This is a genomic window from Myxococcus sp. AB056, assembly GCF_006547365.1.
Lineage (GTDB): Bacteria > Myxococcota > Myxococcia > Myxococcales > Myxococcaceae > Myxococcus > Myxococcus virescens.
Genome location: NZ_VHLB01000072.1, coordinates 1 through 44467, shown reverse-complemented (window position 1 = coordinate 44467; position 44467 = coordinate 1). Strand labels below are relative to the sequence as shown.

The 44467-nt window shown below is 69.0% G+C and carries 43 protein-coding genes and 6 tRNA genes; 10 read left to right on the top strand and 39 right to left on the bottom strand.

Annotated elements, in window-relative coordinates; all coding sequences use genetic code 11:
• Nucleotides 1–423: tol-pal system YbgF family protein (locus FMP39_RS26770; RefSeq protein ID WP_368667078.1), on the top strand; the 423-nt coding region annotated here is incomplete at its 5' end.
• Between the two features lie 70 nt (nucleotides 424–493).
• On the opposite strand, the gene FMP39_RS26765 is transcribed toward FMP39_RS26770, so the two are convergent.
• Nucleotides 494–1684 (bottom strand): tRNA-uridine aminocarboxypropyltransferase, encoded by a 1191-nt coding sequence (locus FMP39_RS26765; protein WP_141592984.1) that lies wholly within the window; start codon nucleotides 1682–1684, stop codon nucleotides 494–496.
• 161 nt (nucleotides 1685–1845) lie between these two features.
• Here FMP39_RS26765 and FMP39_RS26760 point away from each other — a divergent pair, with 161 nt between their 5' ends.
• Both FMP39_RS26760 and FMP39_RS26755 read left to right on the top strand, forming a co-directional pair.
• A complete protein-coding gene (locus tag FMP39_RS26760; protein WP_141592983.1) occupies nucleotides 1846–2610 on the top strand; it encodes a 16S rRNA (uracil(1498)-N(3))-methyltransferase in 765 nt (254 codons plus the stop codon).
• 31 nt (nucleotides 2611–2641) lie between these two features.
• Nucleotides 2642–4192, top strand: coding sequence for an aminopeptidase P family protein (locus FMP39_RS26755; RefSeq protein WP_194858574.1), 1551 nt, complete (start codon nucleotides 2642–2644; stop codon nucleotides 4190–4192).
• Between the two features lie 10 nt (nucleotides 4193–4202).
• Here FMP39_RS26755 and FMP39_RS26750 read toward each other — a convergent pair whose 3' ends face one another.
• The 15 genes from FMP39_RS26750 to FMP39_RS26680 form a co-directional block, all read right to left on the bottom strand.
• The gene (locus FMP39_RS26750) at nucleotides 4203–5603 is read right to left on the bottom strand and encodes a DUF2914 domain-containing protein (protein ID WP_141592981.1); all 1401 of its coding nucleotides are present in this window, start codon (nucleotides 5601–5603) and stop codon (nucleotides 4203–4205) included.
• A gap of 92 nt (nucleotides 5604–5695) precedes the next feature.
• Complete coding sequence (gene grxD / locus FMP39_RS26745; protein ID WP_011552108.1) at nucleotides 5696–6016, bottom strand: Grx4 family monothiol glutaredoxin; 321 nt, start codon at nucleotides 6014–6016, stop codon at nucleotides 5696–5698.
• Nucleotides 6017–6030: 14 nt separating this feature from the next.
• Nucleotides 6031–6288 carry a BolA family protein gene (locus tag FMP39_RS26740; RefSeq protein ID WP_011552107.1) on the bottom strand — a complete coding sequence of 86 codons (258 nt, stop codon included), beginning with the start codon at nucleotides 6286–6288 and terminating at the stop codon, nucleotides 6031–6033.
• A complete protein-coding gene (locus FMP39_RS26735) occupies nucleotides 6288–6833 on the bottom strand; it encodes a YqgE/AlgH family protein (RefSeq protein ID WP_141592980.1) in 546 nt (181 codons plus the stop codon). Before FMP39_RS26735 ends, FMP39_RS26740 begins: the two co-directional genes overlap by 1 nt.
• Before the next feature lie 72 nt (nucleotides 6834–6905).
• Nucleotides 6906–7367, bottom strand: coding sequence for a response regulator (locus FMP39_RS26730; protein ID WP_141592979.1), 462 nt, complete (start codon nucleotides 7365–7367; stop codon nucleotides 6906–6908).
• Nucleotides 7368–7471: 104 nt separating this feature from the next.
• A complete protein-coding gene (locus tag FMP39_RS26725) occupies nucleotides 7472–8284 on the bottom strand; it encodes an ABC transporter permease subunit (RefSeq protein WP_141592978.1) in 813 nt (270 codons plus the stop codon).
• The gene (locus FMP39_RS26720) at nucleotides 8281–9165 is read right to left on the bottom strand and encodes an ABC transporter permease subunit (RefSeq protein ID WP_090491977.1); all 885 of its coding nucleotides are present in this window, start codon (nucleotides 9163–9165) and stop codon (nucleotides 8281–8283) included. Before FMP39_RS26720 ends, FMP39_RS26725 begins: the two co-directional genes overlap by 4 nt.
• A gap of 85 nt (nucleotides 9166–9250) precedes the next feature.
• The gene (locus FMP39_RS26715) at nucleotides 9251–10957 is read right to left on the bottom strand and encodes a peptide ABC transporter substrate-binding protein (RefSeq protein ID WP_141592977.1); all 1707 of its coding nucleotides are present in this window, start codon (nucleotides 10955–10957) and stop codon (nucleotides 9251–9253) included.
• A 138-nt stretch (nucleotides 10958–11095) separates the two neighbouring features.
• Nucleotides 11096–13552, bottom strand: coding sequence for an endopeptidase La (gene lon / locus FMP39_RS26710; RefSeq protein WP_141592976.1), 2457 nt, complete (start codon nucleotides 13550–13552; stop codon nucleotides 11096–11098).
• A gap of 198 nt (nucleotides 13553–13750) precedes the next feature.
• Nucleotides 13751–15916, bottom strand: a complete 2166-nt coding sequence (locus tag FMP39_RS26705) for a prolyl oligopeptidase family protein (RefSeq protein ID WP_141592986.1) — start codon at nucleotides 15914–15916, stop codon at nucleotides 13751–13753.
• 198 nt (nucleotides 15917–16114) lie between these two features.
• Nucleotides 16115–17398 carry an ATP-dependent Clp protease ATP-binding subunit ClpX gene (gene clpX, locus FMP39_RS26700; protein WP_011552099.1) on the bottom strand — a complete coding sequence of 428 codons (1284 nt, stop codon included), beginning with the start codon at nucleotides 17396–17398 and terminating at the stop codon, nucleotides 16115–16117.
• A gap of 217 nt (nucleotides 17399–17615) precedes the next feature.
• The gene (gene clpP, locus FMP39_RS26695) at nucleotides 17616–18236 is read right to left on the bottom strand and encodes an ATP-dependent Clp endopeptidase proteolytic subunit ClpP (RefSeq protein ID WP_011552098.1); all 621 of its coding nucleotides are present in this window, start codon (nucleotides 18234–18236) and stop codon (nucleotides 17616–17618) included.
• Between the two features lie 21 nt (nucleotides 18237–18257).
• Entirely contained in the window at nucleotides 18258–19535 is a 1278-nt protein-coding gene (gene tig, locus FMP39_RS26690) for a trigger factor (protein WP_141592975.1), read from the bottom strand.
• 106 nt (nucleotides 19536–19641) lie between these two features.
• Nucleotides 19642–19723 (bottom strand) — tRNA-Leu (locus FMP39_RS26685).
• Between the two features lie 104 nt (nucleotides 19724–19827).
• Nucleotides 19828–19900 (bottom strand) — tRNA-Lys (locus FMP39_RS26680).
• A 380-nt stretch (nucleotides 19901–20280) separates the two neighbouring features.
• Here FMP39_RS26680 and bet point away from each other — a divergent pair.
• Nucleotides 20281–21375 (top strand): phage recombination protein Bet, encoded by a 1095-nt coding sequence (bet, locus tag FMP39_RS26675; RefSeq protein ID WP_141592974.1) that lies wholly within the window; start codon nucleotides 20281–20283, stop codon nucleotides 21373–21375.
• 86 nt (nucleotides 21376–21461) lie between these two features.
• On the opposite strand, the gene FMP39_RS26670 is transcribed toward bet, so the two are convergent.
• From FMP39_RS26670 to FMP39_RS26610, 13 genes are all read right to left on the bottom strand, one after another.
• Nucleotides 21462–21535, bottom strand: a tRNA-Arg gene (locus FMP39_RS26670).
• A 23-nt stretch (nucleotides 21536–21558) separates the two neighbouring features.
• Nucleotides 21559–21632, bottom strand: a tRNA-His gene (locus tag FMP39_RS26665).
• Nucleotides 21633–21731: 99 nt separating this feature from the next.
• Nucleotides 21732–21805, bottom strand: a tRNA-Arg gene (locus tag FMP39_RS26660).
• Nucleotides 21806–21841: 36 nt separating this feature from the next.
• Nucleotides 21842–21915, bottom strand: a tRNA-Pro gene (locus tag FMP39_RS26655).
• Nucleotides 21916–21991: 76 nt separating this feature from the next.
• Nucleotides 21992–22585: an RdgB/HAM1 family non-canonical purine NTP pyrophosphatase gene (gene rdgB, locus FMP39_RS26650; protein ID WP_141592973.1), complete on the bottom strand. Its 594-nt coding sequence runs from the start codon at nucleotides 22583–22585 to the stop codon at nucleotides 21992–21994.
• Nucleotides 22582–23295, bottom strand: coding sequence for a ribonuclease PH (rph, locus tag FMP39_RS26645; protein ID WP_011552094.1), 714 nt, complete (start codon nucleotides 23293–23295; stop codon nucleotides 22582–22584). Before rph ends, rdgB begins: the two co-directional genes overlap by 4 nt.
• Before the next feature lie 87 nt (nucleotides 23296–23382).
• The gene (locus FMP39_RS26640) at nucleotides 23383–24192 is read right to left on the bottom strand and encodes an N-acetylmuramoyl-L-alanine amidase (protein WP_141592972.1); all 810 of its coding nucleotides are present in this window, start codon (nucleotides 24190–24192) and stop codon (nucleotides 23383–23385) included.
• Between the two features lie 50 nt (nucleotides 24193–24242).
• Entirely contained in the window at nucleotides 24243–25301 is a 1059-nt protein-coding gene (gene selD, locus FMP39_RS26635) for a selenide, water dikinase SelD (protein ID WP_141592971.1), read from the bottom strand.
• A gap of 63 nt (nucleotides 25302–25364) precedes the next feature.
• Nucleotides 25365–26303, bottom strand: coding sequence for a DUF4388 domain-containing protein (locus tag FMP39_RS26630; RefSeq protein ID WP_141257420.1), 939 nt, complete (start codon nucleotides 26301–26303; stop codon nucleotides 25365–25367).
• A gap of 5 nt (nucleotides 26304–26308) precedes the next feature.
• On the bottom strand, nucleotides 26309–27031 hold the full coding sequence (locus FMP39_RS26625; RefSeq protein ID WP_011552090.1) for a lipopolysaccharide assembly protein LapB: 723 nt from the start codon (nucleotides 27029–27031) through the stop codon (nucleotides 26309–26311).
• 39 nt (nucleotides 27032–27070) lie between these two features.
• On the bottom strand, nucleotides 27071–27775 hold the full coding sequence (locus tag FMP39_RS26620) for a hypothetical protein (protein ID WP_141592970.1): 705 nt from the start codon (nucleotides 27773–27775) through the stop codon (nucleotides 27071–27073).
• Complete coding sequence (locus FMP39_RS26615; RefSeq protein WP_194858575.1) at nucleotides 27772–28548, bottom strand: outer membrane protein assembly factor BamD; 777 nt, start codon at nucleotides 28546–28548, stop codon at nucleotides 27772–27774. Before FMP39_RS26615 ends, FMP39_RS26620 begins: the two co-directional genes overlap by 4 nt.
• Nucleotides 28549–28558: 10 nt before the next feature.
• Nucleotides 28559–29065, bottom strand: coding sequence for a regulatory protein RecX (locus FMP39_RS26610; RefSeq protein WP_141592968.1), 507 nt, complete (start codon nucleotides 29063–29065; stop codon nucleotides 28559–28561).
• A gap of 35 nt (nucleotides 29066–29100) precedes the next feature.
• Here FMP39_RS26610 and FMP39_RS26605 point away from each other — a divergent pair, with 35 nt between their 5' ends.
• Nucleotides 29101–29838 carry a hypothetical protein gene (locus tag FMP39_RS26605; RefSeq protein WP_194858573.1) on the top strand — a complete coding sequence of 246 codons (738 nt, stop codon included), beginning with the start codon at nucleotides 29101–29103 and terminating at the stop codon, nucleotides 29836–29838.
• Nucleotides 29839–29887: 49 nt separating this feature from the next.
• Here the strand turns inward: FMP39_RS26605 and FMP39_RS26600 are convergent, their stop codons facing one another.
• The 4 genes from FMP39_RS26600 to FMP39_RS26585 form a co-directional block, all read right to left on the bottom strand.
• Nucleotides 29888–31297, bottom strand: coding sequence for a type IV pilus twitching motility protein PilT (locus tag FMP39_RS26600; protein ID WP_141592966.1), 1410 nt, complete (start codon nucleotides 31295–31297; stop codon nucleotides 29888–29890).
• Between the two features lie 133 nt (nucleotides 31298–31430).
• The gene (gene rpsI / locus FMP39_RS26595) at nucleotides 31431–31832 is read right to left on the bottom strand and encodes a 30S ribosomal protein S9 (protein ID WP_141592965.1); all 402 of its coding nucleotides are present in this window, start codon (nucleotides 31830–31832) and stop codon (nucleotides 31431–31433) included.
• Between the two features lie 14 nt (nucleotides 31833–31846).
• Complete coding sequence (gene rplM / locus FMP39_RS26590; RefSeq protein ID WP_140861505.1) at nucleotides 31847–32293, bottom strand: 50S ribosomal protein L13; 447 nt, start codon at nucleotides 32291–32293, stop codon at nucleotides 31847–31849.
• Nucleotides 32294–32506: 213 nt separating this feature from the next.
• On the bottom strand, nucleotides 32507–34582 hold the full coding sequence (locus tag FMP39_RS26585) for an ATP-dependent helicase (protein WP_141592964.1): 2076 nt from the start codon (nucleotides 34580–34582) through the stop codon (nucleotides 32507–32509).
• A 130-nt stretch (nucleotides 34583–34712) separates the two neighbouring features.
• Here FMP39_RS26585 and FMP39_RS26580 point away from each other — a divergent pair, with 130 nt between their 5' ends.
• Together FMP39_RS26580 and FMP39_RS26575 are read left to right on the top strand one after the other, a co-directional pair.
• Nucleotides 34713–35195 carry a hypothetical protein gene (locus FMP39_RS26580; RefSeq protein ID WP_141592985.1) on the top strand — a complete coding sequence of 161 codons (483 nt, stop codon included), beginning with the start codon at nucleotides 34713–34715 and terminating at the stop codon, nucleotides 35193–35195.
• A 16-nt stretch (nucleotides 35196–35211) separates the two neighbouring features.
• Complete coding sequence (locus tag FMP39_RS26575; protein ID WP_186817981.1) at nucleotides 35212–35709, top strand: caib/baif family protein; 498 nt, start codon at nucleotides 35212–35214, stop codon at nucleotides 35707–35709.
• A 19-nt stretch (nucleotides 35710–35728) separates the two neighbouring features.
• On the opposite strand, the gene FMP39_RS26570 is transcribed toward FMP39_RS26575, so the two are convergent.
• Nucleotides 35729–36916 (bottom strand): class I SAM-dependent rRNA methyltransferase, encoded by a 1188-nt coding sequence (locus tag FMP39_RS26570; protein WP_141592963.1) that lies wholly within the window; start codon nucleotides 36914–36916, stop codon nucleotides 35729–35731.
• A gap of 5 nt (nucleotides 36917–36921) precedes the next feature.
• Nucleotides 36922–38154: a metallopeptidase family protein gene (locus FMP39_RS26565; protein WP_194858572.1), complete on the bottom strand. Its 1233-nt coding sequence runs from the start codon at nucleotides 38152–38154 to the stop codon at nucleotides 36922–36924.
• Nucleotides 38155–38266: 112 nt separating this feature from the next.
• On the opposite strand from FMP39_RS26565, the gene FMP39_RS26560 reads away from it, so the two are divergent.
• A complete protein-coding gene (locus FMP39_RS26560) occupies nucleotides 38267–38839 on the top strand; it encodes a nucleoside triphosphate pyrophosphatase (RefSeq protein WP_141592961.1) in 573 nt (190 codons plus the stop codon).
• Nucleotides 38840–38860: 21 nt separating this feature from the next.
• Here FMP39_RS26560 and FMP39_RS26555 read toward each other — a convergent pair whose 3' ends face one another.
• Together FMP39_RS26555 and FMP39_RS26550 are read right to left on the bottom strand one after the other, a co-directional pair.
• Nucleotides 38861–39823 carry a DHH family phosphoesterase gene (locus tag FMP39_RS26555; protein ID WP_141592960.1) on the bottom strand — a complete coding sequence of 321 codons (963 nt, stop codon included), beginning with the start codon at nucleotides 39821–39823 and terminating at the stop codon, nucleotides 38861–38863.
• A gap of 13 nt (nucleotides 39824–39836) precedes the next feature.
• Nucleotides 39837–40781 carry a zinc ribbon domain-containing protein gene (locus tag FMP39_RS26550; protein ID WP_228558358.1) on the bottom strand — a complete coding sequence of 315 codons (945 nt, stop codon included), beginning with the start codon at nucleotides 40779–40781 and terminating at the stop codon, nucleotides 39837–39839.
• A gap of 526 nt (nucleotides 40782–41307) precedes the next feature.
• Here FMP39_RS26550 and FMP39_RS26545 point away from each other — a divergent pair.
• A complete protein-coding gene (locus FMP39_RS26545) occupies nucleotides 41308–41550 on the top strand; it encodes a hypothetical protein (protein ID WP_043612925.1) in 243 nt (80 codons plus the stop codon).
• A 32-nt stretch (nucleotides 41551–41582) separates the two neighbouring features.
• Here FMP39_RS26545 and FMP39_RS26540 read toward each other — a convergent pair whose 3' ends face one another.
• Nucleotides 41583–41834: a hypothetical protein gene (locus FMP39_RS26540; protein ID WP_141592958.1), complete on the bottom strand. Its 252-nt coding sequence runs from the start codon at nucleotides 41832–41834 to the stop codon at nucleotides 41583–41585.
• Nucleotides 41835–41996: 162 nt separating this feature from the next.
• On the bottom strand, nucleotides 41997–43490 hold the full coding sequence (locus FMP39_RS26535) for a PD40 domain-containing protein (protein ID WP_141592957.1): 1494 nt from the start codon (nucleotides 43488–43490) through the stop codon (nucleotides 41997–41999).
• A gap of 120 nt (nucleotides 43491–43610) precedes the next feature.
• On the opposite strand from FMP39_RS26535, the gene FMP39_RS26530 reads away from it, so the two are divergent.
• Nucleotides 43611–44408: a TatD family hydrolase gene (locus FMP39_RS26530; protein WP_141592956.1), complete on the top strand. Its 798-nt coding sequence runs from the start codon at nucleotides 43611–43613 to the stop codon at nucleotides 44406–44408.
• The last annotated feature ends 59 nt before the right edge of the window (nucleotides 44409–44467 follow it).

Sequence of the window (44467 nt, the reverse complement as noted above, 5' to 3'; positions counted from 1 at the left end):
CCCCCGGCCCCCGTGGACCCGAACCACGAGTTCGCGCCCTACCCCGTGCCGTCGGTGAACGTCCCCAGGCCGCCCGCGACGGAGCCCCAGCCGCCTCCGGAGGCCGTGGCGAAGCAATCACCGAAGCAGCGCGAGCCGTTGATTCCCATGGCGCTGATGTCCAAGGACGCCGACGAGCGATTCCTGGGCTACGCCCGGCTCAAGGTGAACTCGCGCAAGTGCGAGAGCTTCCTGGTAGGCCTGGACGAGATTGCCCAGCGCAGCCCAAGGGCGTCCCACCGCGAGCAGGCGCGCTACCTGCGCGCGCGGTGCTTCGAGGAGAAGCTCGAATCGCACCGGGCCAAGGACGAATACCGCCAGTACCTCAACGACTTCCCGCGAGGGCGCTACGCCAAGGAGGCCAAGACGGGACTGCTGCCCTGAGGCGGGCGGGAGATGACGGCCCCATGTGCCCGCCCGCGACGCACAGCGCGGACGGGAACGGGCCTCGGCCTCAGCTGCCCGTGCGAGGCAGCTTCTGAGGCGGCTCGGTGGCGTTGCCGCGAGCCACCAGCTCGCGCACCACGGACTCCAGCGCGCGGATGCGCCGGCCCGCGCGGCCCGGGGCCCACTGCGGCAACTCCGGCCCCTGCAACAGCGTCATCGCCTGCTCCACGCCGCCCGCCTTGCCCTTCAGCGCGCGCGCGGTGGCCAGGCGCACGCTGCTCGCCGGACGCCGGGTGATGCCGCCCGCCCACAGCAGGTCCAGCGCGAACGTGGTCCACACCGCCAGCTCGTCATCGGGGCGGAGGAAGGCCTCGAAGCGCTTCATCGCCTCGGCCCGGGGCTCGCCCGCGCGGAGGATGTCCTCCGACAACTCCACGTGCAGCGGCGTGCTGTAGGCCAGGGGCTGCTCCGGCGCGATGATGGCCTCGAAGCGCTCGCCGGTGGCCGGACGGCACGCCACCGCGTGCACCAGCTCGGTGGGAATATCCTCGCCGCCCGCGGGGTGCGCGTTCGCCTCGCCGTAGAAGACGACGAGCTTCTCGAAGCGCTCCGCCAGCGCGCGCAGCTCCAGCGGTGGACGCCACGGCCCGAAGTAGATGCGGCGCCGATTGGGTGAGGTGCGCGTGGATTGCCGTTCCAACTGCGTATCCACCATGTACTCGAAGGCCCGCAGCATCGTGTCGAAGCGCGCGGGGTCCCCTTCCAGGATGCCCAGCATCTCCACCACCGCCTCGATGGTGGACACGCAGTGGTCCGCGGGCTCCGCGCGGATGCGATAGTTGCTGGGCCGGCGCGGCACGAAGCCGATGCGCGGCAGCCCGGCCAGCACCGGGTTGCGCGACACGACCTTCTTCGCCTGCGGCCAAGTGCCGTCCACGACGATGAGCGTCTTGGGAGGATTCAGCCGCGCCTCCTCCACCGTGATGGCGTCCTCACCCGGGAAGAGCACCGCGACGGAGTCCCGCTGCGCGGCCAGCTCCTCGATTCGCCGGTGGCCGGTGAAGTCCACGCCCTCATGCAGCTCGGAGTTGCTCAACGACAGGTGCGCCATGCGCGCGGTGCCAATGGCCACGCGGCTCTCGCGCGGGTGCTGGAGGAACACGACGCGCGTGCGAGTCTCCAACCGGGGCGGCAGTTGCGCGCAATAACACGCGCTCTCGGGACGGCGGCAACGCAGGCAGAGGTTACGCACGGCCATCGCCTTTACGGCACGCTCCGAGCAGGGGCAAGTCCCACCACGGGAGGGCCGGGCAGGCTGGGTGCCCGGGGGCCGGCTTCCCCGGGGCAACGGCGGCCGGGCACCGCCCCCCCTGGGCCGAAGATTCCCCAAGCCTCCAGGCGACGGAGTACAGAGGCCCGGTGAACCTGCTGCTCCTCCTGGACGAAGACTTCCTGCCCGACGGCACCGCGCGCCTCACCGGACGGCGGGCCCAGCACGCCCGCGAGGTGCTGCGCGCCGAGCCCGGCGAGTCCCTTCGCGTAGGACACCTGGGAGGCCTCACCGGCACCGGCGAGGTGCTGGAGAACAGCGCTGGCGTGCTGCACCTGCGCGTCACCCTCACCGAGCCTCCGCCCCCGCGCGCGGGCATCGACCTGCTGCTGGCCATCCCCCGCCCCAAGGCGCTGAAGAAGGTGCTGCCCGCGGTGGCCTCGCTGGGCGTGGACCGCATCGTCCTGCTCAACGCGGCGCGCGTGGAGAAGAGCTACTTCGACTCCAAGGTGCTGGACCCCGCCTTCGTCCAGGAGCTGCTCATCCAGGGACTGGAGCAGGCCCGGGACACACGCCTCCCAGAGGTGCTGGTCCGAGAGCGCTTCCGTCCCTTCGTCGAAGACGAGCTCGACGCCTTCTTCGGCCCCCAGACGCTCCGCCTGCTCCCCCACCCGCCCGCGAGGCAGTCGCTCCGAGCGCTGGGCGTCGGTCTGGCCCAACGCGTCGTACTGGCCATTGGCCCGGACGGCGGCTGGGTGCCCTTCGAGGCCGACCTCCTGGAAGCCCATGGTTTCCACCCGTTTTCGTTGGGGCCCCGCATTCTTCGCGTGGAGACGGCCGTGCCCGTCCTCCTGGGGCAGGTGGCGCTTCTTCGGGAGGACATTGCGGCACCGTCCGCGACAACTCTGACTTGAAGGCGCGCCGTGGTCGGGTGAAGAGTTGTCCATGGCCACGACCCGTTCTTCCGCCGCCGCTCAGCCCGCCCTGGGCGAGCAACAGCCGATTGTCACCTCCGAGGAGCAGGCCCCCGCGGCAGCGCCCGCGAAGCCCGCCACGCACGACACGGTGCCGCCGCCGGCCCTGCTCGACTTCATGATGAAGTCGTGGAAGCCGCGCGCGAAGAAGCTGCCCCCGAAAATCAAGCAGGCAGAGGCCTTCAAGGCCCGCCGCCGGGCGCTCTCCAAGCTGTTCCCCGGCGAGACGCTCATCATTCCCACCGGCCACGAGAAGGTGCGCGCCAACGACACCAACTTCCGTTTCCGGCCGGGCAGCGACTTCTACTACCTCACCGGCAACCTGGAGCCGGACTGCGTCCTCGTCCTCCAGCCCAAGGAGAAGGGGGGCCACACCGACGTGCTCTTCGTGGAGCCGAACCCGGGCCGCACCGACGCCACGTTCTTCACCGACCGCGTGAAGGGGGAGCTGTGGGAAGGCCCTCGCCTGGGCGTGAAGGAGAGCCAGGCCCGCTACGGCGTGGACCAGGCCCGGAGCCTCAACGAGCTGCCGGACTTCCTCTCCGGCCTCAGCGGCGCGGCGAGCCGTCCCACGCGCTTGCTGCGCGGCCTGTCGCCCAAGGTGGACGGCGCCGTGCCGGAGCCGGCGGAGAAGAACAAGGACAAGGGGCTGGCCCAGGCGCTGTCGGAGATGCGGCTGCTCAAGGACGCGCAGGAGCTGCGTGAACTCCAGACGTCCATCGACTCCACGCACCGCGGCTTCGAGGACGTCATCCGCGGCCTGAAGACGGCGAAGACGGAGCGCTACGTGGAGGGCATCTTCAACCTCCGCGCCCGAGTGGAAGGCAACGATGTGGGCTACCGCACCATCGCCGCCTCCGGCGCCCATGCGTGCATCCTGCACTGGCACCACAATGACGGGCCGCTCGTTCCCGGCGACCTGCTGCTGCTGGACGCGGGCGTGGAGGGCCAGACGCTCTACACCGCGGACATCACCCGCACCCTGCCCATCTCCGGGAAGTTCTCCAAGGAGCAGCGCGAAATCTACGAGCTGGTGCTGGAGGCGCAGGACGCGGCCTTCGCCGAGGTGAAGCCGGGCAACGACTTCATGGAGCCCAACCGCGCGGCCATGCGCGTGCTCGCGGAGGGCCTGGAGGCCCTGGGCATCCTCGAGGACGCCGAAGAGGCGCTCAAGGACGAGCACCAGTTCTACAAGCGCTACTCGCTCCACAACGTCAGCCACATGCTGGGCCTGGACGTGCACGACTGCGCCCAGGCGCGGCAGGAGACCTACAAGTACGGGAAGCTCCAGGCCGGCATGGTGCTGACGGTGGAGCCCGGCCTCTACTTCCAGATGGACGACCTCACCGTGCCCAAGCGCTACCGGGGCATCGGCGTGCGCATCGAGGACGACGTCGTCGTCACCGCGCGCGGCTGCAAGGTCCTCTCCGCCGACATCCCCCGCAAGGCGAAGGACGTGGAGGCGTGGATGAAGTCCCTCTGGGCGGCGGACAAGGCCGCCCGGAAGGGCAAGAAGAAGTAGGCCCGGCGCGCTACTTCGGCTTCGGCGCGGCGGTGGCGGGTTTCGCCGCCGCGGCCGCGGCCCGCTCCTGCCACTCCGACAGCGCCAGGGGCTTCACGTCCTTGAGCGTGGACACGGCGACGTCGAAGACGCGGGGCCCGGGGTTCGCATCCGGCCCGGCGGTGAAGTTGAGACGGTGGATTTCGTGCCCGGCCTCCGTCTCCAGCACCACGCGCCACTTGCCGGGCTTCAGGTTGGACGTCGTCGCGTAGAAACGGTAGCCGCCGTCCGTGCCGTTGCTGCTGACGGTGGCCATGAAGCCGTTGCCGTACGTCGTCCAGCCCTTCTGCGGGTCGTCGAAGTACCAGCGCACGCGGACCTTGTACGACTGGAAGTGCTTCGGCGCGAAGATGCGGAAGAAGTAGTAGGGCTTGTCCCCCGGCTGCATCAGGAAGTCCGGCCCGCCCCACGTCCACGGCTTGTACCAGGCGCCGGAGTCCACCGAGGACAGGTGGTAGATGCCCGGGCTCACCCGCTCCACCTGGTGGTAGATGCCCGCGAACTGCACGGCCACGGGCAGCGGCGGAATCACGCCCACCAGGTACAGCCCCAGCAGCGCGGCCTGCACGCCGAAGCCAGGGATGGCCACGTTGCGCAGCAGGTACCGGTTGTCCGGCCGCCAGCGCCGGATGAGGCGCATCACCCCGAAGATGCTCGCGCAGCCCATGACGACGGCCAGCAGGAAGACCCAGAAGCCCATGCGCCCCAGCACCACCGGGAGCAGGCAGACGAAGTACATCGTCACGCACAGGCTGAGCAGCACCATGCGCATGATGGGCCCCAGCCTGCGGAACAGGGGCAACTCGTTGGCTGCCAGCAGGGCGAAGAGGCCCACCACGAACAGGTAGGGCAGCGCGCCCGACGTGCTCTTGAAGAGCAGCAGCATGAACGCGCTGAGCAGGCTTCCGAAGAGGAAGTGGATGCCGTCCTCGCGCCAGCGCCAGACCTTCTGCAGGAACTTCGGCGGCTCGACGCCGTCCGGGTAGCGCTGCTCCAGCAGCAGCAGTCCCGTGAGGACCAGCAGGTAGCCGAAGTTCTGCGCCAGCGTCAGCGTGTCATCGATGCGGCTGATGGTGAGGACGTCGTAGATGAAGCCGCCGAAGAAGAAGACGGCCATCTCCCACTTCTCATGGCGGGCGCGGAACTGCTGCACCTTGTCCATGAGGGTGGGCGTCTTCGCCGTGTCGACCAGGTCGTCCGGGTCCACCACCACGCCCGGCGCCTGGGCCGGCAACACGGTGTCCGTCAGGGCGACGGCTGCGTGGTTCTCTGCGATGGGGACGTTCGCCTCGACGGCGGGGCCCGCGTTGGGCACCTCGGCGGAGGCTTCGTCCGGATTCTCGGGCGTGTTGTGACGGGTAGCAGTGACCACGGAGGTTCCTCGGGGCGGCGGCCTTCCATCCTAGCCGCAGCGAGGGGAATCGGTCTCCCCTCGCCCGTCACACCCCGAGGCCCCGTCCTCCGCTAGGCCGGGCTCTTGCCCGCGACCAGGTCGGCCAGCTCACCGCGCTCGGCCAGCTCCATCAGGATGTCGGAGCCGCCGACGAACTGCCCGTTGATGAAAATCTGGGGGATGGTGGGCCAGTTGGTGAAGTCCTTGATGCCCTGGCGAATCTCCGGATCCGCGAGCACGTCCACCGTGTGGACCTGCCCCAGGGGCTGCAGCAGCTGCAGCGCCCGCGCGGAGAAGCCGCACTGGGGGAAGAGGGCGTTGCCCTTCATGAAGAGCACAATCTTGTGCGACCGGGTCTCCTGCTCCAACCGGGCCTTGAGTTCAGGCGTCATGGGTACCGCTCCTTCTAGCGAGTCCCGAGCTTCTTCCACTGCTCGGGAGAATAGGTCTTTAGCGCGAGCGCATGCAGCTCGCCGCTCTTCAGCCACTGCTGGAGTGGCGCGTAGACGAGCTGGTGCTGCTGCACCATGGCTTTCCCAGCGAAGTCGGGGCTCACCACCCGGGCCTCGTAGTGGTCTCCCGTCCCGGTGTAGTCCCGCACCTCCACCTCGGAGCCCGGCAGGGCCTCCAGGATGCGGGCCCGGATGAATTCGGCGTCGAGCATCAGTTCATTCCCCTTCCCATCACCAGCATGGCGGGGTCCACCCCCATGCCACGCAGCGTCGTATCCCACAATTTCGACGGCTCGTGGCCAAGCACCGCCTCCGCGGTGGCCTCGGTGAAGAGCCAGGAGCCGGCGGCAATCTCGCTCTCCAGCTGGCGTGGGCCCCAGCCCGCATACCCCAGGCAGAAGCGCAGGCGCGGGTTCGGATTGGTCAGGAGCGGGCCCAGCGCGTCCAGCGTCACGCTCAGGAACAGGCCGGGCAGCACCGAGTGCTTCTCCCGCTGCTCCGTGTCGTCGTGGAGGACGAAGCCCCGCTGGGGCTCCACCGGGCCGCCCAGGTAGACGGAATGTTCCTTCCGCCCGGCGGCGATGCCCAGGTTCTGCCCGCGCGCCAGCTCACCGAGCGTCAGGGGGGCCCCCCGGTTGATGACGAGCCCCATGGAGCCCGTCTCCGAGTGCTCCAGCATCAAGACGACCGAGCGGTGGAAATTCGGGTCGCCGAGCTGGGGCATGGCCAGCAGCAAGCCAGGAGCGAGGTTCTTCACCCCAGGAGCATCAACCGTTCACGCGGATGGCGCAACCGGAACCCGCCCCGGCGCCCCTGGCCAGAGGGGGCATCAGTGCCAGCTCGTATGCCTGGACTGGAGGGCCTCGGCCAGCCGCTGGGGATCCAGGGGTTTGCCGATGAAGAGGTCCGCGCCCAGGCCCTTGCACTTGCGCGCCATGGCCGCGTCGCTCAGGGCGCTGACGCCGATGAGGACGGACTGGGGGAAGCGCTCGCGCAGCCGCGACATCAGCGTGGCGCCGCTGCGACCGGGCAGGAAGACGTCGACGATGGCGGCGTCCATGCGCTTGTTGCGCACGGCGAATTCAGCCTCCTCGGCGCTGCCCACGGGCAGGGGCTCGTAGCCCCAGCCCGCCAGCATCTCCACGAGGATTTCGCGGTGGGATGGATCATCCTCGACGACGAGCACCGCGGCGCGCGCGGGCTCCAGCTTGAGCAAGTCCGTGCGCTCCTCGCGCTCGCGGCTGTCGAGTTCGGTGAAGGTGGCAAGCTCTTCGCTAGGCGTCAGGGACATGGAGGCACCAATGTGGGCAAAAGGTTTCCGTGTGTGGACAACGCCTTCCCCAACGTTGGGAATTCCACGTCGCACCGGGGCGGGGGCCCCAACTCCAGCGCTCGTCAGGTCACCCGGCGAGAGGGCCCGGAGAGCGCCTGGGAGGCGAGCGAGGCACCGAGCACCAGCAGCACGAGCAGCGCCCAGGCGGGCAGCACCACCCGGCCGCCGCCCTCGTAGATGAGGGCCGCGTAGCTGGTGCCCAGGTAGCGGCCCAGGGACATGGGCTCCATCCGGGCGATGCCGAAGAAGCTCACGGTGGACTCGGTGAGGATGGCGGCGGGGAGCCGCGACAGGAACACCGCGAGCGCGAAGGGTCGAAGCGCGGGCCACAGGTGGACGCGCAGCAGGTGCAGGCCGCCTCCGCCGAGCGCCCGGGACGCGGCCACATACTCCTGGGATTCGAGCGTCGCCAGGCGGTTGCGGAACATGCGCGCGGGCCCCGCCCAGCCCACCAGGGCCAGCGAGACGACCATCAGACCGAAGGGGCCCAGGCCGCCGCCCGCGCCCGCGTCGGAGAGCGACTGCCCCGCGAGTTGGAGCACCATCACCACCAGCACGTCCGGCAGGGCGAAGACGGCGTCCACGGCGCGCAGCAGCGTCTGCTCCACCGCGCCGCCGGACAGCCGCGCCACGGCGGCCACGGCGAGTCCGATGAACGTGGAGAGCGCGCCCGCGGCGAGCCCCACTGCGAGGGAGACCCAGAGCCCGCCAAAGGCGAGCTCGCAGACGGTGCGGTCCGGGCGCGTGGGGTCCATGCCCAGCGGACAGGTGCTGGCCAGGGCCTCCGGGAAGAGCCGCCCCGCCACGAGGCTGAGCAGGCCCAGTCCCACCAGGAGCACCAGGCCGACGCGGGCGCGCACGGGAACGCGGCTCATGCCGAGGCCTCCCGGGAGCGCGGGTCCACGGCGTAGCGCAGCACCTCCACCGCGAGGCTCACGATGACGAGCAGGGTCGCGAAGGTGGTGGTGGCGACGACGACGACGGCCACCTGCTTGTTGAGCACGGCGAGGACGTAGAGCTGGCCGAAGTACGGCAGGCCCAGGACGCGCTCCGCGGCGAAGGAACCGGCGAGCAACGACGTGGCCACCGGCCCCACGGCGTCCAGCATCGCGGGCCACACGTTGGGCAGGACGTGACGGCGCAGCACGGCGGCGCGCGACAAGCCCTTGCCCAGCGCGGTGCGCACGTAGTCGCGCGACAACTCCGCCTCCAGCGAGTCGCCCACGAGCGTGCCCAGGAAGATGCCGGGCCAGATGGACGTCACCAGCGCCGCGCACAGCTCCGGCAGCAGGTGCCCACGCTCCACCACGCCGGGCGCGAGCAGCAGCGCGGGGATGAAGACGGGCGTGCCGAATGCCACGGCGGGCACCACATCACCGAGCGCGGCCCACCGGCCTTTCCTCCACCGGGTCCGAAGCAAGGCAAAGCCCAGGGCCCACGTCAGCGCGAGTGGCAGCGCCATCAAGCCCACGCCTACGCTGCCAGACAGCTTCGTCAGCAGCTCATCGCCGGTGATGCCCTGGGCGCTCGTGCCCAGACGCTCGCCGCGAAAGAGCTTCTCCCACGGGCGCAGGAAGCCCAGCGGCTCGCCGATGCCCAAGTCCCTCCGGTACGAGGCCGCGAGCTCACGCGACACCTGCCGCTTCGCGTCCGTCTCCGTGGTCAGCGGAAGCGAGGCCATGAGGAAGTACGACGCCACGGCCACGACAGGCACCAGGACCACCTGCCGCAACAGTCGTTGGGCGATGGCCCTCATGGCCCGCCTCTTGAGCGCAGGACGACGCCACGAGCCACGCGCGAAGCACGCATGTCCCCCAAGCCGCTATGAATGCCGCTGTTGCTCACGGCGACTCCTCCGCCCGGGGCGCATCCGACGCCGCCCCCAGGCGAAGCGCGCGCAGCGCCAGGAAGTTGAAGGGGTCCACGTCCAGCCCGCGAAGCCGCGAGCGCGCGCGGTAATAACGGTCCGGGTGGTACAGTGGCGCAATCACGGCCTGTTCCCCCACGAGCACCTCCTGAGCCTGGACATATGACGCTTGGGCAGTCGCCTCATCCGGCGCGCTGTCCCCCGCCTCCAGCAGCCGCTCGAAGCGCGCCAGGGGCTCGCCGCCCGCCTGTGTCTCCCACCCCGTCTGGTGATTGCCCTCACGCTCGAACAGCGTGAAGAACGTATTCGGGTGCGCGTAATCCGCCCCCAGGCGCCTCAGGTACAAGTCGTACGTGCGAGGCCCCTGCGCGGAGCGTCGGGCAATCTCCGCCGAGAAATCCGAGCGCGCCTCCAGCACCACCCGCACACCCACGCGCGCGAGCTGCGCGGCCACCCGCTCCGCGATGGCCACCTCGGGAACGAATCCATCCCCCGACCGGTAGACGAGCCGCAACGGCCGCTCCAGCCCCGCCACACCCGCCAGCTCCGCCCGAGCCTGCTCCGGCGCGTAGCGTGGCAGCCGCGCGGCCTGCTCCGGCGTCGCGGCCCCTGGCAGCTCCGGTGGCAGCAACACATGGGACGGCCGCGCCGCGGGCAGCAGCCCCGCTAGCAGTGCCTCGCGGTCCAGCGCCCGGGACAGCGCGCGCCGCACCTCGGGCCTGTCCAGCGGCGCCTTCTCCGTGTTGAAGGCCAGGAAGTACGTGGACAGCAACGACTCGCGGCGCAAGTCGTCCGGCCGGTGGATGCGCAGCGCCGCGGCGCTGTCCACGAAGACGAAGTCCACCCGCTCCCGCTCGTACAGCGCCGGGCCGATTTCCGACTTCATCAGCGTGATGACCGGAACGGGCGTCTCCCCTTCTGCCATCCGCGGAGGAAAGGCCGACGCCGGGTTGTGGACCAGCCGCACCCGCTCCCCCGCGCGGTCCCACCGCTCGACGCGGTAGGGCCCCAGCGCCAGGGGACGGCCCTCGCGCGGACGGTCGAAGTAGTCCCGAACCTCCTCGTCCGACTTCCCCTCCAGGTCCGCCGAGGGCGCCGGGTAGAACAGGTACACATTGGCCACGCGCGCCAGGAAGTAGCTGCGCGGCCGCGCCAGCGTCACCCGAAGCGTGTGCGCGTCCACGGCCTCCACGCCCACGCGCTCCAACGCGGCGCGAACCTCGGCCTCCGGCGCGCCTCGCTCCTGGAGCGCCAGCGCCTCGGAGGCCCCTTCCAGGTCCGCCATCTCCCCGCGCTCGCGGCCCTGCAGCGCGCGCCGCCAGCCCACGACGAAGTCACGCGCCTCCAGCGGCGCGCCATTCGACCAGCGAACGTCCCGCCGCAGGTGGAACGTGTAGACATCCCGCCCCTGCCCATCCGTGACGCGCTCCCACCGCGCGGCCAGCCCCGGCTCCACGCCGTGGTCCGGCCCCAGCTGCGTGAGCCCGCGCTGGGTGGCCAGCATCACCGGGTAGTTCGCCCAGCTGTCCGGGTCCGAGTGACTCCAATCCAGCGTGGTGGGCATGGCCGGCACCACCACCTTCACGCCGGGCTCTGGCTGGAAGCCGCACGGCCCACACGACGCGGCCCACACGGCCAGCAGGTACCACCACCACCGGAGTCGAGCGCGCGGAGCCACCAAGGCCCCTTCTACCCCGAAGGTCCAGGCGCCAGAAAAGGAGAAGCCAGGAACCCGGCGACCTTGGTCGTCCGGCGTCCTGGCTTCCCTTCAGCTCGGCCCGGCAGGCGCGGCGGCCCACCGGGTGCTGTCTGTCTGACGCTAGGCCGGGGCCACGGCCGGCGAGGCCGGCAGCTCCGTGGTGCCACCCAGCTTGCCGCCGTCCGTCGTCGCCGGCTTGCGGCCGAACTCCTCCGGCTTCTCCAGCACCAGCGCCTCGCGCAGCACGTCGTCCACGAACTCCACCGGGACGATGCGCAGCTGCTTGCGAATCTTGAGCGGGATGTCCTTCAGGTCCTTCTTGTTGGCCTTCGGAATGAGGACCGTCTTGATGCCCGCCCGGTGCGCGGCCAGCGTCTTCTCCTTCAGGCCGCCAATGGGGAGCACCCGTCCGCGCAGGGTGATTTCACCCGTCATCGCCACGTCGCGGCGGATGAGCACGCGGGTGAGCGCGCTCACCAGCGCGGTGCAGATGGTGACGCCGGCGGACGGACCGTCCTTCGGAATCGCGCCCTCCGGCAAGTGGACGTGGATGTCGTAGTTCTCGAACACCTTGCGGTCGATGCCGAAGCGCTCGGCGCGGCTGCGCACGTAGGACATGGCCGCCTGCGCGGACTCCTGCATCACCTCACCCAGCTTGCCGGTGATGATGAGCTTGCCCTTGCCCGGCATCACCGTGGCCTCGGTGGTGAGGATTTCGCCACCCAGCTCCGTCCAGGCCAGGCCCGTGACGATGCCCACCTGGTCCTCGCGCTCCGCCACGCCGTAGCGGTAGCGAGGCGTGCCCAGGAACTTCATGGCCATCTTCCGGTCCACCTCGATGTCCCGCTTGCCGTTCTTCAGCACGTCGCGGGCAATCTTGCGGAACACGCCACCAATCTCACGCTCGAGCGAACGCACGCCCGACTCACGCGTGTAGCGGTGGATGATGGTCCGCAGCGCCGGGTCGGAGATGTCCACCTTGAGGTCTGCCAGCCCGTTGGCCTCCTGCTCCTTCGGGATGAGGTAGCGCCGCGCGATGGAGAGCTTCTCCGGCTCGGTGTACCCCGCGATGCGAATCACCTCCATGCGGTCCTGCAGCGGACCGGGGATGTTGTGCATCGTGTTCGCGGTGCAGATGAACATCACCTTGGACAGGTCGTAGTCGAGGTCCAGGTAGTGGTCGTTGAAGTTGTGGTTCTGCTCGGGGTCCAGCACCTCCAGCAGCGCCGCGCTCGGGTCGCCACGGAAGTCCGTGGACATCTTGTCGATTTCGTCGAGCAGGAAGACGGGGTTGTTGCTGCCCGCCTTCTTCAGCGACTGGATGAGCTTGCCCGGCATCGCGCCGATGTACGTGCGCCGGTGGCCGCGAATCTCCGCCTCGTCCCGCACGCCGCCCAGCGACAGGCGCACGAACTTGCGGCCGGTGGCCCGGGCGATGGAGCGCGCCAGCGACGTCTTGCCGACGCCCGGAGGGCCGACGAAGCACAGCACGGGGCCCTTGAGCTTCTTCACCAGCTGCTGCACGGCCAGGTACTCGAGGATGCGCTCCTTCGGCTTCTTCAAGCCGTAGTGGTCCTCGTTGAGCACCGTCTCCGCCTCGGTGACGTCCAGACGGTCCTGCGTCTCGTCGTACCAGGGGAGGCTGATGATCCAGTCGATGTAGTTGCGGACGACGGTGGCCTCGGCGCTCATCGGGCTCATCATCCGGAGCTTCTTCAGCTCCTTCTTGACCTTGAGCGTGGCCTCCTTGCTCATCCGCTTGTTCTTCAGCTTCTCTTCAATCTCCTGAATCTCGTTCTTGAACTCGTCGCGCTCACCCAGCTCCTTCTGAATGGCCTGCATCTGCTCATTCAGGTAGTACTCCTTCTGGGTCTTCTCCATCTGCTTCTTGACGCGCGTGCGGATCTTCTTCTCCACCTGGAGAATCTCGATCTCACCCTGCATCAGCTCGTAGAGCTTCTCCAGGCGCTTGGCCGGGGACTCCGTCTCGAGCAGGGCCTGCTTGTCATTCAGCTTCAGGGAGAGGTGCGCGACGATGGTGTCGGCCAGCCGCGCCGGGTCGTCGATGCTGGCCACCTGCATCAGCATCTCAGGCGGGATGCGCTTGTTGAGCTTGACGAAGGCCTCGAAGACGGAGTGGACGCTGCGAACGAGCGCCTCCAGCTCCACCGTCTTCTCCGTCTGCTCCTCCACCTCCTCCACCTCGACCATGAAGAAGGCGTCGTTGGGGTGGAACTTCTTCACCTTGGCGCGGCGCACGCCTTCCACCAGCACCTTCACCGTGCCGTCGGGCAGCGGGAGGAGCTGGATGACGTGGCCCAGCGTACCGAAGTGAAAGATGTCGTCGGGGGTAGGGTCGTTCGTCTTGGCCTTCTTCTGCGCGGCCAGCAGGATGACGGCCTTGTCGTCCGGCCCCTTGTGCGCCATCGCGTCCTTCAACGCCGCGATGGACTTCTCCCGGCCGACGAACAACGGCACCACCATGTGCGGGAACACGATGATGTCCCGAAGGGGCAAGAGCGGGACCGTCAAACCCCGCTTCTGGGCTTCCTTCTTGTCGTCACGTCCGAAGAACATGTATCCGCCACCTGCGGGCCCTCGGAGTTGCAGGCCCCTAGAAGAGTTGCCCGTCTGCTCGCTCGCCGAGCATTCGTACGGGATGCAGCAGTTCTATAACACGGCGTTTCGCGGCGCCGTTCCCCGCCTCAAGATTGGGGAACGGCGTCTTGCCATCAAGGGAACACCCGAGGCTCCCTCGGGCGTCCGCTTGGGGTGTCAGCGGCCCTGCGCCGCCACCCCACCCTGTGCCCCCTGGACCTCCAGGGCGTGGAACAGGAACGAGTACAGGTCCACGCTGGACTCAATGGCCTTGGCCACCTGATCCGCGCCACCGTGGCCCGCGTTGGCCTCGATGCGCAGCAGCGCCGTCGCCGGGTTTCCGGGCGAGTTCTGCACCGCCGCCACGAACTTGCGGGCGTGCATGGGGTCCACCCGGTCGTCGTGGTCCGCCGCCATCATCAGCAGCGCCGGGTAGCGCACGCCCGGCCGAACGTGGTGGTAGGGCGAGTAGGCGTGCAGCGTCTTGAAGTCCTCGGGCTTCTCCGCCGTGCCGTACTCCGGAATCCAGGTCCGGCCACTGCCGAAGAGGTGGTAGCGCACCATGTCCAGCAGGGGCACCGCGCACACCACCGCGCCGTACAGCTCCGGCCGCTGCGTCATGGCCGCGCCCACCAGCAGGCCGCCGTTGCTGCCACCGTAGATGGCCAGCCGCTTGGGCTGCGTGTACTTCTGCTGGACCAGGTACTCGGCCGCCGCGTGGAAGTCGTCGAAGACGTTCTGCTTCTTGTCCAGGCGGCCGGCATCGTGCCAGGCCTTGCCGTACTCGCCGCCGCCGCGCAGGTTGGCCACCGCGTACACGCCGCCCGCGTCCAGCCAGGGCAGGATGCTCGAGCGGAAGTTGGCCTCCATGTTCACGTTGAAGCCGCCGTAGCCGTAGAGCAGCGTGGGCGCGTTGCCGTCACGCTTCAGGTCCTTGCGGTGCACCACGAACATGGGCACCTTCGTCCCGTCCTTGGACGCGTAGAAGACCTGCTCCACCTGGTACTGCTCCGGGTTCATGGGCACGTCCACCTTGGCCCAGAGCTCCGACTTCCCGGTGCTGACGGACGTCTTGTAGATTTGGCGGGGCGTGGTGAAGGACGTGAAGACGTAGTAGGCGTCATCCAGGTCCTCCAGGCCCACCAGGTTGGACGCCGCGCCCACACCCGGCAGCTGCACCGTGCGCACCGGCTTGCCCTTCAGCGTGGCCACGCGCACCTCGGACGTCGCGTCCTTGAGGTACTCCAGCGACAGGTGCCCGCCGACGATGCTGACGGACAGCAGGGACGCGGACGGGTCCTCGGGGACAATCTCCTTCCACGACGCGCGGGCCGGCTTCGCCGGATCCACCTCGAAGACGCGCTGGCGCGGGGCGCCCTCGTCGGTGAGGACGTAGAAGCGGTCCTTCCAGGCGTGCACCTCGTACTTGGCGCCCGCGCCCTTCACCAGCAGGCGGAAGTCCTTCTCACCCGGCCGCTTCCAGTAGACGTCGTTCTCGCTCCAGCCGCGGAGGATGTAGACGAACAGGTACTTGCCGTCGCGGCTCAGGTCGCTCTGGAGGAACGTCGTCGGGTCGCCGGTGCGCTCGTGCACCACGGTGTCCTTCGACGGCTCCGTGCCCAGCGTGTGGTAGCGGATGGTGGTGTAGCCGGGGCGCTCGTCCACCTTGATGGACGGGTCCGTGGGCAGCCACTCGTAATAGAAGCCCTTGCTGTCGGGCGTCCACTTGGGCGTGGCGTACTTGCCGCCCTCGATGACGTCCACCTTGGACCACTCGCCGGAGTCCACGTCGATGACGTGCAGCACCGCCTCATCCGCGGCGTTGGGCTTCTGGGCGAAGGCCACCTTCTTGCCGTCCCAGGACACGGCCCACGTCCCCAGGGACACGGTGCCGTCCTTGCTCCAGCCGTTCGGATCCAACAGCACCTTCTCTGGCCCGCTCTCCCCCTGGCGCCAGTAGAGGATGGCCTTCTCCTTGTCCTTGTGGGTGCGGACGTAGAAGAAGCGCCCGTTGCGGCGCGACGGGGTGGAGACGGAGTCGGTGTAGAACAGCTCCTTGAAGCGCGCGGCCAGGGCCTCACGGCCGGGGAACTTCGCCAGCGCTTCGCGGGCGTGCGCGTTCTGCGCCGTCATCCACGTCTGGACCTCGGGGGCCTTCTCGTCCTCGAGCCAGCGGTACGGGTCCGCCACCTGGACGCCGTGCAACGTGTCGACAACCTGCTCCGCCCGGGTCGCCGGGTAGGACATGCGGGGAGACTCCTCGGTTACGGGGGCCGCGGAGGCTGCCGCGGGCAGCTCATCACGCGCGGCCTCCTTCTGGGAGGCACACGCCGCGAGCGACATCAGGGCGGGAACGAGCAGCTTTCTCATGGGCCCAGCACATACAGAAAGGCCCCCGGCCGTCCCACAAAAAGTGTGGCGGGGCCAACGCAAGCCCGGCCCCTCCCCTGACGAAAGAGGCGCGCCCGGACCACACCAGGTGGTTCCGTGACGCGCCTCGTCAACCAGACGACACCGGGCCCCCTGACAGGGGCCCAGGCGTCAGGCGGATTCCTTCTTCGGCTCCGCGGCTTCCTTCTCCGGCTGGGCGTGCAGCACCACCGGCTCGCTCTTCTTGAGAATCACTTCCTCGGAGATGAGCACCTCGCGGGCCGTCTTGCGGGACGGGATTTCGTACATCACGTCCAGCATGGCCGACTCCAGGATGGAGCGCAGGCCACGGGCGCCCGCCTTGCGGCGGATGGCCTCGTTGGCAATGGCCTTGAGGGCGCCGTCGGTGAACTTCAGCGTCACGCCGTCCAGTTCGAAGAGCTTGCGGTACTGCTTGGTGAGCGCGTTCTTCGGCTGGTTGAGGATGTTGATGAGGGCAGCCTCATCCAGCTCCTCCAGCGCGGTGATGATGGGCAGGCGGCCGATGAACTCCGGAATCATGCCGAACTTCAGCAGGTCCTCCGGCTCCACGTGCTTGAGCAGCTCCGTGAGGCTGCGTTGCTTCTTGGACTGCACGTCCGCGCCAAAGCCCAGGCTGCGGCCGCCCATGCGGCGCTCAATCACCTGGTCCAGCCCGCCGAAGGCGCCGCCGCAGATGAAGAGGATGTTGGTGGTGTCCACCTGCAGGAACTCCTGCTGCGGGTGCTTGCGGCCACCCTTGGGCGGAACATTGGCCACCGTGCCTTCGATGAGCTTGAGCAGCGCCTGCTGAACGCCCTCGCCGCTGACGTCGCGGGTGATGGAGGGGTTCTCCGACTTGCGCGCAATCTTGTCGATTTCGTCGATGTAGACGATGCCGCGCTGGGCCCGCTCGATGTCGTGGTCGGCGGCCTGCAGCAGGTTGACGATGATGTTCTCCACGTCCTCGCCCACGTAGCCGGCCTCGGTGAGGCACGTCGCGTCGGCGATGGTGAAGGGCACGTTGAGGATGCGCGCCAGCGTCTGCGCCAGCAGCGTCTTGCCGCTACCCGTAGGCCCCAGCAGAAGGATGTTGCTCTTCTGGAGCTCCACGTCCTCCATCGCGACCTTGGACTCGATGCGCTTGTAGTGATTGTGCACGGCGACGGAGAGCGTCTTCTTCGCCCGCTCCTGCCCAATCACGTACTCGTCCAGGACCGCCTTGATTTCGGAGGGCCGGGGGATGCGCAGCTTCGTGTCCTTCGTCTCCTCGCGGTCGATCTCCTCCGCGATGATGTCGTTGCACAGCCCGATGCACTCGTCGCAGATGTAGACCGTCGGCCCCGCGATGAGCTTCTTGACCTCCTTCTGTGACTTTCCACAGAAGGAGCAGCAGAGGGTCTGGTTGTCTCGCTTCTCCACGTTCTTGCCCGCCATTTCGTCCCTCGCTGCGCCTGAAAGGCCCCCGCCCCCGAACTCCACCCCGTTCCTGGCTCGGGACCAATCTAGTCAGCCCCCGTCCGGAACGTCCACGCGCCTTCCGGGTACTTAACAGGACCTGTGCCGTGACGCAGAAAGCAGAAAGCCGGAGTCGCGGGGGCGCATTCCCGCGGCTCCGGCTGCCGGCCGAGGCCCCGAAGCCTCGGCAATCCGCCTACTTCTTCTCTTCCTTGCCCAGTCCCACGACCTTCCGGGGATTCTGGATCTCATCGATGATGCCGTAGGCCTTCGCCTCGGACGCGCCCATGAAGTAGTCGCGGTCCGTGTCCTTCTCGACACGCTCGATGGACTGTCCGGTGTGCTTGACGATGAGCTCGTTGAGCTTCGCCTTCATCCGGAGGATTTCCTTCGCCTGGATTTCAATGTCCGTTGCCTGACCGCGCACACCCCCCAGAGGCTGGTGAATCATGATGCGGCTGGACGGCAGGGCGTAACGCTTGCCCTTGGCACCGGCGAGCAGGAGGACGGCCCCCATGGAGGCCGCCTGCCCGACGCAGATGGTGGACACCGGACACTTCACGTACTGCATGGTGTCGTAGATGGCGAGGCCCGCCGTCACCGACCCACCCGGCGAGTTGATGTAGAGGTTGATGTCCTTGTCCGGGTCTTCCGACTCCAGGAACAGCAGCTGGGCGACGATGACGTTCGCCACGTCATCGTCGATCTCCGTGCCCAGCATCACGATGCGGTCCTTCAGGAGCCGGCTGTAGATGTCGTACGAGCGCTCACCCCGGTGGGTCTGCTCGATGACGTAGGGAACGGGCATGAAGGGCATGTCGACCTCGGTGAGGGAACCTTACGAATACTTCGCCCGGCTCCTCAGGAATTCAATCGTCTTTTCCTCACGGAGTCGGAGAGACAACCCGAGCCGCTCGTCGGCGCCCTTGAAGTACTTCTGCACCACGGCGACCGGCTGGCCCGCCTCGTTGGCGAGCTGCTCGATGCGGGCGTCCACGTCCGCGTCGGAGGCCTGGATGCCCTCCTTCTGAGCGATGGACTCGAAGAGCAGCGTGCCCTTCACTTCCTGGAGGGCCTTCTCGCGCATGTCCTCGCGCAGCCGGTTGAAGTCCAGGTTCAGCTGGCGGGGGTCCACACCGGAGCGCTGGAGCTGCTGCAGCGCGCCGCGCAACATGGAGTCCATGGCCCGCTCCACCATGGCGCGGGGCACGTCGAAGGTGTTGCGCTCCAGCAGCGCCTTCATCAGCGCCTCGCGCTCCTCACCCTCCACCTGGGACTTGCGCGCCTTCTCCATGTCCTCACGGAGCTTGGTGCGCAGCTCGTCAATGGACTGGGCGACGCCCGTCTGCTTGGCGAAGTCGTCGTTCAGCTCGGGGACGATTTCCTTCTGCACGCCCTTGAGCGTGATGTGGAAGCGCGCCGTCTTTCCGCGCACCTCCTCCACCCGGTAATCCTGCGGGAAGGCGTAGTCGATGTCCTTGGACTCGCCGACCTTCACGCCCTCCAGGGCGGCAATCTTGGACTCCACCAGCTCACCGGGCTGCACCTGCACGGTGATGCCCTCCGCCTTGCTGCCCGCGAACGGCTGGCCGTCCACGGTGGCATCGAAGTCCACGGTGGCGTAGTCGCCGGAGGCGGCGGTGTCGCGGTCGGTGACGGGCTCCAGCCGGGCCATCGACTGGCGCATGCGCTCCAGCTGCTCGTTCACCTGCTCGTCGGTGACGGCGGTGTCGGACTTCGTCAGCGGCAGCTCGACGTAGTCCTTGGCCTCCACCTTGGGCTTCACCTCGACGCGAGCCTCGAAAGTGAACGGGGTGTTGGGCTTGAGGCCGGAGTTGGTCACCTGCGGCGTGGCGACGACCTCCACGTTGTGCTCGCGGATGGCCTCCACGTACGCGCTCTGCACCACGCGCTGGATGACCTCGTCCTCCACCTGGTCACGGAAGCGCTGCTCCAGGATGCGGCGAGGCACCTTGCCCTGACGGAACCCCGGCAGCCGCACCTGGCGGCCCAGGTTGGAGTACGCGCGGGAAAGCTCCTCCGCCACGCGGGCATTGTCGACCTCGATGGAGAGCTTCTTCTCAATGGGAGAAAGCTCCTCGACCTGGACCTTCATGCGGGCCTCGCTCGCCACCGCCGCCAGACAATCAGTCGTTTCGGGCGGTGCCGGAAAAGTGGGACGTGCGCCTTTAGGGGATAGGCACGAACGGGTCAACGCGAAATGGGCGAGGAGGGACTCGAACCCTCACACCTTGCGGTACCAGATCCTAAGTCTGGCGCGTCTACCAGTTTCGCCACCCGCCCGGGTTGCGCCGTCGTGCACTGCACCGTCTTACCGCGAAACGTCCACGGGACGGCAGGGGCCGGAAAAACAAAAAGGCCCCTCCATTTCTGGAGGGGCCTCACAGTGAGAGCGGAGGGAATCGAACCCACAACCTATGGATTAAGAGTCCATTGCTCTGCCAATTGAGCTACGCTCCCGGCACTGCCCCGGTCCGCCGCCTGCGCGGCGTCCAGGTGGCGGCGGTAACTACAGAACGCCGCCTGCTGTGTCAAAACGTTTTTTCACGCCCCCCTTCATTCCTGTCCGTGGCGACTCGTCTCCGGTGCTTTCCGGAGTCGATGCTGGTCCGCATGCCCTTCAGCCGGGCCCGGCGCGCGACGCAGGCATGTGAAGCGAGCGCCCCACTCCGATGTTCAACATGGCCGTAGCACGCTGTTCGTCCCAGCCTGGCGGGATGGCGAGCGTGTGATGGCTCGCGGTCAGTCACCTCGAGAGCACCGAGCACCCCGCGGCAACCATGCGGGCGGACGGAGGTCGTCCGCCCTTTTCGCGCAGGACGTAGCAGGAGAAGACAGAGATGGAAGCCAACCCCCAACAGAAGGCGGAAGGAACGGCGGCCGGCCAGGGTGGCCAGCACGCCGGGTGGACACGGGAGCGCGTGGAGCTCGTGAAGCGGACCATCTGCCCTCGCGGCATCAGCGAGGACGAGTTCGCCCTCTTCATCGAGCAGTGCAAGCGCAGTGGCCTGGACCCGCTCCTCAAGGAGGCCTTCTGCGTGGCGCGCCGGCAGAACGCTGGCAACCGCGAGCGGCCCAACTGGGTGACGAAGTACGAGTTCCAACCCTCCGAGGCCGGAATGCTCGCGCGCGCCGAGCGCTTCCCGGACTTCAAGGGCATCCAGGCGAGCGCGGTGTTCGCCGAGGACGACATCGTCGTGGACCAGGGCCGAGGCGAGGTGGTGCACCGCTTCAACCCCGCCAAGCGAAAGGGCGCGCTGGTGGGCGCCTGGTCGCGTGTGGTGCGCGAGGACAAGCTGCCGGTGGTGGTGTGGTTGGACTTCAGCGGCTACGTCCAGCAGACGCCGCTGTGGTCCAAGATTCCCACCACCATGATTGAGAAGTGCGCCCGCGTGGCCGCCCTGCGCAAGGCGTACCCGGAGGCCTTCGGCGGACTCTACGTGCGGGAGGAGATGCCCGCCGAGGACTACGAGTCACACTCGGACGAACACGGCAGCGGCCCCTACGAGGTGCTGGGCTCCAAGCCCGGTCCCCTCAAGGCGTCCTTCCCGCCGCTGGCGCCCCAGGAGCCGCGCGCGCCCCAGGCCGCCGCGGCGCAGCTGAACATCGATGTGCCGCTCCAGCCCAAGCAGCCCCGCGAGTCCACGCTGGAGGCGGTGCCCGCCGCCAGTCCGGAGCCCGCGGCGCCACGCCCCAAGCCGAGCGCCGTGGTGGTGGCGTTCGGCCCCCACAAGGGGAAGACGGCCTCCGAGCTCTCCGACGACGAGCTGAGCGAGTCCATCGACCTGGCCAACGAGAAGCTGATGGAGCAGCCCCGGGCGCGCTGGGCCAAGGCCATGCGGGAGAACCTGCTGGCGTTGGAGGCGGAGACGGAGCTGCGTTGCCGGGTGCCGGCGTCGAAGGGCGGCGGCAACGGCGCGGCCCATGATGCGTGACGCTGAGCAGGAAACCGTCAGGCCGTGAGGGGCGCCCCCGCTACGAAAGTGGCGGGGGCGTTCCTGCTTCAACCTGCTGGAAGGTGCGCGCTCGGAGGGACTTGAACCCCCAACCCCCGGGTTCGAAGCCCGGTGCTCTATCCAGTTGAGCTACGAACGCAATTTCGAGGGTGGGTAAAGAAGGGCGGCCAACCGGGATCGAACCGGCAACCTCCGGAGTCACAGTCCGGCGCTCTAACCAGTTGAGCTATGGCCGCCGTTACAGCTTTACCGCGAACGGCGTTTGAAGCGGCGGCTTCCCTACCTTGGAAACCAGGACCCTGACAAGGCCCAAATACGACTTACGGCCAGGTTAGCGCCCCAGGCAGGGCTCGAACCTGCGACCCCCGGCTTAGAAGGCCGGTGCTCTATCCAGCTGAGCTACTGGAGCTGGCCGGGCCGCCTGCTTCCGATGCTGCACTTCAAGTCGGGGCGAGAGGATTCGAACCTCCGACCCCCTGCGCCCAAGGCAGGTGCGCTACCAGGCTGCGCTACGCCCCGAGAAGTCCGGCATTGTTGAACCATCCCGAACGGACGCGCAAGGCCGACGTGACTGACGGCCTCGTATTCCGGACGGCTACAAGCCCAGCAGGTGGGGCTTCATCTTCTGGAAGGCCTTCCCCCGGTGGGAAATGGCCGACTTCTCCTCCGGCGTCAGCTCCGCCAGGGCCCGGTCGCCGCCCGGAAGGATGAAGACGGGGTCATAGCCGAAACCATGGCTTCCCTTCGGGGCGTGGCCGATACGGCCATTGCACTGCCCCACCTCCACCTTCGCCTCCCCTCCTCCGGGCCCCACCAGCGCCAGCGCGCAGCGGAAGGACGCGGTGCGCTGCGCGTCGGGCACGCCGGCCAGCTCGGTCAGCAGCTTCTCGTAACGGGCCCGGTCATCCCCCGGGGCATAGCGCGCGGACTGCACACCGGGCCTGCCGCCCAGCGCGTCCACGCACAGCCCGGAGTCATCCGCCAGGGTGAGCATCCCCGTGGCGTCCGCATAGGCGCGGGCCTTCTTCACGGCGTTCTCCTCGAACGTGGCGCCGTCCTCCACGGGCTCGGGCACGGGAGGCAGGTCCGCCAGGGACACCACTTCCACCGAGTCTCCGACGAGGCCGCGCAGCTCGCGCAACTTGCCCTGGTTGGACGTGGCGAAGAGCAGCCGGGGCTTCACCATCATCCCAGCACCTGCGCCTGCGCGGCGGTCAGCTTCTGAATGGCGGCCAGCCCGCCGTCCACCATGGCGTCCAGGGCCTTGCGGTCGAAGAGCTGGTGCTCCGCCGTCCCCTGCAGCTCCACCATGCGGCCGTCCGCGGTGGCCACCAGGTTCAGGTCCACATCCGCGGTGGAGTCCTCGTCGTAGTCCAGGTCCACCCGGACCTCGCCCTTGACGATGCCCACGGACACGGCCGCCAACGGCGTGAGCTTGGGCAGCTTGGAGATGGTTCCCGCCTTCTGCAGCGAGCGCAGCGCCAGCACCAGCGCCACGTAGGCCCCGGTGATGGAAGCGGTGCGGGTGCCGCCGTCCGCCTGGAGCACGTCACAGTCCAGCGTCAGGGTGCGAGGCCCCAGGGTGGACAGGTCCACCGCGGCGCGAAGGGAGCGGCCGATGAGCCGCTGGATTTCCATGGTGCGGCCCGTCTGCTTGCCCTTGGCGGACTCACGCTGGTTCCGCGAGTGCGTGGCGCGCGGCAGCATGCCGTACTCCGCCGTCACCCAGCCGGAGCCCTTGCCCATCAGGTGCGGCGGAACGCGCTCCTCCGTGGAGCAGGTGACGAGCACCTTGGTGTGGCCGAACTCCACCTGCACCGAGCCCTCCGCGTAGCGGGAGACACCGGGGGTGAGGACGACGGGGCGAAGGTCCAGCGCACCACGTTGAAAGGAACGCACAGCAGGCTCCTGGGAAATGAGGACGAGCGTCCCCTTCTCTACCAGAGCCACGCCGCGCGGGTGTCGATTGCCTTGGCGCCGTTGCACTCAGGGCGACACGGGGCCAGCCACCTCGGTCCCCCGGGCGGCGTCCCGGCGGCGCGTCTCCTTGAGGAAGGCCAGCACGCCCTCGGTAATCGCCTCGGCCAGCTTCTCCTGGTACTCCGGCCGGCCCAGCCGGGGCCCCTCCACGGGATGGGAGATGTAGCCCACCTCCACGAGGACGGCCGGGCACTCCACGCCAGAGAGGACGAAGAAGGGCGCCTGCTGCACGCCCCGGTTCACCGCGCGGGTGCCGCGCACGAGGCGCGGGTGGATGGCGTAGGCCAGGCGCGAGGAATCCGCGTGCGCCTCCGTGCGCGCCAGGTCCTGGAGGATGAAGGCCAGCGTGGAGTCCGTCCGCGCGGCGCGCGACATGGGCGCCTCCGCGTTCTCCCGGTCCGCCACGGCGAGCGCGGCGTCACCCGAGGCGCTGGCGGACAGAAAGTACGTCTCCACGCCCTCGGTGCGCGCGCGCATCCGCTTCGTGGGCATGGAGTTGGCGTGGATGGAGATGAAGAGGTCGGGCGCGTGGTCATTGGTCCACGCCACGCGCTCCGTCAGCGACACCAGCGTGTCGTGCTCGCGCGTCAGGAACACGTCGCCCCCCGCGGCCTCGAGCTTGTCCCGGAGGCGGAGCGAAATCTGGAGCGCGACGTCCTTCTCCCGCAGCTTGCCGGGGCCCCTGGCGCCTTCCTTCGCGCCACCGTGTCCCGGGTCGATGATGATGCGCGCGGGACGCTCCGCCGCCCCGGCGATGACGGGGAGCAGCCAGAGCAGGGACAGGAGGCCGAGGAGGGGGCGGCGCGGCGACGGCATGCTGGGGCCGCATGCTAGCGGAGCCCGGCCGCCAGCGCGAAATCCGGGCCTCAGCCCACCACGTCGATGCCCGGCTTCCCCGCCTGGACTTCACCAATCAGCGCCGCGTCCACGCCAGCCGCCTCCAGCGCCTTGAGCGCCTTGAGCGCCTGACGTGCGGGGACGCTGGCCAGGAGGCCGCCGTTGGTCTGCGCGTCCGCGAGCACCCACTGGATGCACTCGGGCAGTCCTTCGGGGAAGCGGACCTTCTTGTGGACGTGCGCGAGGTTCGACTTCGTACCACCGGGCACCACGCCGTCCTCCGCCAGCGCGGGCACTTCGGCGATGAGCGGGATGCGCTCCAGGTCCAGCGTGGCGCGCGCCTTCGCCGCGGTCATCATCTCCAGCAGGTGCCCCAACAGGCCGTAGCCCGTCACGTCCGTGAGGGCGTTCACCTTGAACTTCCCGGAGGCGAACACCTCGCCGGCGGCCCGGTTGAGCGTCGTCATCACCCCCAGGGCCCGCTTCGCCAACTGCTTGGACGCCACGCCCCGCTTGATGGCGGTGGTCGCGATGCCCGAGCCCAGGGGCTTGGTGAGGAAGAGCACGTCCCCCGGCTTCGCGCCCGCGTTGGTGAGCACCTTCTTCGGGTGCACCACGCCGGTGACGGCCATGCCGAACTTCGGCTCGGAGTCCCGGATGCTGTGGCCGCCCAGGATGGGGATGCCGGCCTCGTCCGCCTTGGACTGGCCACCCGCCAGGATTTTCGACAGCACCTTCAGCGGGAGCTCGTCCGGGAAGCACACCAGGTTGAGCGCGAAGAGAGGGCGCGCGCCCATGGCGTAGATGTCCGACAGCGCGTTCGCCGCGGCAATGGCCCCGAACTGGAACGGGTCGTCCACCACCGGTGGAAAGAAGTCCACCGTCTCCACCACGGCCATACCGGGCGCCAGCCGGTACACGGCCGCGTCGTCATTCGTGGAGAACCCCACCAGCGCCTGGGGGCCCTTCGTGGACTTCAGCCCTCCCAGCACCTGCGCCAGGTCCGAGGCCCGCAGCTTCGCCGCGCAGCCCGCGCAGTGGCTCATCTCAGTGAGGCGCTTCACCTTGTCCGTCTTCTTCTCCGCCATGCCCGCTCCCCACGCCTCGCCGTCCTGGCACGGGCCCCCGAAAGGGCCCGGCCCGTTCACCGCTCAGGCCGCTCGGATGTAGTCCCGCTTGAGCAGCTGCACCACGGCCTCGGCGGTGACGACGTCGTCCGCGTCCGCGTGGTCCATCACTGCGTTCAGGGTGCCGTAGTTGTGCACCAGTTGCAGCACGTCCAGCAGCTCCGGCGCCAGCTCCTTGAGCGGCGGCGTCAGCGGCGAGGCCAGCGCCAGCGAGGCATCCGCCGTCGGGAGGCTCGGCTGCAGGCGCTTGATTTCGTCCAGCTGGCGGAGCGCGTCCATGAGGAGCGCCTCGGTGGACGAGTCCAGCTCCACCATGAACTCCTGGTTCTCCGCCGGGCGCAGCTCGAAGTCGCCCTCTTCCCAGGTGATGATGCGGTTGAAGCTCTTCTGCGGCCCCAGGTTGTGGTTCTCGCCGATGACGGCGTAGTACACGCGGCCCTGGCGCAGGTAGATGCGCCCTTCCTGGTCGCTGCGCTGCACCACCAGCACGCCGTTCTTCTTGGACGTGTGGAACAGCTGGAGCAGGTCCGGAAGGGGAATCTCCTCAATCTTCCCCGTCATGGAGCTGGCCTTGTTGGTGGTCCGCGCGGCCTGGGCCGCGGCGGCCTCCTCCAGCTTCAGCCGGGCGGTGCCCTCATCCACGCTGGCGCCTTCGGCGCCCTGGTGCACGAGCTTGAGGATGGAGGTCCCGATGAGGATGCGGTCCCCTTCCTTCAGGCGGGACTGCTTCACCTTCTCACCGTTGACGAAGGTGCCGTTGGTGGAGCCCAGGTCCTCGATGGTGATGCTCCCATCGGAGAAGCTGATGCGCGCGTGCTTGCGGGAGACCATGTCCTCCACGAGCACCATGTCCAGCTCACTGGAGCGGCCGATGACGATCTGCTTGTCCGCCTTCAGCGGGAATTCGCCGCCCTGGTACTTCCCTGAGATGAACTTGAGGGCGTAGGTCTTTTGGGTGTCCATGGTCGTCAGCCAGCCTGCTCCGCCTTGCCGGGGTCCTTCACCAGGTTGAGGTACATCTGCGCGCTCTTGTTACCGGGGCTGCGCACCAGCACGTCCTCCCAGACCTGCACCGCCTCCGCCCGCCGCCCGGCCGAGTACAGCGCGACTCCATACTGGATGTGCCCCGGGATGAAAGCCGGGTTCTGGGCGATGACCTGCTCGTATTCGATGAGGGCCGCCGCGTTGTCCCCCGCGTCGCGCAGGGCGTTGCCCAGCTTGAGGCGGATGTCCACGAACTGAGGACACAGCGCGAGCGCGCGCCGGTACTCCTCAATGGCCTTGGCCCACACGCCGCTGGAGGCGAAGACGTCGCCAATCTCGCCGTACATGTTGGCGATCTTCTTCTCCACATAGGGGTCCAGCTCGTCCGGGCCGGATTTCTGCTGGGAGAGGGCGGCCTGGTAGACCTCCTTCGCCTCGGCGTACTTCCCCATGTCGTTGTAGATGACGGCCAGGTTGAGCGCCGCCTCGGTATAGGCGGGGTTGAGCTTCAGCGCGGATTCGAACGCGCGCTGCGCCCGGGCGAACTGCCCCTGGTCGTGGTAGATGATGCCGAGCATGTTGAACACGTCCGCGAACGTCGGATTCTGCTCGACGATCTTCGCGAGGTATTGCTCGGCCTGCGCGTACTGCTTCTTCTCGAAGTAGCCGCGCCCGAGGGTCAGTAGCTGCTTGAGGGGCTCGTCCATGAATCGGCCCGCCAGGGCCCTGCCTCCGAGACGTCCAGCCTACATGAGGCTGGGAGAAAACAAGAATTCATCACCGCTGAGCGACAACGAGAGTTGCCGCTGGCCCCGGGTATCCACCGGCCGCGCCGGCAGCGCCCCCTGAAGGCGCCAATGCTCCGTCACCACCGCATCGTCCCGCTCCAGCCGGACGTACCACGCTTCCGCCTGGTAACCCCGCGCCCGAACCTGGCGCAATTGCTCCCACTCCGGCCCGCCCACTCCGGGCGTGCCCGGTCCCGCCAGCCGCCCCAGGGACTCCGCGTCCGCCGCCTGCAGCGCCCTGCGGCGGAACTCCAGCGCTGTCACCACCGCCTGGAGCCGGGGCGCCGCCGTCGTCTCCGGCACCCAGGACCCGTTTCGCACCACGAAGGGTACCCGCTCCACGCCCGCCGTGCCCACCCGGGTGTCGCCCAGGGCGCCCTCGAAGTCGAGCGTGGCCTGCGCCTCCGCCCGCTGACCTCCGGGCGCCACGTTGACGGTGATGCGGGCGAAGCGGTGCTGCCGGGACGTCAGGGGCCCCGGCGCGCCGGGGACGGGCAGCGACAGGCCGCTGGACTCCGTCGCCTTGAGCGCGGTGATGATTTCCAGCTCCGGGCCGGCCGCGGCGCCCAGGAAGCGTGGAACGAACAAGGCCAGGGTGGCGCCCAGCGCCAGGATGACGATGATGCCGCCACCGAAGCGGCTCCAGTCCTGGGTCGTTCTCACGAGCCCAGCATACGCTGGGCGCGCTCCGCGGCGGGCGTGCCCGGCAGCCGACGCAGCACCTGGCGCAGCGTGTCCTGCGCCTTCTGCGTGTCATTCAGCTTCACGTACGCGTCGTGCAGGTCGAAGAGGGCCTCTTCCTCGTACTCCGTGCCCGGGTAGCGGCGCAGCAGCCCTTCCAGGCGCTGGGCCACGGCCTTCCAGCGCTCACGCTTCTGATAGAACTGGGCCGCGTACAGCTCGTGCGAGGCGAGCCGGCGCCGAGCGTCCTCCCGCTGCGTCTTCGCCTCCACCACGTACTGAGACTGGGGGTACTGGCGCAGGAACTCCTCCATGGCCACCAGCGCGGAGCGGATTTCGCCCTGGTCCTTCTCGCGGGACGGCGGCAGGGCGAAGAACTCGGAGGGGTAGGCCCGCACGTGGGTCATCGCGGAGCGGAAGGCGGCGTAGTCCACCTTGGCGTGCGTGGGGTAGAGCTTGATGAAGGCCTGGTACTGCTCCTTGGCCTCGGGGAAGGCCTCCCGCTCGAAGTCCACGTCGGCCAGCTTCAGCTCGGCCTCGCGGGCGGCCTCCTGGTACGGGAACTTCGTCCGGACGTACTCGAAGTACTTCTGGGCGCGGAAGAAGTCCTTGTTCTCCAGGGCCTCGGAGCCGAGCCGCAGGTTCTCATCTGCGACGGCGGCATAGTCAGGCTCACCGGCCTGGCCCTGCGTGAGGGACGCACACCCGGTACCGAACAGCAGGAAGGCGGACAGAAAGGCGACGGCGGAACGCATCTCCACCACGCTATTCCTCCGGCCCCGAGGGGTCCAGCGAAGCTTCTCCGAGCAGCCGGTAGATGACGTCCTCCGAGAAGCCCCGGCTGTCCAGGAGCCGGCCTGCGCGGGCCCGCTCCCTGGCCCCCAGCGGGCGGCCGAGCAGTCCCCGCTTCTCCAGTACCGCCCGCGCCGTGGCCAGCGCGTCGAAGGACACCGCGTCGCTCGCCTCGGAGATGGCCTGCTGGGCCGTCCCCTCCTCCAGCCCGTGAGCCCGCAGCCGGTGCGCCACCGCCTCCGGCCCCAGCCGGCCTCGGCCCAGGAGCAGGGTGGCCCGCTCGCGCGCGAAGCGTTCGTCGTCCAGGTAGCCCCAGGCCTTCACGCGGGCGAGCGCGGCCTCGCACACCGCTTCGGTGAAGCCCTTCCGGGCCAGGGCCTGCTCCAGCTCGCGGCGACTGCGCCCGCGCATGGACAGGAGCTTCAGGCACGCGTCCGTGGCACGGCGAACAGCGTCGGGCCCTTCGTCCTCCGGATGCATGGCGGGATACCTAGCATGTGGTAACAGGCCCGGCCATGCACCCCGTACTCGCCCGCTTCCTCGCCGCCGATGCCGCTCGGGAGACGCTCCTCAAGCAGCAGTCGGGCGGAGACCTCTCTGTGGAAGAGCAGGCCTTCACCGACGCCGCCTCCGCGAACCCGAAGCACAAGTCCGTGCTGCTGGGCGTGGGCGGCCGCACCCTGTCCACTGATGCCCAGGCCTCGCTGGTGCTGCTGGCCGCTCACGCCGCGGTCCGCGCGCTGGACCAGGACGCCACCCTGGCCGAGCCCACGAAGAAGGCCCGCGAGGCCCTGGCCGAGGAAGGCGCCAGTCCGGAGGAGACGGACGCGTTCCTGGCCTCCATCCTCCTGGAGGAGGCCTTCGGCTACGAGCAGGACGTGGACGCGTTCGACAGCGAATACGTGAAGGAGGCGCTGGGCGAGGTGCCCGCGCTGGCCGCGCTCACCAAGGAGGCGGTGGACGCGCTCTTCCTCACGTTCGTGAAGGCCGCCGCCAACGACGCGGAGCGGAAGGTGCGTGAGGGCATGGCCCGCGCCCTCTTCGACATCGCGTGGTCGGAAGGGCCCGCGCCCATCAACCCCGAGCACATGGAGGCCGTGCTCGACGCGGAGGTGGTGGACCGGCCCGAGGAGGAGCAGGAGGCCAAGGTGCAGGCGACCGCGCAGCTGCTCCAGGCGCTGTCCAAGGAGGGCCTCGTCGGCCCCATCCGCTTGTCCCGCCTGCGGGCCCTGCTGGGTGAGGACGACGCGTAGCAGCCGCGGCACGGGCGCCCTGCCCTTTCCGGGTGGGCGCCGCGAACCGCTAGAAGCGCTCGATCTGGAAGTCGTCGTCCCCACCTGCCGGGGCGGGTGCCGGAGCGGGCGCTGGTGGGCGCGCGGCGGGAGACGCCATGGGGCGCCCCACTGGCGCGCCGGCCGGAGCCCCCGGACGCATGGCCTGCGGCGGCGGCACTCCCGGGCGCATCTGCTGGGCTGCCGGAGCCACCGGACGCATGGGCTGCGCCATGGGCGCCGGAGCAGGCGCGGCCTGCGGCGCCGCGACAGCCGTGGGCGCCCCCTTCTGCGCGAAGGCGGACGAGCCAGGAATGGGCCGCGACTCCCCGGGCTTCGAATCGAAGTTGTCCCACTTGGAGTCGGACGTGCCGCTGATGCCGGAGAAGCGCAGCGCGAAGTCGTCCGGGTTGGTGGCCTGCCGATGGGCCTCCTCGTAGGTGACGAGCCCCTGCCGCACCAGGCTCATCAGCGACTGGTCGAAGGTCTGCATCCCGTACGTGTCCGTGCCCTGGGCAATGGCGTCGTGGATCTCCTTCGTGCGGTCCTTGTCTTCAATCATCTCGCGGACGCGGGCCGTGACGCGCAGCACTTCCACGGCGGCCACGCGGCCCTTGCCGTCCGCGCGCGGCACCAGACGCTGGGACACCACGCCCTTGAGCACGCTGGCCAGTTGGAGGCGCACCTGCTTCTGCTGGTGCGGCGGGAAGGCGGAGACGATGCGGTTGATGGTCTCCGTCGCGTCCAGCGTGTGCAGCGTGGACATCACCAGGTGGCCCGTCTCCGCGGCGTGAAGCGCCGTTTCGATGGTTTCGTGGTCCCGCATTTCGCCCACGAGGATGACGTCCGGGTCCTGCCGCAGCGCGCTCTTGAGCGCCTGCGCGAAGGTCATCGTGTCCACGCCCACCTCGCGCTGGTTCACGATGGAGCGCTTGTCGCGAATGAGGAACTCGATGGGGTCCTCAATCGTCATGATGTGGCTGGTCTCGTTGGCGTTGATGTAGTCGATCATCGCCGCCAGCGTGGTGGACTTGCCCGAGCCCGTGGTGCCCGTCACCAGCACCAGGCCGCGCTCCTCACCGCAAATCTTGGCGAGAATCTGGGGCAGCAACAGGTCCTGGATGGTCATCACCTTGAAGGGGATGACACGCAGCACGGCGCCCACGGTGCCACGCTGCTGGAAGACGTTCACGCGGAAGCGCCCGAGCCCCGGCACGCCGTAGGCCAGATCCACCTCGTTGCTCCCCTTGAACTTCTCCTTCTGGAACTCGTTCATGATGCCGAAGGCCATGCGCGCCACCTCCTCGGGAGGGAGGCGGCGGCCGTCCTTCAGCGGAACCAGCGAGCCGTCCACGCGGAACATGGGCGGCAGGCCTGCCTTGAGATGAATGTCGGAGGCACCGCCGCGCAGGGCGATCTGGAGGATCTCGTTGAGTTCCATGAGCGGCGCAAATCCTACCAGACGCTCGCGCACGCATGCGATGGGGCGTGATGGACCCCGAAAACACATCGGCGGAGGCCCTCGGATGAGGACCCCCGCCGTGTGAGGACAACCCAGCTGCTGAGCGAGTGGCTTAGCGCTTGGAGAACTGGAACCGGCGACGCGCGCCCGGCTGGCCGTACTTCTTGCGCTCGACCGCGCGAGCATCGCGGGTGAGGAAGCCGGCCTTCTTCAGCGCCGGACGGAACTCCGGGTTGAAGGAGCACAGCGCACGGGCGATGCCGTGACGGATGGCGCCGGCCTGGCCGGAGAGACCGCCACCCTTGACGTTGACCGTCACGTCAACCTTGCCCTTCTGCTCGAGGATCTCGAGGGGCTGGTTGAGGATCATCTTGGACGTCTCACGGCCGAAGTACGCGTTCAGCTCGCGGCCGTTGATGGTGACGAGGCCAGTGCCAGGACGAATCCAGACGCGGGCGGTGGCCTCCTTGCGGCGGCCGGTGGCGTAGAAACCGAGCTCTTGGTTGATGGGCATGGACGTTATCTCCCTTACGCCTCGACCTCGAACGCGGCAGGCTTCTGGGCCGCGTGCGGGTGCGTGTCACCTGCGTAGACCTTCAGCTTCGTCATCATCTGGCGGCCGAGCGCGTTGCGCGGAAGCATGCGCCGCACGGCGTTGATGATGATGTCCTCAGGGTGACGCTGGCGGAGCTTCTCCAGGTTGGTGATCTTCAGGGCGCCCGGGAAACCCGCGTTCGGGTGCCGGTAGTACATCTTGTCCTGCTCCTTCGTGCCCGTCACCTTCACCTTTTCGGCGTTGATGACGACCACGTGGTCGCCCGTGTCAATGGACGGCGTGTAGATGGCCTTGTGCTTGCCCTTCAGCAGGGTGGCAATCTGGCTCGCCGCGCGGCCCAGCACCTTGTCGGACACGTCGATGACGTGCCACTGGCGCTTGATGTCCCCAGCCTTCGCGCTGTAGGTCTTCTGCGACATTTCGTGCACTCCAGACTTCTCGCGGCCGCCGTGTGCATTCCAGGGACCGCTGCTCGTGCTTAATCAACCGCGGGTCGACCGTGAAACTTCACGGAGGCCCGGAAAGGCCGACCGTCCTAGTGGGTGTGGCGGATCAAGTCAAGGTCACACCGCACCAGACGTCCGGATTCCCCGATCACGCCCGCCAGGACGCCCCCTTCAGGAGGCGGACACCTACCTGGCTGCTCCTCCAGACGGCCCGGTGCCACCCGGAGGCGTTCCCGGAATCGCGGGTTTCTTGAAGCGCTCCTTCAAGTTGGCGAAGAAGTTCTTCTCCTCCGTGGTGGGAGGCCCCTGACGCGGCGCGTCCAGCTCCACGACCTCAATCACCTCCGGCGGCAGGTCCTCCAGGAAGCGCGAGGGCGTTCGAGGCACCTCCTTGCCGCGCTTCACGCGGGTGGCCGCGCGGGTGAGGTAGAGGACCTCCTTGGCGCGGGTGATGCCCACGTAGCAGAGGCGCCGCTCCTCTTCGAGGTTCTGCGCCTCGCCCTGCATGCCGCCGTGGGGCATCAGGTCCTCCTCCATGCCGATGAAGAAGACGAGCCGGTACTCCAGGCCCTTGGAGGCGTGCACCGTCATCAGGGTGACGCGGCGGTTGGCGCCCGGCACCTCCTCTTCCTCCTGCCGGGTGTCCAGGCTCAGGCGGTTGAGGTACGTGGGCAGGCTGGCCTTGGGGCCCTCGCGCTTCTCGAAGTTCTCCAGCGAGTTGAGCACGCCGTCCACGCCCTTGAGCTTCTTGTCCGCGGCGGTGGCGCTGGTGGCGTGGGCGCGGGTGGCCTCGCGAAAGCCAATCTCCTCCAGCAGCTTGCGCGTCACGTTGGCCAGCTGGCCGTGCTCGTACGCGGCGCGGTAGCGCTCCACCAGGTCCACGAACTCCATCACCCGGGCCCCGGCCCCGGGCGGCAGGTCCTCGTAGTCGGTGGCCTTCTTCATCACCGTCCACAGCGTGACGCCCTCGCCCCGCGCGTGGACGTTGAGGCGCTCCATCGTCACGTCGCCAATGCCGCGCGAGGGCACGTTGACGATGCGCAGGAGCGAGATTTCGTCCAGCTTGTTCACGATGACCTTGAAGTACGCGATGACGTCCTTCACCTCGCGCCGGTCGAAGAACTCGCTACCGCCCACCACCTCGTAGCCGATGTTCTTCTCCCGCAGCATCTCCTCGATGGGGCGGGACTGGCCGTTGGTCCGGTAGAGCACGGCGATGTCGTCCGCGGAGATGCCCAGGGCCATGTGCTTCTGGATTTCGTGCGCGACGAAGCGGGCCTCCTCTTCGTCGTTGGGACACGTCACCACCTTCACCTTCGTCCCCCCCGTGCGGTCGGTCCACATCTGCTTGGCCTTGCGCTCGGGGTTCTTGGCGATGACGGCGTTGGCCGCGTCCAGGACCGTCTGGACGGAGCGGTAGTTCTGCTCCAGCCGGACCTCCTTCCCTCCCGGGAAGAGGCGGTCGAAGTCGAGGATGTTGCGCACCTCCGCGCCCCGCCACGAATAGATGCACTGGTCGTCGTCACCCACCGCGCACACGTTGCGGGAGCGGCCCGCCAGCAGCTTCAGCAGCTCCAGCTGCGCGGTGTTGGTGTCCTGGAACTCGTCCACCAGCAGGTAGCGGAAGCGCTTGGTGTACTTCTCGTAGAGGTCCGGGTGCTCGCGCAGGAGGCGCGCGGGCAGCAGCAGCAGGTCGTCGAAGTCCACCGACCCCTGCGCCTTCAGCGACAGCTGATAGTCCGGGTACACCATGTGGGTGATCAGGTCGTAATCATCCCCAATCCCCTCCGGCTTGGGCTCCGGCGCCTTGCCGGAGTTCTTCGCCTTGGAGATGAGGTTGAGCACCTTGCGCGCGTCGAACGAGCGGTCGTCGATTTTGTGCTCGCGCATGGCGCGCCGGATGTTGGCCAGCTGGTCGCCCATGTCGGCGATGGCGAACTTCTTGGGCCACCCCAGCCGGTGGATGTCCTCGCGGAGCATCTCCGCGCCAAAAGCGTGGAAGGTGCACACCAGCACGCCCTGCGCCCGAGGTCCCGCCATGTGGACCAGGCGCTCCTTCATCTCCGTGGCGGCCTTGTTGGTGAAGGTCACCGCCAGGATGTTGCGGGCCATGATGAGGCCCGGCCGCTCGTTGAGCAGGTGGACGATGCGGTGGGTGATGACGCGAGTCTTGCCGCTGCCTGCGCCTGCCAGCACGAGGAGCGGTCCCTCCAGGGTCACCACGGCCTCGCGCTGCGGAGGATTGAGCTTCGAGAGGTCCATTGCGCGCGGGGCGGGGATACCCTTTGATTCGTTCGTGCGCGACTCTTTTTTCCCCAGGCGCTCTGGCGCTCTTCTCGCACTCGTCCTGGGCACCACCGGATGCCTCGGCGAGTCCGGCTCGTCCCCGGAGGTGGAACCCGTGGTGTCGGCGGAGAGCGCGCCCTGCGTGTACTTCAAGCAACTGGCGCCCTTCCTTCCAGAACGGCTGGACGGCTTCACCGTGGCGCACACCCAGGGCTCCACCGGGAAGTACGGCGAGGTGTCCGTCTCCGAGGCCGAGCGGCTCTACACCCGGGGTGAGGGACGCGAGGTGAAGGTGCGCATCGTGGACACCACCATGGGCGAGCGCATTGGCAAGGCCATCCAGGAGGCCGCCGACCGCTCCCGGGGCAAGGCGGCCAGTGACCCATCCGCCCCCATCCACCTGGACGACGCCGTGGGCTTCGTGCGGTACGACGCCGAGGAGTCCGTGGCCGAAGCGAACCTCCTTGTGGGGGGGCGCTACGTGGTTGCCGTCACCAGCCGGGGATTTCCGGGTACGGTGGAGGTGCGCCGGGTGGCGCGCGGCATCGACCTTGCGGGACTGGCTCGCCTGAGGCCCGGTCCGAACTGATGAAGGAGTGTCCCAGGTGGTGAAGGACAAAGGAACGCGGCCCGATAAGGCGGACCAGGTCGCGCAGGAGAAGGCGGCGCGGGAGCTGGTGTCCACCCTGGGCAAGCGGGAGTTCCTGGAGCAGTTCCAGAAGCTGGCCAAGAGCTTCGCGTCCGACCCGGGCAACCCCGGCTCCTACGCGTGCGAGGGCTGTCAGCGCTGCGCCAACTGCATGTTCTGCAAGGACTGCGACAGTTGCTTCTCTTGCACGCACTGCACCCGGTGCGAGCTGTGCAACAACTGCTCGCACTGCGTGGACTGCAAGAGCTGCAACGCCTGCGCGTACTGCGTCCAGAGCGAGAACTGCTCCACCAGCGCGTACCTGGTGCTGTGCCGCAACCTGCAGGACTGCAACTACTGCTTCGGCTGCGTGGGCCTGGCGAAGAAGGACTTCCACATCCTCAACGTCCCCTTCCCACGGACGGAGTACTTCAAAATCGTGGGCCGGCTGCGCAAGGAGCTGGGGATTCCATAGGCCCCAGCCCCTCTCCTCGCTAGAGGGCGCGCACGTAGAGGGCCTTCAGGTATTCCGTCTCCGGCAGCCCGGCCAGCACCGGGTGGTCCAACCCCGCGCCCCGCCGCTCCAGAATCTGCACCGGCCGCTTCGCATCCGCGGCGGCCGCCAGCACCATCTCCTCGAAGGCGGCGCGGTCCAGCTTGCCGGAGCAGGAGCAGGTGACGAGCAACCCGTCCGGCTTGAGGCAGCGGAAGGCGCGCAGGTTCAGCTCGTGGTAGGCGCGCAGCGCGGTGGCCAGGCCCTCACGGCGCTTGGCCAGTCCGGGCGGATCCAACACCACGGTGTCGAAGCGGCGCCCGCTGGAGTCGAAGCGGCGCAGCACGTCGAAGGCGTTGGCGTTCTCCACGGTGACGTTGGCGCGGCCGTTGGCCTCGGCGTTGGCCTTGGCGCGCGCGGCGGCCTTCTCGTCCTGCTCCACCGCCAGCACGGACGTGCAGGTGCGTGACAGCGAGAGCGCGAAGCCGCCGTGGTAGCTGAAGAGGTCCAACGCGTCGCCGCGCGCCAGCTCGCCGGCCCGCAGGTGGTTGTCCACCTGGTCCAGGAAGGCGCCCGTCTTCATGTCGCCCTGGAGGTCGACCTCGAAGCGGTTCTCCCCCTCGTGGTAGGTGAAGCGCGCGGCGCCCTCCCCGTGCAGCAGGCGCGCCTCGCGGGGCAGGCCCTCGAAGTCACGGCCGGAGGCGTCGTCCCGGCACATGACGTGGGTGGCGCCGGTGAGCTCCACCAGCATCTTCGCCAGCGTCTCCTTGCGCGCGTCCATGCCCTCGGAGAGCGTCTGGAGCGTGAGGCCCTTTCCGTAGCGGTCCACGAAGAGGCCCGGGAGCTGGTCCGCCTCGCCGTGCACCAGCCGCAGCCCGTCACGGCCGGACAGGTACGCCCGGCGCGCCAGGGCGGCCTCCAGGCGGCGGCGAAAGAAGGCGTCGTCCACCGGCTCCTCGGCGGGCCCCTTGCGCGTCAGCAAGCGCAGCGCCAGGGGCGAGCGGCGAGCGTAGAGCGCCTGGCCAATGGGATTGCCCTGGGAGTCCACCACCAGCACCACGGCGCCGGCGCCCTTCACGTCGGGCGGGGCGGCGATTTCGGTGCGGTACACCCAGGGATTGAAGTGCCGCAGCGAGCGCGCCCCCTTGGGGGTGACGCGCGCGACAGGCAGGGCTGCATGGGGGGGCATCAGGCTCACTCCAGGCCGCGAGCGGCCAGTTCTTCGTCGTCCTCGCCGCGAAGGTGCCCGATTTCGTGGAGCAACGTCACGCGGATCTGCTCGCGAAGTTCCTCGGGCGTCCGGGCGGCGCGCGCCAGGTTGCGGCGGTAGAGCACCACGGAGCGGCACGGCACCTCGGAGCCGTCACAGGGCTCAGCCAGTGGCGGGCCCCGGAACAGCCCCAGTATCGTGGGCGACAGCGGCGGCTGGTTGGCCAGCAGGTCCGCGTCCGCGGGCAGCTCCTCCGCCGTGACGGGCACGCCGTCCAAGTCCCCGCGCATGTCCTTGGGCAGCTCGGCGACGGCCCTCACCACCTCGGCGCGGAAGTCCTCCTCCGCGGGCAGCGGCGGCTCGGGAAAGTCGTCCGGCGCAAGCGTGCGCGCCTTGTCGAAGTGGCCCTGCGCCTGCTTCCACTTGCCCTCGCGCTCCAACAGGAGCCCCAGGTGGTGATGGGCGTGCGCGGCCCGCTCCGGGTCGTCCACGAGGCTGGTGAAGGCGGTGCGGGCCTCGCGGAAGCGGCACAGCTCGAAGAGGGCCAGGGCGCGCTCGTAGAGGGCCTCGCGGCTGCCGGGGTTGCGCGCGAGGACGATGGCCGAGTGCGCCAGCGAGGACTCCGCCTGTCCCAAATCATTGAAGGCCATGGCGGCCACCAGCGCGAGGTGCGGAATCAGCTCCGGGGGCGTGTTGGGCTGGGACAGGCCGCGCTCGGCGTAGAGGGCGCCCAGTTCGTCCCGCTCCCGGGTGGAGGACAGTTGCACCGCGTACAGGTGCGCCGAGCCCAGCAGCGCGGACGGGTCCCCCGGGTCGATGGCGAGCGCCCGCGCGTAGGCGAGCTGCGCCTCTGCCTCGCGGCCCAGGGCGGCCAGCGCCACGCCGCGCTCCGCGTGGGCGGCGGCCAGGTCCGGCTCCAGCGCGGCGGCCTGGGCGGCGCAGGACAGCGCTTCCTCGAAGCGGCCTTCCTCGAAGTAGCGCCGCGACGCATCCAACGGGGCCGCGCCGTCCGAGCGGCACACGGCCAGCGGCTGTATCCGGTGGGTGGCGTCCTCCGGGGGCGGTGCGGCACGCACGCTGGCGGTGGGCGCCCCGGCGCCAGGCGCGCTGAGGGCAGGCACGGCCGGACAGGACGCGTCCGGCGCTTCAGCGGCCAGGGGCCCGCGCTTGCAGGCAGCAATGAGGAGACAGAAGGCGAGCAGACCGCGCCGCGACATGGGCCGCCAGGGTACGGCATCACCCCGTGGCCGGGAAGCCGAGACGTGCACGCCCGCTTGCTGATGCGACCGGACACCCACCCGCCCCGCCCTGCATTAGGTTGCCCGTCCCATGAGCGAATTGATTCTGGCCTCCACGTCGAGCGCCCGGCGGGCCCTGATGGATGGACTGAGGCTCCCCTACCGCGCCGAGGCCCCCGGCGTGGACGAGGTCGTCGCCCCACACCTGTCGGTGACGGAGGCTGTGCGGGAGCTCGCGTCACGCAAGGCCCGCGCGGTGCATCAGCGGCACCCGGAGGCCTGGGTGCTGGGCGCGGACCAGTTCGTCGAGGTGGCGGGCGAAGTCCTCTCCAAGCCCGTCGACCGGAACGCGGCGCGCGAACAACTGCGCAAGCTGGTGGGCCACACCCACGCCATCCACACCGGGGTGTGCCTGGTGGGCCCCGGAGGCAAGGTGCTCGATGCAGTGGAGACGACCCGGCTGACCTTCTACCCGGTGAAGGAGGAGGAGCTGGAGCGCTACCTCGACCTGAACGAATGGGAGGGCTGCTGCGGAAGCTACCGCGTGGAGGACGCCGGACAGGCCCTGTTGGAGCGGCTCGACGGCGACCGCTCCAATGTTCAGGGCCTGCCCATGGTGACGGTGGTGCGACTGCTGCGGGAGGCGGGCTTCCGGTTCTTCTGAGCGCCGCTGACGCCCGCGCCGTCACGCGTCGGAGGACAGCTCCGCCAGAATCTCCGCGTAGGCGGCGCGCGCCTTGTCGGCCTGGTCCGCCTTGAAGCTCACCGCGGCCACCACCGGGTGCCCGCCGCCGCCGTAGCGCCCGGCGATGGCGGACAGGTCGTGCCGCCGCAGCTCCGGCTTCCACGGGTTGGAGCCGATGGACACCTTGGCCCGCGAGGCGCCCTTCCCCACCCACAGCGTGTAGCGCGCGTCCGGGTAGAGGGCATAGGCGATGAACTTGTTGAGGCTGTCCACGCCCTCGTCCACCAGGTCGAAGAAGACGACGCCGCGCTCGTAGCGCGCCCGGGCCCGCACCAGCTCGATGTTCGACTGGTGGCGCGCCAGCAGCGGCGCCAGGGGTGTGGCGATGAGCGGCGAGGCGGCGATGTCCGCCAGCGACTCGGACTGCATGCGGCGGATGACTTCCGGGATGAGGCTGGAGTCCTTGTTGGCCTCCAGCACCGTCATGATGCGCAGCGCGGGCTCCTCCAGCGCCACCGCCATCTGCGGCGAGGGGAACTGGGCCCCGTCGATGATTTCCGCCCAGTGGATGAGCTCCGCCATGGGCGACGCATCCCAGCCGAAGCGCTCCCGGGCCACGTCCGCCAGGTACTTCGTGCAACTCTTGCGGTGCGCGTCGTGGAATTTGCGCCCGCTGGTGTCCGCGCGGAAGTGCGCCTCATCCCCCGGCTGCTGGAAGGCGGAGGCGTGGTGGTCGAACCACCAGGTAAGCCGCGCGTCCTGGCTGTAGCGGAAGTCGACGATGACATTCTCCTCGCCGGAGAACACGGCCGGGTCGATGCCCTCGGCGCCCGGCTTGTGGTTCAGACCGAGGTACCGGAAGGCCGCGTCCGGACGGATGCGCTCCCGGTAGAAGCGGGAGAACACGGCCGCGCTCGCGGCGCCGTCGAAGCAGCTGTCGTGAAAGAGGACCTGAACGTTCATGGCGATGAGCCCCTTACTGCAACGCGAGTCCCGCGCCCACCGTCGTGAAGGCCACCTCGTCCGCGCCGCCACTCGCCTGGGCGGCCACCACCGCCAGCCCCACGAGCCGCCCGTCCGCCAGCACCCCGCACGCCAGCGTGCCTTCCGCGCCCCCCGGCGTGCGCAGCGGATGCACGGTGGCCTTGCTCCCCAACGCCGGAGGCGCGGGAAGTGACAGCGCCTCCCCCTGCGCACCGCCCAGCGCCTGGAACAACCCCTTGCATCCCACGGCCGCCGCCTTGCCCGTGCCGCGCTCCACCCAGAGCAGGCCATAACGCCCCTGCGCCGTGTCGCCGAAGCCCACGCCGCCGCCCTGCAGGGTGGACGCGGGCAGCACCAGGTGCGGTGCGAGCTGCTCGCGCGTCAGTTGTCCCCACCCCGGGGGCAGCTCCAGCCGATACCCCAGCTCGCTGCCCACCAGGGACTGACGCACACCCGCGCCCGACGTCCCCGCGATGGGAAGCGCCAGCAAGCCCGCCGAAGCGACCGCCGCGCCCAGGCCCAACCCCAGCCCCAGGTAGCGCCGCATGGGCCCCGGCTCGCCCACCACCATGACCAACGCGAGCACCCCGAGGATGAAGTAGGCCACGTGGACGGGGGCCAGCGGTGCCTCACGCGCCAACCACCCCGTGGCCAGCAGCTGCACCACCACGCCCACCTGCGCCATCCCCTTCGCGGGGCCGCGGTTGAGCACCAGCACCAGCGCGAGCACCGCGTCCAGGCACACCAGGCCGTACGTCCACGTGGGGTCCTCCAGCGAGCCCAACAGGCCCGCGGCGCGGACGAACCAGGCCGCGGCGCTCGCCAGCAACACCCCCGCCGCAGGGCCCGGATGGGCGGACACCGCGCTGGTGACAAGGTCCCCGCCGAACACCGTGGCGTCGTCGTCCGCCTCCACCATGGGCCGGTCCAACCGCATCCGGCCAACCTTCTTGTGGGACTGGAGATGGTCGAACGGCTCCCCGCACGAGGGGCACGCACTGGCACCGCGCGGAATGGGGCTGTGGCCGCAGTTCGGACAGAGAGTCTGGGGCATGCCCCCGGCGTATACCGCACTGCCCGCGCCGCCCACGAGGCCGCGACATTTGCGTCAGGATGTTCTGGCTTTCCACCCGGAAAGACGGACTTCTGCGGGAAGGCTTGACTCTGACATCGAGGTCAGATTGGACCTGGGTGCCAAGAATTGTAAGCCACGTGACGAAACGGGGCCGTTGAACGAAACGTCGAGATTGCGCTCGGAGTGAACGAAAACGCTCGATGAAACGATTCATACCCAGGCAGCACCGTGAACCCAGCGAGCCGACTGTCCGCTTAACCCCGCTTTCTGCCTGGGAAATGAGGGGCATTGTCCCACCGGACAGGTAGTCAGGCGGCTGGCACCTCAACTGCATGTGTCAGACCCACGGTGTACTCACCCGCGTAGCACGGTGCGGTGGGAGGAACCCATGGGCAAGCGGACGACTCGTAGAAGTGGCGCGGTTCCCAGGCAGGGTCGGCGGGTGATGCCCGCGCTCCGGCGAACGGCCCAGCGGGCCCGGGCGGCCGCGGGCAAGGTCCACCTGACGGTGGGCGAGGTCATCGCGGCGGCCTTCGAGACCTCCGGCGGGGAGCTGGTGGATGTGCTGGCCCAGCTCACCTCGCCGCAGATGACCCGGGCGCTGGGGCGTCGCATCGTCGTGGAGGGCTGAGCCCTCCGCCCCTGTCCCGGCCGGCGTGGACGTCAGTCTCCCGCCATCAAGATGCCGGCGGTGTAGCGCTGCCGCGTGGGCTCTCCCGCGAGCAGCTTCTCGAAGTCTTCCGCGTTGTTCGGGTGCACCAGGAAGCTGCCGGAGCGTGTCTCCAGGCGCACAGGCGCGGCCAGCGACTGTGGCTCCTCGCCCACGGTGCCACCACTGCCCTCGTCCAGGCGGTGAGCCGGCGCGGTGGCGCAGGCGGTGAAGAGCAGGAAGCCAGGAACAAGAAAGCGCCTCATGCGGGTCCTCCGGTGGACGGACCCAGAGGTGGGCCCGCGCGCCCCTCCCTATGCCGCATCTCGCGCGGAGACAAGGCACCGCGCGCCATCCCGGAAACGACGAAGGCCCGCGTCCCCTGAGGAGACGCGGGCCTGGGCCTTCACGCCGTCAGCAGCCTGGGGCTACCGGGGCTGCCAGCGCGGGCGGTGGTCATCGCCGCGCGACGTCTGGAGGGTGTAGTCCCCCAGCGGGTGGACGATGGGGTCCCCCACCTTCGCGCCCGCCGCCGGATCAATCTGCTGGACGTAGAGCTGCCCCGCCTGGATGTAGGCCACGTAGTGGCCATCCGGAGAGAACGACGGGAGCGTGGCGCCTTCGGCGAAGCTGACCTCATCCCCCACCGGGGTGCCGTCCGCCGGGTTGATGCGGCGCAGGAAGATGATGTTGCCCGGGTCGCCAGCGCAGGGCGAGGTACCGGCGCCGCAGAGCACCGGCTCCCCCGTGGTGGGGTTGAAGAAGTAGGCGCGCACGTACGCCACCCAACTGCCATCAGGCGCCCAGGTGGGGTTGGCGATGTAGGAATCCACCGAGCCACCCTCGACGGCCGCCGTGCTGAACTCGGCAATCGTCTGCACGGCGGAGCCGCCCACGGGGACGATGTAGAGCGCGGCGTTCAGCCCCACCGGCCGCGTGTCATCCGGACGGAGGAACAGGAGCTGGTCATTGACGCGGTTGTAGTGCGGCTGCTCCGCCGTGGCGCCCGCGATGGCCAGCGGCGTGGGCGTGCCGCCCACGGTGGCCGTGGAGATACCGACGGTGGCGGTGCTGAACGCGAACGTGTTGCCATTGCGCCAGTCCGGGGAGGAGCCCGTCGCGGTGGCCTGCTCCACCGTGCCGCCCTCGGCCGGGACGCGGGAGATGCCGGAGATGCTGTCGCCCGCGCGGCGAACGTACAGGAGGGAATCCCCCGGCTCCCACTCCAGGTAGAGGAAGCCCTCGGTGCTGCCCGTGGTGCCGTTGGCGAGCATCGTGGGCGCGCCCGCCACCAGCGGCACGTCGCGCGCCACCAGCTCACCGGCCAGGTTCCCCGTCGAGGTGCCCGTCTCGGTGGCGCCCTGGACGAAGGCAATCCGGTTGCCGGCCGGGTTCCAGCGCGGGTAGAGGCTGTTCACCTCGGCGTCCGACAGCCGCGTGGGCTCCGGCTCATCGAAGCGCGTCACCACCGCGGCCATTTCGTCGGTGTCGTCCATGGCCGTGAAGGCCACGTGCAGCGCCTGACACGTCATGGCCTCCGCCGTGCCCTCACAGCGCAGGCCCGCGGCGCAGTCGGCGGACGAGGTGCAAGCATCGCCCTTGGCCCCCGTGCCGATGACGACCACGCCACCGCCGTCGGCCGTGCCCGCGTCCGTGCCGGCATCCCCTTCAGTGCCCGCGTCCTGTTCGGTGCCCGCGTCGCCCTCGGTGCCGGCGTCCTCTTCCGTCCCAGCGTCCTCCCCGGGCGGCTGCTGGACATCGCGCAGCTCACAGTTGCCCGAGCGGCACGTCCAATCCTTCCCCGCCGGAGGGGGCCCTTTGTCGCTGCGGCAGTCGAATACATCGACACATTCGTCACCGCACCCCGTCGACAGCACCAGCAGCACGCCACACAGCGCGCTGATAACGACACGCTTGGTCATGGAAACCCTCCGGAGAATAGAGGGCGCGTATACCGTCAGCCTTTCCGGGCGCGCTGACCCGGATGCGCGGGAGCACACAGCGTGTTCCTGAATGAACGGCCCAAGGGAGCTGCCTGCTCAATGATAGACACCCACTGCCACCTGGATGCCTCCCGCTTCGATGCCGACAGGACGGAAGTCCTCTCACGCGCCTGGGCCGCGGGCCTCCACGGCATCGTCATCCCTGGCGTGGGCCCGCATGACTGGGAGCCCTTGCTGGAGATGTCCCGCCAGGATGCCCGCCTTCAGGTGGGCCTGGGCATCCACCCGCAGCTCCTCCCCGACATGCCCCCGGAAGAGGACGACGCCGTGCTCGAGCACCTGGACGCGTTGCTCGCGAAGGGCGGCGCGGCGGCCGTGGGTGAGTGCGGATTGGACGGCCCCAGCCTCCCGGGCGCGCCGCTGGAACGGCAGGTGACGGTGTTGAAGCGGCACCTCGCGCTGGCGCGCAAGCACGGCCTGCCCGTGCTGATGCACTGTCACCGGCTGCACCCAGCCCTCATCGAGCTGCTGAAGGAGGAGCCCCTCCCCGAGGCCGGCCTGCTCATGCACAGCTACAGCGGCGGCGTGGAGCTGGCGCGCTTCTATCTCCAGAAGGGCTGCCACTTCTCCTTCGCGGGCCCCGTCACCTGGGCGGAGGCCCGCAAGCCCCTGGAGGCGCTCCGGGCCATCCCCCTGGACCGGCTGATGGCGGAGACGGACGCCCCGGACCAGGCCCCCACGCCCCACCGGGGGACGCGCTCCGAGCCGGGCTACCTTCCCCACATCCTGGAGGGCATGGCCCGCGTCCGGGGAGAGCCCGTCGAGGAGGTCGCCCGGCAGACGACCGAGAATGCCCGCCGCTTCTTCCGGGAAGCTTTCCCTGCGCCTTCGCGGTAGGCGAGCGGTCGCGTTATAGAGGACCGCCATGAACCCGCAGCCGCTCCCCACCCCCGCCC

Coding starts and splice junctions, on each gene's coding strand:
- FMP39_RS26765 (WP_141592984.1), bottom strand. CDS start 1,684: ATGGCCGTGCGTAACCTCTGCCTGCGTTGCCGCCGTCCCGAGAGCGCG.
- FMP39_RS26755 (WP_194858574.1), top strand. CDS start 2,642: ATGGCCACGACCCGTTCTTCCGCCGCCGCTCAGCCCGCCCTGGGCGAG.
- grxD (WP_011552108.1), bottom strand. CDS start 6,016: ATGACGCCTGAACTCAAGGCCCGGTTGGAGCAGGAGACCCGGTCGCAC.
- FMP39_RS26740 (WP_011552107.1), bottom strand. CDS start 6,288: ATGCTCGACGCCGAATTCATCCGGGCCCGCATCCTGGAGGCCCTGCCG.
- FMP39_RS26730 (WP_141592979.1), bottom strand. CDS start 7,367: ATGTCCCTGACGCCTAGCGAAGAGCTTGCCACCTTCACCGAACTCGAC.
- FMP39_RS26725 (WP_141592978.1), bottom strand. CDS start 8,284: ATGAGCCGCGTTCCCGTGCGCGCCCGCGTCGGCCTGGTGCTCCTGGTG.
- FMP39_RS26720 (WP_090491977.1), bottom strand. CDS start 9,165: ATGAGGGCCATCGCCCAACGACTGTTGCGGCAGGTGGTCCTGGTGCCT.
- lon (WP_141592976.1), bottom strand. CDS start 13,552: ATGTTCTTCGGACGTGACGACAAGAAGGAAGCCCAGAAGCGGGGTTTG.
- FMP39_RS26705 (WP_141592986.1), bottom strand. CDS start 15,916: ATGTCGCTCGCGGCGTGTGCCTCCCAGAAGGAGGCCGCGCGTGATGAG.
- clpX (WP_011552099.1), bottom strand. CDS start 17,398: ATGGCGGGCAAGAACGTGGAGAAGCGAGACAACCAGACCCTCTGCTGC.
- clpP (WP_011552098.1), bottom strand. CDS start 18,236: ATGCCCTTCATGCCCGTTCCCTACGTCATCGAGCAGACCCACCGGGGT.
- tig (WP_141592975.1), bottom strand. CDS start 19,535: ATGAAGGTCCAGGTCGAGGAGCTTTCTCCCATTGAGAAGAAGCTCTCC.
- bet (WP_141592974.1), top strand. CDS start 20,281: ATGGAAGCCAACCCCCAACAGAAGGCGGAAGGAACGGCGGCCGGCCAG.
- rdgB (WP_141592973.1), bottom strand. CDS start 22,585: ATGATGGTGAAGCCCCGGCTGCTCTTCGCCACGTCCAACCAGGGCAAG.
- FMP39_RS26640 (WP_141592972.1), bottom strand. CDS start 24,192: ATGCCGTCGCCGCGCCGCCCCCTCCTCGGCCTCCTGTCCCTGCTCTGG.
- selD (WP_141592971.1), bottom strand. CDS start 25,301: ATGGCGGAGAAGAAGACGGACAAGGTGAAGCGCCTCACTGAGATGAGC.
- FMP39_RS26630 (WP_141257420.1), bottom strand. CDS start 26,303: ATGGACACCCAAAAGACCTACGCCCTCAAGTTCATCTCAGGGAAGTAC.
- FMP39_RS26625 (WP_011552090.1), bottom strand. CDS start 27,031: ATGGACGAGCCCCTCAAGCAGCTACTGACCCTCGGGCGCGGCTACTTC.
- FMP39_RS26615 (WP_194858575.1), bottom strand. CDS start 28,548: ATGCGTTCCGCCGTCGCCTTTCTGTCCGCCTTCCTGCTGTTCGGTACC.
- FMP39_RS26610 (WP_141592968.1), bottom strand. CDS start 29,065: ATGCATCCGGAGGACGAAGGGCCCGACGCTGTTCGCCGTGCCACGGAC.
- FMP39_RS26605 (WP_194858573.1), top strand. CDS start 29,101: ATGCACCCCGTACTCGCCCGCTTCCTCGCCGCCGATGCCGCTCGGGAG.
- FMP39_RS26600 (WP_141592966.1), bottom strand. CDS start 31,297: ATGGAACTCAACGAGATCCTCCAGATCGCCCTGCGCGGCGGTGCCTCC.
- rpsI (WP_141592965.1), bottom strand. CDS start 31,832: ATGCCCATCAACCAAGAGCTCGGTTTCTACGCCACCGGCCGCCGCAAG.
- rplM (WP_140861505.1), bottom strand. CDS start 32,293: ATGTCGCAGAAGACCTACAGCGCGAAGGCTGGGGACATCAAGCGCCAG.
- FMP39_RS26585 (WP_141592964.1), bottom strand. CDS start 34,582: ATGGACCTCTCGAAGCTCAATCCTCCGCAGCGCGAGGCCGTGGTGACC.
- FMP39_RS26570 (WP_141592963.1), bottom strand. CDS start 36,916: ATGCCCCCCCATGCAGCCCTGCCTGTCGCGCGCGTCACCCCCAAGGGG.
- FMP39_RS26565 (WP_194858572.1), bottom strand. CDS start 38,154: ATGTCGCGGCGCGGTCTGCTCGCCTTCTGTCTCCTCATTGCTGCCTGC.
- FMP39_RS26560 (WP_141592961.1), top strand. CDS start 38,267: ATGAGCGAATTGATTCTGGCCTCCACGTCGAGCGCCCGGCGGGCCCTG.
- FMP39_RS26555 (WP_141592960.1), bottom strand. CDS start 39,823: ATGAACGTTCAGGTCCTCTTTCACGACAGCTGCTTCGACGGCGCCGCG.
- FMP39_RS26550 (WP_228558358.1), bottom strand. CDS start 40,781: ATGCGGTTGGACCGGCCCATGGTGGAGGCGGACGACGACGCCACGGTG.
- FMP39_RS26545 (WP_043612925.1), top strand. CDS start 41,308: ATGGGCAAGCGGACGACTCGTAGAAGTGGCGCGGTTCCCAGGCAGGGT.
- FMP39_RS26540 (WP_141592958.1), bottom strand. CDS start 41,834: ATGAGGCGCTTTCTTGTTCCTGGCTTCCTGCTCTTCACCGCCTGCGCC.
- FMP39_RS26535 (WP_141592957.1), bottom strand. CDS start 43,490: ATGACCAAGCGTGTCGTTATCAGCGCGCTGTGTGGCGTGCTGCTGGTG.
- FMP39_RS26530 (WP_141592956.1), top strand. CDS start 43,611: ATGATAGACACCCACTGCCACCTGGATGCCTCCCGCTTCGATGCCGAC.